The following is a 54759-nucleotide window of genomic DNA, read 5'->3' on the forward strand; positions in this document are numbered from 1 at the left end:
CTCTACCGGGTCGCCGGTGCCGCCGTCCCCTCGCCGGGCGTCGTGCCGCAGCACGTGAGCCCGGGCGTGCAGCGGATCGTCGACCGCCTGGGCGACGTGCCGCTCGCGGTGTTCACGGCGGCCCACGACATCCTGCTGTGGAACCCGCTCTGGGCCGCCCTGAACGGCGACCCCTCGGTGTACACCGGGCTGGAGCGGAACCTCGTCTGGCGGCACTTCACCTCCGGCCACGCCGGCACCGAGTTCGACGCGCAGCACGAGGAGGACTTCGCGAGCGACCTCGCGGCCGACCTGCGCGCGGCGACCGGGCGCTACCCGCGCGATCCGGCGCTCACCGCCCTCGTCGCCCGGCTGCGCGAGGAGTCGCCCGAGTTCGAGCGGCGCTGGGCGGAGGCGCGCATCGCCGAGCACCGCGCGAGCCGGAAGACGGTGACGCGGACGCCCGTCGGACCGATCACGATCGACTGCGACGTGCTCACGGCTCCGGGCACCGACCTGCGGATCGTCGTCTACACGGTGGCGCCGGGCAGCGAGGACGAGGCGCGGCTCGACCTGCTGCGGGTGACGGGGCTGCAGGCGCTGAGCACGGCGCCGGCGTGAAGCGGGCAGGCGCGGCTGGGGCGCGCACAGCGGAGCGGGGCGCTGGCTGAACCGGGCTGAGCTGAGTCGAGCGGGCCGGGCTGAGCCGAGCCGCCGGGCGGGGTAGGCCGGGCTCGTCCCACGACGGGCGGGGCTCGGCGCGGCCGACGGCGCAACCTGCCGATGCGGGCGAGCGGCGGCGAGTGACGGCCGAGGTGGACGGCGAGACGCGTCCGCGGCGCCGACGTCCGCGTCCCCGGACCGCCCGCCTCCCCGCTCAGGACGCGCAGTACGCGGTGATGAACGCGTAGAGCTCGCCCTTCTGCTCGGGGGTCGCGGCGACGACGACGGTGCCCTGCCGGCCCGCGGTTTCGACGGTGACAGGCAGGCGCGTGCCGACCTTGTCCTCGGCGAGCGCGTGGGTGTCGCAGCGGGTGGGGACGGCGTCCAGGACCACGGAGTCGAGGGTCCCGGCGGGCACGGAGCGGTCGAGGGTCCAGGCGTCGGCGGCGTCGGGCGGCTGCAGCAGGATCGTGGCGTCGACGCTGCGGAGCACGAGGGGGGTGCCCCGGACGTCGGCGGTGATGGTGAGGCGCGCCGGCTCGTGCGCGGCGCCTCCGGACGTGTCGATCCGCAGGGCGAGGTCGGCGTCGACGGTGCGGGCGAAGCATCCGGACCGGGCGAGAGCGTCGACGAACGAGAACGGGTCGTCGGCGGGGTACGCGTGCTCGCCGTGGCCGTCGATGGCGAGGACGACCTCGAGCGCAGCGGGCGCTTCCGCGACCGGGCAGGCGGGCTCGGGCACGTCGACGCGGAGGTCTCGCGAGGCCCCGTCGGGGACGCCCGTGCCGCCGGTCCAGGTGAGCGGGGCGGCGAGGCGCGGGTCCGTGAGGCGGGCCGCGGTGACCTCGATCGGGACGCCGCTGCCGTTGTGGACCTCGAAGGCCATGGTGCCGCCGGCGATGTCGGAGCGGTTCTGCTGGACGGAGACGGTGACCCCGGGAGCCGGGGCGGACGAGGCGGAGGAGCGGGCCGGGTCGGGGGTGGCCTGAGTCGGAGTGGCCTGAGCCGGGGTGGCGGTGGTCGGAGCCACGGCGGCCGCCTCGGTGCCGCTCGGGACGCCTGTCGCGCCTCCCGGCGCGCAGGCCGCGAGGGCGGGCAGGAGGAGCAGCGCGGCGGCGAGGGCGCGGAGGCGTCGCATCGTGCCTCCCTCCGCTCGCCGTCAGTCTGGCGCCCCGGCCCCCTCTCCGCGAGCGGGCGCTCCGGCACCCCCAGCTCGATCGATGCGTCACGAACGGTCGCCACGGCGGGCGGATGACGACCGTTCGTGACGCATCGCCGGAGCGACAGGGGGTGAGGACGCGGGGACGCGCACCCATCCGGGTGTGCGTCCGCTCCGAAGAAGGGCGGGGACTTCAGGAGGAGACAGATGGCACGCGGCAGATGGCACGTCGGCACGATCGTCGCGCGAGTGCGCGCATCCGCAGCGATCGGGGCCTCCGGGCTCGAGGCGGTGGAGCGGGCGGAGCGCCGGGCAGAGGTCCTGCGCATCGCCGGGGGAGTCGACTCCGGTCGTCTCGGCGACGACCAGGCGATCGCGGCGTTCGGCCGGATCGTCGACGGCCTACAGCGCGACCTGCCCGGCTCGGCGCTCGGCGCCTAGCCCGCGAGGCCGGCGTCCCGGCACCCGCCCGAAGCGGACACCCGCCGGGCCGGCATCCCGAGCCTCCGCGCGGCGCTGAAATCCGCCGGGCGAGCGTGCCGACGGCCCACTGGGCGCGGAGACCCGCCAGCCCGGCACCCCGAGCGCCAGCCCGGCACCCCGAGCACCCGCGCGCCGCAGAGCCCCGCTACCCCAGCGTCCCGAGCGCGATCCGCGGCAGCAGCCGCTGGATCGCGACGGCCGCCGCGCCGCGCGCCCACTCCACGAGCCCGCCGTCGTCGACGAGCAGCGCCAGGGGCGGAGCGTCCGGGTCGCGCGTGGCCGCGATCGCGGCGTCCACCACCGCGGCCTGCTCCGTGTAGAGGGCGACGCCCTCCCCGGCCAGGATCACCGTGCCGGACATCGAGAGGTTGCCGATCGCGGCGATCATCGTCCCGAGCGCCGTGCCGGAGTCGGCGAGGATGCGCTCGGCACCGGGGTCGCCCGCGCGAGCGGCGGCGAAGCCCTCGGCCAGGGTCAGCTCGCGGCCGGTGGCGACGAAGAGCTGGCGGAGGAGCGAGGGCAGGCTGAGCATCGCGGTCGAGCAGCCGCGGTGGCCGGCCTCGCAGACGGGGCCGGTGGGATCCAGCGGGTAGTGGCCGCCCAGGCCGAGCCCCGCCTCCGGGGGCGCGACCACCCGGTCGTGCACCACCAGTCCGTAGCCGACGCCCGCGCCGACCGTGAGCACCGCGAAGTGCGGGATGCCGCGGCCGCGCCCGAACCAGTGCTCGGCGCCCGTGAGCGCGACCACGTCGTTCTCGAGGGCGACCGGCAGCCCGAGGGCGGCGGAGAGCGGAGCGGCGAGGTCGACGTCGCGCCAGCCGAGGAACGGCGCGCGGCTCACCCGGCCGTCGGCGGCGATGCTCCCGCCGAGCGTCACGCCCAGGCCCGCGAAGGCGGAGGGGCCGCCGAGCTCGTCGACGACCGAGACGATCGCGGCGATGACGTCGGCGGGCTCCGTCCCCGGCAGCGGGCGGACCAGCTCCCGCTCGGTGCGCGCGCGCAGGTCGGTGCGGACGGCGAGGACCTCGGTGCCGGTGATCTTCACGCCCGCGAAGCTCAGCGCGTCGGCGCGGATGTCGAGCGGGCGGGCGGGGCGGCCGACTCCGGTGCTCTGCTCGAGGCCCTCGACGACCAGGCCGCCGTCGAGGAACGGGCGCGCGAGCCGGGTCAGGCTGGCGGGCGAGAGGCCGAGGCGGCGGCCGAGCTCGGCCCGCGAGACGGGACCGTGGATCAGGACCTCGCGCGCCAGGAGCTCGGAGGAGCTCCCGGAGGCGTCCTCGGCGACGATGGTGTCGGTCACGGGGCTCCTTCTTTCCGGCCTGGTAGAAAGCTACCGGCAGTGCGCCGCTCCAGGAACGGATCCGGACACTCGCGCCGCTCTTGACACCCCTATTACTTCTGCTCTAGAAATAAGCCATGCACCGCAGCATCGCCCCCACGAACGACTCCGTGACCCTCTCCGGCCAGGAATCGCGCCTCTTCCACCTGCAGGACGGGGGCACCAGCGTCGTCATCGACGCCCGCCTCGTCACCTTCCCCACGATCGTGCACTGGGGCGCCGCGCTCGGAGATCTTTCCGCCGCCGAACTATCCGCCCTCGCCGACGCCGCCCTCCCCCAGCGCGTCTCGGGCGGACTCGACGCCTTCGCGCCGTTCGGCCTCGTCGCCGTCGAGGCCGACGGCTGGCAGCACGCCCCCACCTTCGAGGGCACCCACGAGCGCTCGGCCGCGTCGGAGCGGTTCGAGGTCGAGAGCATCGAGGCGCTCGGCTCCGCCCTCCGGACCGTCGCCACCGGCGCGGGCGTGCGCCTGACCGTGGACCTCGAGGTCGACGCGGCCGGCCTGCTCACCCAGCGCGCCCGGGTTGAGAACCTCGACACCCGCCCGTTCCGCCTCGAGCGCTTAGAGCTCGGCTTCCCGCTCCCCGCGACCGCGCGCGAGATCCTCGACACCACCGGCCACCACCTCCGCGAGCGCCACCCGCAGCGCCGCCCGCTGACCATCGGCGAGCACACCCGCCGCACCCGCCGCGGCCGCCCCGGCGCCGACGCGACCCTCCTCCTCGCCGCGGGCACGCCCGGCTTCGGCTGGGAGCGCGGGCTCGTGCACGGCGTCCACCTCGGCTGGAGCGGCGACACCTCGCTCCGCGCCGAGCGCACCGTCGAGGGCGTCTCGCTCCTCGCGGCCGGCGAGCTGCTGCGGCCCGCCGAGATCGAGCTCGCGCAGGGCGAGAGCTACGAGACCCCGGTCGCCTACGGCTCCTGGGGCGACGGGCTCAGCGCTCTGCAGGCCCGGTTCCACGCGTCGCTCCGCGCCCGCCCGCAGCACCCCGTCGCTCCGCGGCCCGTCACCCTCAACACCTGGGAGGCCGTCTACTTCGACCACGACCTCGCTCGCCTCACCGCCCTCGCCGAGCGGGCCGCGCGGATCGGGGTCGAGCGCTTCGTGCTCGACGACGGCTGGTTCCTCGGCCGCCGCGACGACACCGCGGCGCTCGGCGACTGGACCGTCGACCCTTCGGTCTGGCCGGAGGGCCTCACTCCGCTGACGGACGTCGTCACCGGCCTGGGCATGCAGTTCGGCCTCTGGGTGGAGCCCGAGATGATCAGCCCCGACTCCGACCTGGCCCGCGCCCACCCGGAGTGGATCCTCGGCCCGGCCGGCCATCTCCCGGCCTCGGGGCGGCAGCAGCAGGTGCTCGACCTCTCGCAGCGCGGCGCGTTCGAGCACGTGCTCGACGCCCTCGACGCGCTGCTGATCGAGTACCCGATCGCGTACCTCAAGTGGGACCACAACCGCGACGTGATCGAGGCGGTCTCGCCCGCCACCGGTCGCTCCGCCGTCCACGAGAACGTGCTCGCGCTCTACCGCCTGCTCGACGAGCTGCGCTCCCGGCATCCCGGCGTCGAGATCGAGTCGTGCGCCTCCGGGGGCGCCCGCGTCGACCTCGGGATCCTCGCCCGCACCGATCGCATCTGGACGAGCGACTGCATCGACCCGCTCGAGCGGCAGACCATCCAGCCCTTCACCCAGCTGGTGGTGCCGCCCGAGCTGATGGGGCAGCACATCGGAGGGCCGCGGTCGCACTCGACGCAGCGCACCCACTCGCTCGCCTTCCGCGCCGGCACCGCGCTGCCCGGCCACCTCGGCATCGAGTGGGACGTCTCGGATCTCGCCCCCGCCGTCGAGGAGGAGCTGACCGCCTGGGTCGCCTTCCACCGCGAGCACCGGGCGCTGCTGCACACCGGGACGGTCGTGCGCGCCGACCTCGCCGACGACGCCGCCTCGCTCTCCGGAGTCGTCGCCGCCGACCGCTCCGCCGCCCTCTTCACCTTCGCCCAGCTGCGCACCGGCGAGACCTACCCGCCCGGCCGGATCACGCTCCCGGGCCTGGACCCGGAGCGCACCTACTCCGTGGCGCTCGCCCCGGTCACGTCGCCGCTCGGCGGCCCCGGGCAGTCGCCGCTCGGCTGGGCCGAGCACGGGACCGCGCTCCGCGGCCGCGTGCTGGGCACCGTCGGGCTCCAGGCCCCCGTCCTCGATCCGGAGCAGCTCGTCGTGCTCGTGCTCACCGCCCTCTGACCCGCCCTCCCGGCGCCGGAGCCGACCCCGCTCCCCCGCCGCCGCACCTGCTCTCGCACCGCCCTCCGTGGTCGAGCGCGCCCTGAGACCTGTCCCCACGCGCAAGGAGGCGCCGCATGTCCGCTCATCCGCATCCCCCCGGGTTCTCCCGGCGGCTGTTCCTCTCGGTGCCGCTCGCCGCGGCGTCCGCCGCCGCCCTCGCCTCCTGCGCCTCCCCCGGCGCCGGCGACGGAGTGACCACGCTCGACTTCTTCCAGTTCAAGGCGGAGGCGGTGGAGGACTTCGCGCGGATCATCCGCGAGTTCGAGGCGGCCAACCCGGACATCCGGGTCGTCGCCAACAACGTGCCCGACCCCGACACGGCCATCCGCACCCTGCTCGTCAAGGACAAGGTGCCGGACGTGCTGACCCTGAACGGCAGCGGCTACTACGCCGACCTCGCGAAGGCCGGCGTGTTCCACGACTTCACCGGCGACGAGCTGGTCGAGCGGGTGAACCCGGCGGCCCTCGACATCCTCGCCGCCCTCGGCAGCTTCGAGGGGAAGGAGGTGAACGCGCTCGCCTTCGCGAACAACGCGGACGGGATCCTCTACAACCGCACGATCTTCGCCGAGAACGGGATCGAGGTGCCGACCACCTGGGGAGAGCTGATCGCCGTCTGCGAGACGCTCACCGCCGCCGGGATCACTCCCTTCTACGGCGCCCTGCTCGACAACTGGACCGGTGCCCCCGCCTTCAACGCGCTCGGCGGGCAGCTGCAGCCGGACGGCTTCTTCGACGCGATGCGCGAGGAGGGAGCGGCACTCGGCCCCGACTCCCCCGTCTCGTTCACGAAGGACTACGCCACGACGATGGAGCGGCTCGGGCAGCTCTTCTCGTACACGCAGGAGGGCTCGTTCGGCCGCGGCTACGACGACGGCAACCAGGCCTTCGCCGCGGGCGAGGCGGCCATGTACCCGCAGGGCATCTGGGCGATCAACCCGGTGCGCACGAACAACCCGGACATCGACCTCGGCGTCTTCCCCTACCCGGTGCTCGACGACCCGGCGGACACGCGGGTCACCTCGGGCGTCGACGTGGCCGTCGCCATCGGCCGCGGCACCCCGAAGCTCGAGGCGGCCCGCCGCTTCGTCGACTTCCTGCTGACCCCCGGAGTCGTCGAGCCGTACGTTGAGAGCCAGGCCGCCTTCTCGCCGCTGGTCGGCGCCGCACCCAACTCGGACCCCACGCTGGCCGAGCTGCAGCCCTACTTCGAGCAGGGACGGCTGATCGGCTTCGTCGACCACCAGATCCCCGCGAGCATCCCGCTCAACCCCACGCTCCAGGCGTTCCTCGCCAGCGGGGACGCCGACGCGGCGCTCCGGACCCTCGACAGTGAGTGGCGCAAAGTCGCGGCACGCACGACCAGGAAGTGACCCCATGACCACGACCACGACGGCCGCCGCGCAGGCGGTGGCGACCACTCCTCCGCCGCCCGCGCGCCGCAAGCGCACCATCGGCCGCACCTCGAAGACCTTCTACTGGATGACGGTCCCCGCCGTCCTGCTCTTCTTCGTGCTCCACACGGTCCCGGTCCTCACCGGAATCTTCTTCAGCTTCACGGACTACGCGGGCTACGGCTCGTGGGATCTGATCGGCGCCTCGAACTACCTCGCGCTCCTCCAGGACGACCGCGTCTGGAAGGCCTACGGGTTCACCTTCGGCTTCGCGATCGTGGCGACCGTGCTGGTGAACGTGATCTCGCTCGCCATCGCCGTCGCCCTCAACGCGCGGATCAAGTTCCAGACGGCGTTCCGCGGGATCTACTTCATCCCCTACGTGCTCTCGACCCTGGTCATCGGCTACGTGTTCCAGTACCTCTTCGCGAACTCGCTGCCGCAGATCCTCGGCGCGATCCCGGTGATCGGCGAGAACATCCTCGCGAACGCCGACTGGGCGTGGGTGGCGATCGTGGTGCTGGCGGTCTGGCAGGCCTCGGCCTTCTCGATCATCATCTACCTCGCCGGACTCCAGACCATCCCGGGCGAGCTCTACGAGGCGACCTCGCTCGACGGAGCGGGGAGGTGGCGGCAGTTCACCTCGATCACGTTCCCGCTGATCGCCTCCTTCTTCACGATCAACATGGTCATCTCGATGAAGAACTTCCTCCAGGTGTTCGACCACATCATCGCCCTCACCAACGGCGGTCCCGGCACCTCGACGGAGTCGATCACGCTGCTGATCTACCGCGGCGGCTTCCAGGGCGGCGAGTACGCCTATCAGACGGCCAACGCCGTCCTCTACTTCCTCATCATCATCGTGGTCTCGCTGATCCAGTTCCGAGTCCTCAGCCGCAGAGAGGCGTCGTTCTGATGACATCGACCATCACCCCCACGACCGCCATCGCCCTCGGCGAGCCCGAGGGGCGGCGCCGGCCCTCCCGCGACACCTACCGGATCAACTGGGGGGCGACCGCGCTCATCGCGGTCTGCTCGCTGACGATCCTCCTGCCGCTCTACTTCGCCGTCGTGACCGCGCTGAAGACGCCCGACCAGCTCGGCGGCACCGGGTTCGAGCTGCCGACCTCGATCTCGTGGGGCAACTTCGCCGAGGCGTGGACGGCGACCCGCTTCCCGCAGGCCTTCGTGAACACCGCGCTGATCACGGTCGGAGCCGTCGTGCTGACGCTGTTCTCGAACTCGATGGTCGCCTACGCGGTCGCCCGGAACATGCACAGGCCGTTCTTCAAGGGCGTCTACTTCTACCTGCTCGCCGCGGTCTTCGTGCCGTTCCCGATCATCATGCTGCCGGTGGTGAAGGAGACGGCCCTGCTGGGCCTGGACAACCAGGCCGGGCTGATCCTGCTCTACGCCGTGTTCGGGCTCTCGATCAACACGTTCATCTACACCGCCTTCATCCGCTCGATCCCCATCGAGCTCGAGGAGGCGGCGCGCACCGACGGCGCCTCGACCTGGCGGACCTACTGGCAGGTGATCTTCCCGCTGCTCGGCCCGATGAACGCGACCGTCGGGATCCTGACCTGCGTGTGGGCGTGGAACGACTTCATCCTGCCGCTCGTGGTGCTCTCGGACCCGTCCGCCCGCACCCTGCCGCTGGCCGAGTACGTCTTCCAGGGGCAGTTCAACACGAACTACACCGTCGCCTTCGCGTCCTACCTGATGGCGATGGCGCCGCTGCTGATCGTGTACCTCTTCGCGCAGCGCTGGGTGGTCAGCGGAGTGATGCGCGGGTCGATCAAGTAGCGGTCGCGGCGAGCGCCGCCTCGAGCAGGTCCGTGAGCACGGTGCCGCGCGAGCCCGCGTCCTCCGGGTGCCACTGCACGCACCAGAGCGGCGCGGACTCGTGCTCGAGGGCCTCGACGGTGCCGTCGTCGGCGCGGCCGACCACGACGAGGCCCTCGCCGGGACGGTCGACGGCCTGGTGGTGGGAGCTGCGGACGTCGAGCTCGGCGGCGCCGAGGATGCGAGCGAGGGCGCTGCCCGGCTCGAGCGCCACGCGGTGGTCGACCATCCCCGACAGGTGCTCGCCGGGGACCGACCGGCCGACGTGACCCGCGCCGGGCAGGTGCTGCACGAGGTCGCCGCCGAGGGCGACGTTGACCAGCTGCATCCCGCGGCAGATCCCGACCAGCGGGGTCCGCGTCTCGACGGCACGGCGGACGAGCGCGATCTGCGCGCGGTCGGCCGCGGGGAAGGACTGGCCTCGGTGCGGGTCGTCGGGCCGGCCGCCGTAGAGGGACGGGTCGACGTCCTCCCCTCCGGTGACCACGACGGCGTCGGCGGCGGCGAGCCGGCGCTCGAGCTCGGCGGCGCCGGCCTGCTCGGCAGGGACGCGGTCGACCACGAAGCCCGCGGCGGTGGCGGCCGAGACGACGCTCGCGGTCAGCAGCTGCAGCTCGATCTCGAACTCGGGATCCTCGCGGCCGCCGTCGGCGACGTCGACGACGAGCAGGACGGGGCGGTCGGAGGCCATGCGGACATCGTGCCACCCGGCCGGCTCCTGCAGAACGTCGGCGGAGAGCAGGGCGCCTCGGTCGAGGGGCGAGGAACCGCGCGTCCGGCCGGCGTTCTGCGCGAGCCCGCAGACCTCTCCCGGGGTCTGGTCAGGATCCGGCCCCGCGATCTAGGATGTTCACGTTCACATACCGTGCGAAGACGCACACCTCCGCGGCCCTGCGGATCGTGCCTCGACGCCGCACCCGATCACGAGGGCCTATCTGCATGAGACGATCACGATCGGCGGTGAGGACCGCTCTGGCGGTCGCGACCGTCGCCGCCACGGCGCTGCTCGGCGCCACGGTCCCCAGCTCCGCCTTCGGAGCCACCGAGACCCCGCTCCTCCACTACACGTTCGACACCGCCCCCACCGGCACCACGGTCGCCGACACCAGCGGCAACGGCTACAGCGCGACGCTGCGCGGCTCCGGAGCCCAGTTCCGCAACGGGCTCATCAGCCTCCCCGGCGGATCCGCCGCGGCCGCCCCCTACCTCGAGATCCCCACCGCCGGCCTCGTCGGCAAGAAGGACCTGACCTTCTCGACCTGGCTCGCCCACAAGGGCGGGACCGGCAACGTCGCCGCCGCGTTCGTCGGAGCGCCCGTCGCCTCCGGCGCCTCGTTCTCCTCCGGCTACTGGCTGCTCAACCCGAGCAACCTCTCCGGCTACACCAAGTCGGTCGTCACCAACTCGGTCAACGCGGGCGCTCCCTACAACACCGAGGTCGGCGCCGGAGCGACGGGCGCCCCGACCGTCGGCGCGCGCACCCCCTCGGGCCTCTCGCTCTACACGACCGTCATCGACGGCTCGACCGGCAAGCTCACCGTGTACGTCAACGGCGCGCAGATCTCGCAGAGCACGATCGCCCGCGACGTCTCCTCGTTCGGCCCGTCGCTCGTCGCGTACATCGCGCGCTCGACCTACAACGACCCGGGCTGGAACGGCGAGATGGACGACTTCGCCGTCTACGACAGCGCCCTCAGCAGCAGCTCCGTGCAGGCGCTCTACTCCTCGCAGGCCCTCGACCGCGCCGTCGCGTCGGTCACGGTGCCCACGGAGGCGACCGCCGGCTTCACGGTGCCCACCACCGCCAGCGGCGTCGGCATCACCTGGACGTCCAACAGCGCGGCCGTGGCCATCACCGGCGGCACCGCGACCGTCACGCGCCCCGCCGCGGGACAGCCGGACGCCACCGCCACGCTCACCGCCACCTACAGGGTCGGCACCGAGACCCGCTCGGTCGACTACACGGTGCGCGTCGCCGCGCAGCTGGACGACGCGACGAAGGTCCAGCGCGACCTCGCCGCGATCGCCGTCCCGAACGTCGGCGACATCCGGACGAACGTCTCGGTGCCCACCACCGGCACGCTCGGCTCGAGCATCGCCTGGAGCGTCGTCAGCCCGAGCGGAGCGACCGTCCGCGACGGCAGCGCCGCCGGCACCCGCACCATCGACGTCGACCGCCCCGCGACCGGGAGCCCCGCGATCGACGTGGTCGTCCGCGCGACCGCGACCAGCGGATCCACCACCCGGACCCGCGACTTCACCCTCCGGGTGCAGCCGCTCCCCGCCGGCACCGACGACACCGAGGCGTACGTCTGGGCGTTCTTCACCGGAGAGGGCGACGGCGCCGAGCGCATCAGCCTCGCCGCCTCGAAGGGCAACGACGCGCTGAGCTGGAACACGCTGAACGGCGGCAAGCCGGTCTTCACCTCGAACCTGGGGACGATGGGCCTGCGCGACCCGTTCATCATCCGCTCGCACGAGGGCGACAAGTTCTTCATGCTCGCCACCGACCTGAAGATCGACGGGCTCCCCGGCGGCTTCGACACTGCGCAGAAGTCGGGCTCGAAGTACATCGAGGTCTGGGAGTCGACCGACCTGGTGAACTGGTCCGCCCAGCGCCACGTCAAGGTCTCCACCGACTTCGCCGGCAACACCTGGGCCCCCGAGGCGTACTGGGACGACGAGCTCCAGACCTACGTCGTGTTCTGGGCCTCGAACATGTACCCGACCACGAACACGGCCGACCGCGCCTCCGTCACCTACAACCAGATGATGTACGCGACGACCGAGGACTTCACCTCCTTCTCGGAGGCGAAGCCGTGGATCGACGTCAAGCGCGGCGCCGGCAAGGGCACCATCGACTCGACGGTCGCGAAGGACGGCGACACCTACTACCGCTTCACCAAGGACGAGGCGTCGATGACCCTCCGCGAGGAGAAGAGCACCGACCTGCTGGCCACCGTCTCGGGCTCGCTGCCCGGCACCGGCGGACCGGCGGACGAGTGGTCGCTGGTCAAGGAGAAGGTGGCCTCGGGCCTGCCCAACGGCGAGCCCGGCAAGACCTTCACCAGCGGTGAGGGCCCCAACGTCTTCCCCGCCAACGAGGGCGACGTGAACGGCCTCGACTGGTTCCTCTTCATCGACCAGCCGAACTACCACGACGGGCCGAACCACTACATCCCGTTCGGCACCGACGACCTCGCGAACGGCGACTCCTGGCAGCCGCTCGGAGCGAAGCTCCGCACGGGCCTGCCGCAGAACGCCGACGGCGGCAAGCCGCGCCACGGCACGGTCATCCCGGTGACGCGCTCCGAGTACCAGAAGGTGCTCGAGGGCTACGCCCCCGGCCTGGCCGTCGCCTCGGTCGCTCCGCTGACCGCGACGACCACGGCCGGCACCGCGCCGGTCCTGCCCCGCGCCACGATCACGACCGCCGCCGGCACCACCAGCACGGTCGACGTGGCCTGGGACGCCGTCGCGCCCGCCGCCTACGCCACGGCCGGGACCTTCACGGTCTCGGGCGTCGCGCAGGACGCGTCTCGCATGCCGGTGCAGGTCACGGTCACCGTGCAGTCCTCGCTGAAGGTGAGCGCGACCGCCACGTCGCGCTGCGTCGCCGGCAAGGTCGTGCTGACGGTCGTCGGCAGGAACGGCGACACGGTGCGGATGGACGTCTCGATCAGCACCCCGGAGGGCGTGAAGCCGATCGCCGGCGTGAAGCCGGGCGCCTCCGGCTCCGCCGCGTTCACGGTGCGCTCGACGCAGCTCGCCGCGGGCGAGGCGACGGTCACCGGCACGGCCACGGTCGGCGGCAAGACCGTCACTGCCACGGCCACCGCGCCGTACAGCGCGCGCAGCTGCGGCTGACGCACGGCACTCCCCGGGAGCCCGTCGCACCTCACCGGTGCGGCGGGCTCCCGTCGTCGTGCGGGGGAGCCGGGAAACCGCCCTGACGCAGAGACGCCGCTCCCTCGGCGGCGCTTCGACGGACGGCGCGGCGCCTCGTCACGCGGGCGGGCCAGGGGCGGCCCGCCCGGCGTCATCCGGCGACGGCTGCCGGTCCGGCTTCGAGCAGGTCGCGGACGCTGCGCGGCTCGCGTCCGAGGAGGCGCCCGAGCTCGGGGCCGGTGCCCGCGAAGAAGCCGCGCTCGGCCGCCCGGTGCATCCCGAGGGTGAAGCGCACGAGGAACTCGGGCTGACCCGCCGCGACGCGCGCGGCGACCCACTCGTCATCGCCGAGGACGCGCAGCTCGACGGGCCGCCCGCCGACCTCGGCCGCGATCCCGGCGATCTCCTCGAACGTCGGAGCCTCCGTCGCGGTCAGCGTGACCGGCCCGTCGTGCGGGCTCCCCGAGAGGAGGAGCCGGGCGGCCGCCTCCGACTCGTCCTCGCGGGCCGTCCACGAGACGCGGCCGTCGTAGGGGACCTCGATCACTCCGGTCTCCCGCCACGGTCCGAGGAAGAGGCCCAGGCTGTGCGCGTAGAAGCCGTTGCGGAGCGACGTCCAGGCGAGTCCGGAGTCGGCGAGCAGGCGCTCGGTCGCCGCGTGGTCCCGGCCCGGGCCGAAGGGGGTGTCGGCGGCGGCGCCCTGGTGGCTCGTGTAGAGGACCCGTCCGACTCCGGCCGCGACGGCCGCCTCGACGGCGGTGCGGTGCAGGGCGACGGCGTCGGCCCGCGGATCGCTCGAGGAGACGTGGAGCAGCTGATCCGCTCCGTCGAAGGCGGCCGGGAGGGAGGCGGGGTCGGCGTAGTCGCCGACGCGCACCTCCACTCCGCGCTCCGCGACGCGGGCGGCCTTCGAGGCGTCGCGGGCGACGACGGCGATTCCGGAGGCGGGGACGGAGTCGAGGAGGTGGTCGACGGTGGCGCCGTTCAGAGCGCCGGTGGCACCGGTCACGATGATCATGGGGAGAGCCTTCCGATGAGGGGTATCAGCGATACCACGACGAAGATAACCACGGAATTCCCTTGATAGCAACCGTGCGCTACCGTCGATACGTGACCAGCCCCACTCCTCCGACCGACACGCGCCTGCGCATCGTCGAGGCGGCCGCCGGCCTCCTCCGCGACGACGGCCCCGCCGCCGTCACCACGCGAGCGGTCGCCCAGGCGGCCGGGCTGCAGGCCCCGGCGATCTACCGCCTCTTCGGCGACAAGGACGGCCTGCTCGAGGCGGTCGCGGAGCACGTGCTGGCCACCTGGGTCGACTCCAAGGCGCGGACGGTCGAGGCGGCCGTCGCCGGGGGCGTCGACCCGGTCGAGGACCTGCGCGCGGGCTGGGCCGCGCAGGTGGAGTTCGGCCTGGCCAACCCCGCGCTCTTCCGCCTCCTCAGCGATCCGGGCCGCGCCTCCGGATCGCCGGCCGCCCTCTCCGGGCGGCGGGTCCTCGCCGCCCGCGTGCAGCGCGTGGCCGCCGAGGGCCGCCTCCGCGTGCCGGAGGAGCGCGCCGTCGGCCTCATCCAGGCGGCGGGCACCGGCGTGGTCACCACCCTGCTCTCCACCCCCGCCGCCGACCGCGACCCCGGTCTCGCCGACGCCGCGCTCGACAGCGTGCTCGCGGGGATCCTCACCGACCCGCCCTCCCCCGGCGACGGCGGGCGGCTCACCGCCCTCGTCGGCGTCCGGGCCCTCGCACCGGAGCTCGCCGGCCTCACGCCCGCGGAGCGCCTGCTGCTCGCGGACTGGCTCGACCGTGCCCTCGCGGCGGCCGCGCAGGAGTGACGAGCACGCAGGAGTGACGGGCGCGCAGGAGTGACGGGCGCGCTTCCACCACAGGAGAGACGAGCGCCGTCCCGCCGCGGGAACGACGGCGCCTCCGTCCCGCAGAGACGCGGGCCTCGCGGCTAGGCGCGCCTGCCGTCGGGCGGGAGGATCGACGCCTGGATGAGCGGCACGGGGCAAGGAGGGCATGTTGAAGCTGTGGAGCGCGTCAAACGCGTTCCTCTACCTCGGCAGCGTCAAGGAGAACGACTTCCTGCAGAACGTCTCCGAGCTCGTCGGTGACTACGACCGCGAAACGACCTCCGCCAGCTATAACAAGGGCGTCCGCTCACCCTGCAGGTAGCTCATCAGTCCGGACATGCGTCCGCCCCGGGTCACGCTCGGGATCACGCGCCGGCCAGCCTCTTCATCGCCACCGATACTCAGAGACGACCGCGCGGTAGTCAGCGATCCTCGTCGGGGAATCGGCTCTCCGTGTTCGCGAACCGGGCGAGCTGGTTGAGGTTGCTCGAGACGTACCCGATCGTGCTGCGGATGTTCATCAGATCCGCGGCAACTGACTTGAACTCCGCGTCCGTGATGACCGCGTCCTCGGCCGTCGCGGACTCGAACGGGGAAGTGCGACGCCCGCAGCGGGTCGAGCAGGCTGTCGCCGGCGACTACTCGCCGTCCTTCGCCCTCGCGCTGATGCAGAAGGACGCGGGGCTGATCCAGGCCTACGCGGACAGCGTCGGTGCGCCCGTCCCCGGCGTCGCGACGGCCCGCCACTACATCGACGAGGCGATGGCCGCCGGCTTCGGCGGGGAGAACGCCTCGGCGCTGATCAAGGCGATCGCCGCCGAGGCCGACGTCGACCTGACCCGGCGCTGACCCTCCACCCCGGGGGTGCCCCTGCCCGGCCGTGACGGCCGCCGCAGGGGCTCCCCCGGCACCCTCCCCGTCCCGGCCGCGCCGCGTGCTTCACTGGAGGGATGACCACGCGTGACGACCACATCGCCGACTTCGCCGAGTTCCTGACCGCCTCCCCCTCCTCGTACCACGCGGCCGCCGAGGCGGCACGTCGCCTCGAGGGAGCCGGATTCACGGGGCTGGACGAGACGCAGGCGTGGCCCGCGGGGCCCGGCCGGTACTACGTCGTCCGCGACGGCGCGATCATCGCCTGGCACCTGCCCGAGGGCTCCGGGGCGACCACGCCCTTCCGCATCCTGGGCGCCCACACCGACTCCCCCGGCTTCATGCTCAAGCCCCGGCCGACGATCGGCTCGAAGGGCTGGCTGCAGGCCGGCGTCGAGATCTACGGCGGCCCGCTGCTCAACTCCTGGCTCGACCGCGAGCTCGAGCTGGCCGGGCGCGTGGTCACCCGCGACGGCTCGACGCGCCTGCTCCGGACCGGCCCGCTGCTGCGCATCCCGCAGCTCGCGATCCACCTCGACCGCACGGCGAACGAGGGCCTCACCCTCGACCGCCAGAAGCACACCGTCCCCGTGTTCGGCATCGGCGACGCCTCCGAGGTCGACCTGCTCCAGCTGCTCGCCGCGCACGCCGGGCTCGACGAGGCCTCCGACATCGCCGGCTACGACCTGCTCACCGCCGACACGCAGGAGCCGCGCCGCTTCGGCCTCGACGAGATGTTCCTCGCCGCCGGGCGGATGGACGATCTCAGCTCCGTGCACGCCGGCCTCGTCGCGCTCCTCGCGGCGAGCGCCGATCCCGCGGCGCCGCCCGCGCACATCAGCGTGCTCGCCGCCTTCGACCACGAGGAGCTCGGCTCGGCGAGCCGGTCCGGAGCGAGCGGGCCGTTCCTCGAGGACGTCCTCTCGCGCATCGGCACGGCCCTCGGCGCCGGCGTCGACGAGCGCGCCCGGGCGATCGCCGCCTCCTGGTGCCTCTCGGCCGATGCGGGCCACTCCGTGCACCCCAACTACTCCGAGAAGCACGATCCCGCGAACCAGCCGGTGGCCGGGAAGGGGCCGCTGCTCAAGATCAACGCGACGCAGCGCTACGCGACGGATGCGCGCGGTGCGGCGCTGTGGGCGGGCGTCTGCGAGCGCGCCGGGGTCGGGTACCAGGAGTTCGTCTCGAACAACTCGGTGCCGTGCGGATCGACGATCGGCCCGCTGACCGCGACCCGGCTCGGCATCTCCACGGTCGACGTGGGAGTGCCGCTGCTCTCGATGCACTCGGCGCGCGAGCTCGTCCACGTGGACGACCTGGTCGCCCTGACCGCGGCGATCGAGGCGTTCTTCACTCCCTGAGCCGGGTCCGGGGCGACCGGGGCCCGTGGCTCCGCGCAGCCTGTGGGCGGACCCTGCGACTCCGCGCAACCGCCAGGCGGGCCCCGCGGCTCCGCTCAGTCGCCGGGCGGCCGCCTGCGCTGCTGCTTCGTCTCGGACCGCTGCTGCTTCGCGGCGAGCCGCCGGCGGGTGGAGCCGCGCGTGGGCCGGGTCGGGCGCCGCGGGGCGGAGGGAGGCGCGAGGGCCGCGGTGATGATCCCGCGGAGCAGCTCGAGGGCCGTCTCGCGGTTGCGCAGCTGCGAGCGCTCCTGCGCCACCGTGACGGTGACCGCCCCGGAGACGAGTCGCCGCCCGAGGCGCTCGAGAAGGCGCGAGCGCTGCTCGTCAGAGAGGGCCGTCGACTCCTCGACGCTCCAGGTGAGCTGCACGCGGCTGTCGGAGGTGTTCACGTGCTGCCCGCCGGGCCCGGAGGAGCGCGAGAACCGCCACTGCAGCTCCGATGCGGGGACGACGAGCCCCGGCCGCACCTCGAGATCCATGCGGCAAGCCTGGCACGCGCCCACCCCGGAGCGGCAGCGCCGACGATCCGCTCCCGGGTGCGGTGTCCTCTTGCGGACGTGTCCGCTACAGGCTCTTGTCCCCGCCGTGGTCACGTCCCGACACTGGAGAGGTGCCCGGGCGGGCGCATCGGCCGACTCCTCAGGGCCACCCGAAGGCGTCGAGGGGTCGGCCGCACGGCTCGGTCCCGCGGGAGCTCAATCGCGCGGCACCGTCTCGGCGAGGTCGATCTCGCCGTCGTCCAGCACTCCCGGCTCGAGCGCCTCCGGATCGTCGAGCACCGGCTCTCCGGCACCGGCGTCGCCGTCGCGGGTGCGCGAGTCCGCCGCCCACGCCGTGCCGAGCGCGAAGAGCGTCGCCACTCCGTAGTGCTCCATCGCGGCGGCCACGCGGCGGCGGCCGGTCCGAGGGTTCATGCCGAGCCGGTGCGACGCGGTCTCGAGCGTGACGCCCTGGCGCATCAGCCGGAGCAGCGGCAGCCAGCTCTGGTCGACGGCGCCGATCGGAGCGGCCTGCCGCCACAGCACCTCGAAGTACGACTCGACCAGACCGGCCAGCGCCGCATGGCGCACGCCGAGCACGCTGGTCGGCTTCGTCTCGCCCCACTCGAACGGGACGGCGAGGTGGTCGCCGTCGACCCAGAACCAGCTCGGCGGGCTCTCGAGGAGCCGGTACTCGACGCCCGCCGCCTGGTACGCCTCCACCCGGGCGAGCACCCGGGGGTCGCGCGCGCCGGCGGCCGGCATGATGACGCGCACCCGGTCCTTCGCCGCGAGCGCGTGCCCGAAGCGGATCGCCCGCTCCGTCGGCGGATCGAGGAACCGCTCCACGTTCGGGAGCACCGCCACGAGCGAGCCGGAGTCGCGGCGGACGAGGTCGAACCAGAGGTCCTCGGACGCGTGCGGCCCGTGGCGGAGGAGGGTCGGCACGGGATCCGACGTGTCCTCGCCGACCCGCCAGGCGCCGAGCAGCATCGGCAGGCCCGCGACCACGCTCTCGATCCCGTCCAGGGACTCCCTGCCCGCCCGCCGCGCCGACTCCGTGTGCCGGGCGATGGCCGCGGCCGCCCACTCCATCGGCGCCGGGAAGTCGAGCTGCTCGCCCTCGCCGCCCATGAGCCCCCGGCCGCGGAGCCGCTCGATCGCCGCAGCGACCTCGGCCTCGTCGATGTGGGTCAGCTCCGCCGCGTCGGCCAGCGTCGCCGGCCGTCCCCGCAGCAGCGCAGCCAGGAGTCCGTCGTCGTCCATGCGTCTCCTTCGCCGTGGGCCGTCACCCGAGGGTGCCGTCTCCGCGGTCGAGGAGCAAGGGACGCGCGGCGGACGGCGGGGAGCGGCCAGGCGGGGGCGGCGGATGAACTCGTGACGAGCACGGACCTCGGCCCGCCTGAGGAGGCCAGCCGGAAGATCAGGGCCGTCCCTGGTTCTCCGTCTCGATGCCTCCCCAGGCCTACTGTTCTGCGACGTCCCGTACGCGACCGGACTCCGAGCCCTTGAGAGAGGAGACGTCTGGTCGACTTCAGACGCTCGGGCTCCCGTCGTCGAGGTCCTCGTGGTGGCGGTCGACGTATCCAGCCATGCCGGGGACCGTGAAGGCGATCTGGCCGTGCTCGGGTGAGTAGACCAGTCCTTTGCTGATGAGCGCGGCACGGTAGGGCCCGAGGCTGGTTGTCGGGATACCCATTCGCTGCGTGACGAGAGCGGTGGAGGAGGGTCCCTCACCGTCGGCTGCCATGGCGCGGAGCATTCGTCGCTCTGAGCGCGTGGCTCGCTGCCATCGTGAGCGGAAGAATCCGGCATCGAGCTGTTCGGTCCCGTACTGCACTGCTGCCGTGGCGTCGGCCAGAGTGACAAGACGACTGGAGAGGTTCCATGCGGCCTGCCCGTACTCCTGAATGAAGTACGGGTAGCCGCCTGCGGCTTCGAGGAGAATCTCGAGCGCATCGGGAGCGAACTCAGCGCCGAGCCGCTCCGCGGGCTCTCGGAGAGCGTGCGCCGCATCGTCGCGAGAGAAGGTGCCTATCTGTCGGTAGTTGAAGAGGCGCTCGGCGTACGAACGCGTCTCGGTGAGGACACGGGGGAGATTCGGGAGGCCGGCGGCGATGATGTAGAACGGCCACTCCCGCTGGTTCGCCGCATGCTGAGCGGCGATGAGCGCACCCATCGTCTCCGCATCGAGGTCCTGCATCTCATCGACGAACACACCGAAGGCACGACGACGCTCCCCCAGAGCGGTGGAAACGTCTTCGACGAGCTCGAGGAGGTCGACTTCAGCGTCGCCGGAGTCGGCACGTCCGTCGTTGAGTGCGACTCCGAGTTCGATCCCCGTTGCACCGACCTTCGCATTGAACGAGGAGATCGTGCCGAGTGCTTCTCGCATCAGCTCCGTCGGCTTCGAGCGGGTGAGCTTGCGAGCGGACACGACGAGCTCTCGAGCCAGGGCACGCCGTACGGCCCGCGCGCCGCCTTCATCCCGACGCGCCTCGAGGCGCACCGTGAGCCACTCGAACGACTCCGCCATGCGGTGCATCTCGTTCAACAGCACCGTCTTGCCGACGCCGCGGAGGCCCGTGAGCACGATGCCGCGGTCGCTCATTCCATGCGTGACACGAGCGCGGATCGTGTCGAACGCTTCGAGCTCGCCAGTCCGACCAACGAGCTCGGGCGGCCGCCGACCGGATCCAGGGCTGTAGGGGTTCTGCTCAGGCAACATCTAGCCGATGATAGTCACCTCTAGCCGAAACCTAATTCATTGCTATCGACTGCAATCGTCCGCGCCGGCGCCACGTGGTGGCGACCATGCGATGCTGCGAACCCCCGTTCCAGCTTCCCTTCGAGTCGCCGCCGGGCAGCGCATCGGACCCTGCACGCTGAAGGGCGAGCGCGAGCCATGTCCGCTCCGACCGAGGATCGGCTCGCGCCGTCGATCCGGGTTCGGCCGGGCGCATGATGCTGCGGTCACTCGGACAGCAGCGGGATCGAGCGGCCCAGGCGCCTGCCGTACTCGGCGATGGCGCGGCCGACGGGGAGCCGCTCGGCCTCGTAGCGCTGGAGCGCCTCGTCGACCGGGTGCCGCGCGAGGGAGCCGGCGAGGGCCAGCGCGTCGCCCGCCGCCTTGGCCGCGCCCATGGCCGTGTGCGGCCGCACCGTCACGGCGGCGTCACCGAGGAGGGCGACCCGGCCGCGGACCGTCCGCGGCGGGACGTAGTCGACGATCGCCTGCAGGAAGGGCTGCGGCTCGGCCAGGACGGCGGCCGCGAAGGGCGGCGGCAGGCGGTCGACCGCGTCCTCCTCGAGCCGGCGGCGGAGGTCGTGGGCGAGGTCGCCGGGCGCGAGGGACACGCTCTCCGGCGGACGGCCGGACGCCGTCATCACTCCGCGGAGGGCGTCCTCGGAGAGGGGCCGGTACCAGACCCAGTTGTAGCGCCGTCGGCCGGGCTCCACCTCGCCGGCGGGTCCGGGGACGAGGTAGCCGAGCATGTGCTCGCCGGGCGCGGTGTAGAAGGCGAAGCGTCCGAGCAGAGTCGCCGCGGCCTCGGCGGGGAGCGCCGACTCCGGGATCAGCCCGCGCCAGGTCGAGTAGCCGGCGTAGCGGTTCCCCGACGCCTCGGGCGCGACCGCCGCGCGCACGACGGATCCGAGGCCGTCGGCTCCGAGGACGACGTCGAACTCCAGGCCGCTCCCGTCGCGCAGCTCGACGACGACCGGGTCCGTCCCGGTCGAGGGGCGCACCCCGGCGACGGCGTGACCGAGGAGGTAGCGGTCGGCGGGGAGCCGCGAGCGGAGCGTGTCGTAGAGGTGGTCCCACGACACCTGCGTCTGCGGGGAGGGGTCGCGGCCGATCACGCGCCCGGAGCGGTCGAGGGTGATCCGCTCGTGCGCGACGACGCCGACCCGCGCCTCGTCGTCGCGGCCGATCGCGTGCAGGAGGTCGATCAGGTCCTGCTGGGCCACCAGCCCGGCTCCCCGCCGCGACAGGCCCGTCGCCGACCGCTCGAGGACCGTCACGCGGTGCCCGTCGCGGACGAGCAGGGCCGCGGCGAACAGTCCGCCGATCGAGCCGCCGACGATCCCGACGTCGAGCGGGCGCACCGCTCTTCCTGCTGCCATGAGCGCGACCGTACAGGCGAGCGCGCGGCGCCCGTTCCTACAGACGGCGGAACAGCGCGGCCTCAGGCGCGGTCGTCCGCGCGCAGCGATCGGATCATCCCGCGGAGCAGGCGCGCCGCCGCCTGCCGCTCCTCCTCCGTGAGCCCCTCCAGCATCCGCAGCTCCACCCCGCGGACGGCGGCGGACGCCTCGGCCAGGCTCCGGCGTCCGCGCTCGGTGAGCCGGGCGGGGAGCGCCTTGCCGACCGGAGCCGCGTCGGGGCGGGTGACGACGCCGTCGCGCTCCAGAGTCTGCAGCAGGACGTTCATCGACTGCCGGGTGACGAAGGCGCCCCGCGCGAGCTCCGAGTTGGAGAGGCCCGGCCGCTGGGCGAGGAGCTCGAGGCAGGAGTAGTGGGTGACCGTCATCCCGAGCGGGCGGAGCACCGCCTCCATCGCCGCGCGCAGGGCGCTCGACGCCTCCTTGAGGAGGTAGCCGAGCGAGGTCTCGAGGTCGATGCCGTCTTGACTCATGTCAGTATTCTGACATACGCTCCGGTGTGTCAGAAAGCTGACACAACCGAGGAGGAACCCCATGCCCGTCACCGGCCCCGACTTCGTCTCGCTCCAGGTCCGCGACCTCGCGGCGTCCCAGGCGTTCTACGAGCAGTACCTCGGCCTGGTCCGCTCGCCCGCCGGCCCGCCGCACGCCGTCGTCTTCGCGACGACTCCGATCGCCTTCGCCCTGCGCGACCTCGCGCCCGGCACCGACCTCGACTCCGCCTCCCGCCCCGGTGTGGGCGCCGCGCTCTGGCTGCACGCGACCGGCGTGCAGGAGATCCACGACGCGCTCGTCGCCGACGGGCACCCCGTCGTCGCGGCTCCGATCGACGGCCCGTTCGGGCGCACCTTCACCTTCGCCGACCCGGACGGCTACCACGTCACCCTGCACGACCGCGCCTGAGCGGGACGGTGCGGACCGCGCCTGAGCTGAGCGGGGCAGAGCGGACGGGACGGGGCCGAGCGCCTCAGCCCATCGCGCGCAGCTGAGCCGCGAAGAGGTGCAGCGAGCGGTCGACCTCGGGCAGCGCCGGCGTCCGGTTGAGGTGCCCGTGGGGCATGCCGGCGGCCAGGTGCCCGGTCACGGCGACGCCCGCCTCCGCGAGCTGGCGCAGGAGCAGCTCCGCCGACCCGCGCAGCTCGTCGTACTCGTTCACGAGGACCGTGACCGGAGGCAGACCCGCCAGCGGCGCGGAGCCGGGCAGCGCCTCGACGGGGAGGTCGGAGATCCGCCCGAGGTAGGTGCGCACCATGCCCTCGATGCTCGACGGAGGGAAGCGGAGGACCGGCGGCAGCTCGCGCAGCTCGGCCGCGATCGCGTCGTCGACGGCGGGGTTGGGGAAGTGGGCGAAGGGGTAGGCCAGGAGCACGTGCTCCGGCAGCCGCGCACCGGCGTCGCGCTCGCGGAGGACCGCGCCGAGGGCCAGGGCCGCTCCCGCGCTCGCGCCGCCGATCGCGACGGGCGTGGATCCGGACTCCGTGCTGCGGAGGTGCCGCCAGGCGGCGTGCACGTCGTCCAGCGGCACGGGGTAGCGGACGTCGGGGCCGGCGAGCCGGTAGTCGACGGAGACGACCCGGGCCCGCGCCCGGTGGGCGAGCTCCGCCGCGACGACGTGCGACTCGCGCATGTCGATGCTCCCGGCGGCGAACCCTCCTCCGTGCACCCAGAGCAGAGCGCGCTCGGGCGCGGCGGGCGAGTACACGCGCAGCGGGACCGGTCCGTGCGGGCCGGACGCCGTCTCCGCGACGACGTCGATCCCCTCGGGCAGCGACCAGGGCCCCGAATCCTCCTCGAAGGCGGCCATGCGGGCGGCCTGCTCGGCGTCGAGCGGATACGCGAGGCCGGCCAGGAGAGGCAGCCGAGCGGCGAGATACGGATCGAACGGCATCGGCTCCTCCTGCGGGGTCGGGGTCGCGGACCACGCTAGCCCGGCCGCGGGTCCTCGAGCGGCGCCTGCTCAGCCGCGTCTCTGCAGGAGCAGCACGCCGTCCACGAGCACGGCGGCCGTGCCGTCGGGAGCGGTCACGGCGCGCTCCCTCGTCTCGACGAGCTCCGCGGTCCACTCGGCGGGGTCGAGGGCCAGCTCGGCGAGCTCCTCCTCGGGGCCGACGAGGTGCATCGCTCCGTGGCGGTGGTCGTCGCCGCTCGCCCACGGCGGGGGCGCGGCGTGCGAGACGACGGCGAGGCGGCCGCCGGGAGCGACGACGGAGGCCGCCCGCCGCAGCACGTCGATCCGCGGGAACTCGGCCATCGAGTGCAGGAAGCTCGCCGTCACCAGATCGAACTCCCCCACGACCGGCCAGTCCTCGGCGAGGTCGGCCTGCACGAAGTCCACGTCGGCGCCCCGCTCGGCCGCGGCCGCGCGCGCCCGGCCCAGCGCCGTCTCGGAGAGGTCGAGCCCGGTGACGCGCCAGCCGAGCGACGCCAGCCACAGCGCGTCCGCCCCCTCGCCGGCGCCGAGGTCGAGGGCGCGGCCCGGCGGCAGCGAGCCGACCAGCCCGACCAGCGTCGCGTTCGGCCGGCCCGACCAGATCCGATCGGAGTCGGCGTAGCGCGCCTCCCACTGCTCGCGTGCGGTGCTCATGCTGCTCCTCGTCCCCGGGCGCAGGGGCACCCGCGTCGAGGATGCCGCGCCGCCGCTCCGGCCGCCAGCCGTCGTGCCGAACCGGCACGGGCACCCGTCCCGCGGACGACACGGCCGGACGGAGCCGCGGCGCCGCGCGGACCCGCCGGACGCACTTCCCCGACACGCCCCGCGCCGATTAGCGTCGGTGCATGGCCCTCCGACTCGAAGAGATCATCGTCGACTGCACCGACTTCCGGACCCTCGGGCACTGGTGGCAGGAGGCGCTCGGCTGGGACGTCGTGGACGAGGACGAGGACGGCATCGAGCTGCTCGCCCCGTCGGGCCGCGGGCCGAGCCTGCTCTTCCTCGACGTGCCCGAGCGCAAGACCGTGAAGAACCGCCTGCACCTGGATTTCGTGCCGGACGACCAGGAGGCGGAGGTCGCGCGGCTGGTCGGCCTGGGGGCGACGCGGTCCGATGTCGGGCAGGGCGAGCAGTCCTGGGTCGTGCTCGCCGACCCGGAGGGCAACGAGTTCTGCATCCTCTCGGCGCGGGAGTGAGAGCGCTTCCACTTTCCGGGACGGTTGTCGGGAAAGCGCTTCCATGCGCACGCATCGAAAAAGAATCTGAGAAGTCAAGGGTAGAACGATCGTTCTCGACTCCCTAGCATCGCCTCCGACGCGTTTCCCGACCGGGAGCGCGCGGAGCCGAGGAGTCACCGTGACCACCTACGACAGACCCGTCGCCGCCGTCGGCATGACGCAGTCGCAGCAGCAGGGCGAGCTGCTCGCCGGCCGCGCCCTCGAGAACCGCGCCCTCGGCCTCTACGCGTACGCCTACCGCCTCACGCTGTCGGACTCCGCGGCGAGCGCCGCCCTCCGCCACGCGGCGGTCACCGTCCGCAGCGGACGGCCGCAGGGACTCGACGACACGGGCGCCCTCGACCTGATGCGCTCCGAGGTCGGACGCGCGAGCGTGCAGCGCGGCGGCTCCGCGATGGAGCGCGCCGAGCAGGCCCCGCCGGCGATCCGCGAGGACGACCTGCTGCGCTCGGGCTTCCACCGCCGCCTGCACGCCCTGCCGACGCTCGAGCGCCAGGCCTGGCTGCTCCGGCACACCGGCGGCCACGACGTCGACGCGATCGCGGCGATGCTGCAGGAGCCGGCGGAGCGCATCCGCTCGGCCCTCGCCTCGGCCGCCCGCACGCTGGTCGAGGGCGAGCTGGCCGAGAGCGAGTCCGCGGAGTAGCGCGGCACGAGGTGCCCGAGAGACGCCGGGTCCAGCCGGCGGCGCCCCTCAGGCGTCTGGGACCCGGCAGCGACACGGCGCGGCCGGGAGGACGGGGTCAGTCGAGGTAGTCGATGTCGTCCCACGGCTGGTGGACGTCACCGGTGTCGCGGTCGTCGTCCGGCACCTCGAGCTCCTCGAAGATCACCGGAACACCCGTCGAGATCAGGACGCTGACCTGGCGGTTGCCCACGATCACGAAGTCGACGAGGCCTCCTCCGGCCTGTGTCGCCTCGGTCGCCGACCGCTTCAGCTCGGCGACGTCGGTCCCCTGGGACAGCCCGTAGGTCTTGCCCTCGACGGTGACGGTGGTGCGGATCATGTGGCGCTGCTGCTCCTCGGCTCGATGGGTTCAGCGTACGAATCGCGCGAGAGCGCTGCCAGGCCTTGCGGTGGAGGCCCGCGGCTGCCACGGGTGAAGGGGTCGGCTGAGGCGAGCGGCGTCCGGAGCCGAGGCCGGATGCAGTGTGACGGACCGCTCGGGCGGATCCGCCGCTCCTGACCTCGGTTCCGGACAGCGGGCGGCGGAGTCAACCGAGCGCGCTCCACGGAGCTCCCGCCGTAGCGTGGAACCTGTCCGCACGTTCCGCATCCAGCGACAAGGAGGATCCGATGACCGAGAAGAACACTCCCGAGGACCCGCAGACCATCGACCCCGAGCACGTCGACCCCGAGACGGCCACCGACCCCGAGGGCGACCCGGTCGAGAACCCGTCGGGCTGACGCCCGCACCGGAACGGCCCGCGGCCACCGGGACACCGCTGAGAAGGCGGCGTCCCGGGGGTGGCGGGCCGTTCCCGCGTCCGGCGCCGCCATACTGTCGGAGTGCAGGCCGAGGACGACGAGCGCAGGGATCTCGAGCGGATCCTGTCGGCCCGACCCCGCGACGACGGCGCCGACCGGGACGAGCGGCGCGAGGCGCTGCGACGGCTCGGCGAGCTGGAGGCGGAGGACGCTCCTCCCGGAGTGACGCGGTCCGGCGCGCAGACCGGGGCCGCGCCGTCCGGAGCGCAGCCGGGCGCGGCGCATCCCGGGACGGCGATCGACTCGCGTCTCCCCCTGCCCGCGACCGCACTCCCGCTGTCGGTGACCGCCGGCTCCGAGACTGCGGAGGCGCCCGCCGGGCACCCCGACCGGCCGGCCCCGCGGACGCCGCACCCGCGCCGCCGCCGCCTCGTGCTCGCCGCCGCGATCGTCGGCGGAGCCGCGGTCGGCGCGATCGTCCCCACCGCGCTCCTCCTCCCTCCGCCCGCGGACCCCGTCGCCCCGCCGACCGCCTCCGCGGATCCCGCCGACCGCTTCGCCGCGCTCGTCGAGGGCTGGGAGCCGACCACCGACGTCCCGCCGGGCCTCGCCCTGCTCGCCGGGGAGGCCGTCGTCTACGGCTCCGGGTTCGACACCGCCGAGAACGACCGCCTGCTGATCACCGAGCCGAACGGCACCACGGTGTGCCTCGCGGTGCAGCGCCCGGACGCGTCCTTCTTCGCCGGCTGCACCGGCTCGGAGGCGTTCTTCGCCGGGGAGCCCCTCCGGGTCAGCGGCACGACGCTCCGCAGCGGCGCCCCGGTGTACACGCAGATCCTGCTCCGCCCGGACGGGACGATCGAGGGCGGCTACCAGCTGGTGCCCGAGTCGCCGCAGCCCGAGGCGGAGGACCCCGGAACGGTGGAGTCCGGAACGGTGGAGTCCGGAACGGTGGAGTCCGGGTCGGCGGACCCCGCGACCAGCGAGCCCTGAACCGCCGAGCCCGCGACCAGCGAGCCGTGAGCCCGCGACCAGTGAGCCGCTAGGCGCGCGACCAGCGAGCCGCTAGGCGCGCGTCGCCTCCGCCGCGTCCGCGATCACCTCGGCCGCGGACGCCGTCCGCTCCCACACCGCGCGCTGCCGCTCGGCGCCCGCGCCCCGCGTCAGGACCCGCTCGACGCCGCACGCCGCGACCTCCTCGTCGCCCGACTCCGCCAGCGCCCGACCCGCGTGGTCGAGCAGGCGCGCCAGTACCGCGGAGGCGGGGGCCGGGCAGCCGTCGACCGGATCGATCAGGTCGCCGGTCGTGCCGTGGCGGCTCGCCAGCCACGAGGAGACGGCGATCACCGGAGTCGGCAGCGGCACGGGCGGGACCCCGGCGCCCGCGTCGCGCACGGCCGTCTCGGCGAGCGCCCGGATCAGGACGGCGATCAGCGCCGAGTCCTCGGCGTGCAGCGGGACGTCGGCGATGCGCACCTCGACGGTCGGGTGCGCGCGGGAGAGGCGGGCGTCGAAGTAGAGCATGCCCTCGTCCAGCAGCACGCCGCAGGAGGTGAGGGAGGCGACGACGCTCCGGTACTGCTCGAGGTCGCCCCAGATGCCGACCGGGCCGGCGGTGGGCCAGCGCCCCCAGGACTGGTAGCGCCAGCTGGCGAACCCGGTGTCGACACCGGCGCTCAGCGGGGAGTTGGTGCTCAGGGCGAGGAGGGCGGGCAGCCAGCCGCGCAGCCGGTCGAGGACCGCGATCCCCTCCTCCGGCGACCCGATCCCGACATGGACGTGCAGGCCGCAGGTGAACTGCTCGCGGGCGACGAGGCCGAAGCGCTCGGCCATCCGGTCGTAGCGCTCGTCGGCCGAGAGGTGCGGCTCGAACGCGGCGGGGCTGGTCGCGACCGCGACGGCGCGGGCACCGACCTCGCGGGCGGAGTCGTCGGCCAGGCGGCGACCCTCGCGCAGTCCGGCCAGCAGCGCGTCGTGCGTGCGGGCGGGCGAGCCGACCGCCTCGATCTGCTCCGCCTTGAGCTCGGCGGCCAGGGCGACCGCCACGGAGCCGCGCACGGAGCCGAGCAGCAGCGGCGCCGCGGGCGTCGGGAGGAACGTGCCGGCGTCGACGAGGAGGTACTCCTCCTCCACCCCGAAGGTGCGGGCGCTCATCGGAGCGCCTTCCGCCCGAGTCCCCCGCCGCAGCCCACCCGGTCATCCCACCGTGCCGGGCGCCCGCCGGGCAACCGTCCTGGGCCGATGTTCAGCGTCGGGACGCCCGCGACGCCGGTCCGCGGGCGGGCTGTCAAGGCCGGGTGCAGCGGGGCGCGGAGCGGCAGGATCGGAGCACACCCAGAACCGGAGGTCCCCGTGCCCGACAGCACTCCCGAGCAGGCCGAGTACGACGTCGCCGTCATCGGCGCAGGACCCGCGGGGACGGCCGCCGCCCTCCGCGCCGCTGAGCTGGGAGCGCGCGTCGTCGTGCTCGAGGCCGCGCGCGTCGGCGGCACCTGCGTCAACACCGGCTGCGTGCCCACCCGCGTCCTCGCGAAGACGGCGCGGATGATGCGCGAGACCCGCTCCGCCGGCGACTACGGGATCGAGATCGGCACTCCCGTCCTCGACTGGGCCGCGACCGTGCGCCACGTGCACGAGCGCGTCGACCTGGTGCGCTCGATCAAGCGCGAGGCGCAGCGGTTCGAGGAGGCGGGGGTCGACCTGATCCACGAGGGCCGCGCCCGCTTCGTCGACGAGAGCACCCTCGTGCTCGACAGCGGGCGGCGGATCCGCGCGCGCTCGATCATGGTCTGCGTCGGCGGGCACTCGCGGCGGCTGCCGATCCCGGGCGCCGAGCTCGCGACCGTGCCGGAGGACGTGCTCGGGCTGACCGAGCTGCCGCGCCGCGTCGCCGTGATCGGCGGCGGCAACACGGGCGCCCAGCTCGTCACCGTCTTCAATGCCTTCGGCTCCGAGGTGACGCTCCTCGACGTCGCCCCGCGGATCCTGATGACCTCCGACTCCAGCATCTCCGAGCACGTCGGCGCCGCCTTCGAGCGCCAGGGCGTCCGCGTCCGCACCGGGATCGAGACGGTGTCGGGCATCGAGCGGCAGGACGACGGCTCGCTCGCGATCGCGTGGCGCGAGGGCGGCGAGGACCGGACGGCCGAGGTCGACGTGGTGATCATGGCCACCGGCTGGCCCGCCGACGTCGAGGACCTCGGACTCGAGAACGCGGGCATCGAGGTCGTCCGCTCGGCGATCCCCGCCGATCAGTACTTCCGCACGGTGGTGCCGCACATCTTCGCGGTCGGCGACGCGAACGGGCGCGACATGCTCGTCCAGGCGGCGCAGTTCGAGGCGGAGGCCGCCGCCGAGAACGCGGTGCTCGGCGCGAACCGGCGCACGCCCCAGTTCCTCCTGCCCGCGGGCGGATTCACGGACCCGGACTACGCGGGCGTCGGCTTCACGCAGGAGCAGGCCCGCGAGCGCGACCCGCAGTGCGTCGTCGCCTCGGTGCCGTTCTCGCACCTGGACCGCGCCGTCATCGACGACCGCGAGAACGGGTTCCTCACGCTGATCGCCGACCGGCGCCGCGAGCTGCTGCTCGGTGCGCACGCGGTCGGCGAGAACGCGATCGAGGTCGTGCAGTCGGTGACCACGGCGATGGCGGCCGGAGTCGACCTCGCGACCCTCGCGAACGTCCGCTTCGCCTACCCCACCTACAGCGCGGTGATCGGGATGGCGGCGCGCGCCCTGCTGGCCGAGCCGGCGCGCCCGACCGAGCTGGACTGACGCGCTACCCGATCCTCGGAGGCGGCGCCAGCCCCGAACCGGCGGCCCGCCGCCTCCGAACAACTGGAGACGGGCACTCCGCCCGCCCCGCCGAGAGGAACCCCTGTGCCGATCCCCGCTGTCGACTACAACCACGTCCGACTCACCGTCCGCGACATCGCCGTCTCGCGCCCCTTCTACGACTCCGTCTTCGGCTTCGACGTCGCCTTCGAGGCGCCGCCGGCCGACGCGTCGCCGGAGGAGAAGGAGCAGCTGGCGTTCGTGTTCGGCGGCGTGATCTACCAGTTCCCGGGCGGACTGCTCGGCCTGCGCCCCGTCGCGCCCGGCGACGACCGCTTCGACGAGGACCGGGTCGGGCTCGACCACGTCAGCTTCACCGTCCCCGACCTCGACGCGCTGAAGGCGGCCGCGGCCGTGCTCGACGACCTCGGCATCGCCCACGAGCCGATCAAGGACGCCGGCGGCATGAGCCTCCTCGAGTTCCGCGACCCCGACAACATCGCGCTCGAGATCACGTCCCCGAGCTGATCGGAGCAGCGCGCGTATCGAGATCTCCACGCACGAACGGGCAGGTCTCGATACGCCGCTTCGGGCTACTCGACCAGCAGAAGTCCCCGACATGCTGATCGAGTAGCGCGCTCAGCGCGCGTCTCGGGATCCCCGCGAACCCACGGAGCGCGGACTACGGACGACGTCGACGGTACGGAGTCGTCGTCGACACCCGGACCAGGCCCGCGCGCTCCAGGATGGGCCGCGAGTACTCGGTCGAGTCGCTGTGCACGAGGGTCTTCCCGAGTGCCTGTGCGGAGGCGGCGCGGGCGGCCGTGACCAGGCCGTAGAGCCCGCGTCCGCGGTACTCCGGCAGCGTCGCTCCGCCCCAGATGCCGGCGAAGGCGGTGCCCGGGACGGGCTCGAGCCGGCCGCCGGACGCCATCCGCCCGTCGACCTCGGCGACCCACAGCTCCATGCCGTCGCCGCGCGCCAGGCGGGCGACGAGCGAGTCGGCGATCGACACGTCGATCTCCTCCTCGAAGGCGGCGTCGATCATGGCGCTGAACGCGCGGACGTCCGGCTCGTCGACGACCCGCCGCAGCACGACCCCCTCCGGGACCGGCCGGTCCGAGAGCAGCGCCTCGACCGGGCCGATCATGATCGACTCGGCCTCGTCTGGCGCGAAGCCGTTCGCGACGAGCGCGTCGTGCAGGCCGGGGGCCTCGTCGTGGCCGCGGGTCTTCCACTCGACGCGGGTGATGCCGGGATCGGCGTCGAAGTGCGCGCAGGCCGCGGCGACCAGGCGGGCGATCTCCGCGGAGGAGGTGCCGGCGAGGTCGCGGTAGGTGACGAAGCCGCGTCCGCCGGCGAAGGTCACCAGACGCAGAGGCCCCTCGCGCGTCACGGAGACGGCGCTCGGGGTCTCGGCGTCGGAGCGGAGCTGGTCGTCGTAGGCGCGGAGGTAGTCGGAGCTCATCGCCCCGACGCTACCCCCGGACCCGGGCGATCAGGTCCTGGATGAAGGGGATGACGTCCTTCGCCTGGTCGACGCTGGCGAATCCGGTCGCGACGAGCGGCCAGATCGAGCCGATGAGCGTCGCGATGACGGCGGCCACTGCGGCGACCCAGGCGAGGGCCGCGTTGCGGGAGAGGAACGCGACGGCGAGGCAGGCCAGGCCGACCGCGTAGCTGAGGACGATCGAGAGGACGATCGCGCCGACCGGGACGTCGAGCGCCCCGGCCGTGGTGCCGTCGGCCGCGCCGATCAGCCCGAGGACGGGCAGCAGCACGGCGACGACGACCACGAACGAGAGCACGACGCCCGTGCCGAGCGCGATCCAGGCCGCGCGCGGCTTGCGTCGCGCGCCGTACGAGCGGGTGCGCACGGGACTACTCCCGACCGGCGGTGAACGACGCGCGGTCGTCCTCGGAGCGGTGGGCGTCGTCGGACGCGGCGTCGCGATCGGCCGCGGCCTCGTCGCGCTCGACGTGCTCGGACTCCTCCGCCGGAGCGACCTCGACGGTCGCGGTGCGGGGGTCGCCGTCGTCGTCGACCGGCTCGACCTGGACGCGGACCACGAACTCCGCGGTCTCGACGTCGGCCGGGGCCGCGTGGGTCTCGACGCGGGGGTCGTCCTCGTCGCGCTCGGCGGCGCGCTCGGCGTCGGCCGTCTTCTGGGCGGCTGCGCGCTCGTCGCGCTCGTCGGCCGCGCGGTCCATCGCGTCAGCGGCGTCGTCGGCGGCGTCCGCCAGACGTCCGCGGGCGGAGTCGACGGCACCGGAGACGGCGTCGCGAGCGTTCCCGGCGGCCTCCTTGGCGGAGTCGCGGGCGTCGGACGCGGCGCGCTTGGCGGTGTCGACGAGCGGCTCCTCGTCCTCCTCCGGCTTCTCGATCGGGTCGAACGGGCCGTGGACGTCGGTCGCCTCGACGTTGACGACGACGTGGCCGCCGGCGACCGGCTCCGCCACGCGCTGCACCTGATCGCGCACGGCGTCCAGGACCTCGCGGACGGGGTGGGGGTACTCGACGACGAGGTCGATGTCGACGGTGGTGACGCCGTCGGCCTTCGAGACCGTGACTCCGGGGACGGTGCTGGTGCCCAGCACGCGGCGGGAGGCGCGGTCGAGGCCGCGGGCGACGGCTCCGCCGAGGTGGTGGACGCCGGACACGCGCTGGGCGCTCTCGCCGGCGGCGGTCGCGACCCGGCTCTCGGTCGACTCGGGCTCGGACGGCTTCCCGTCGCGGCGGGCGGACTCGCGCCGGCTCTGCTCGTTCGGGGTCGGCTGCTCATCGGTGCGGATGCGCTCGACGGTGCCGGGCTCCATCGGATCGGACATGGGGTGCTCCTTCAGAAAGACTTCCATCCCGCCTGAGCGGGGCTCTCCGGCCCTCCCGATCGGGAGGGCCGGACGGTGGTGCCGGCGGCTACTGCACGCGGGCGGTGCCGCTCATCTTCGTCCGCAGACCGCTGACGATCTGGATGACGACGGGCGTCTCCTCGCCGAGCAGGGCGTCCCACTGGCGGACGGCCTGGTCGACCGTCTGCCGGGTGCGGGCGGGCGAGGCGCCGCGGCGGGTGTGCGCGGTGACGCGCAGCACCTTCTGGTGCTTGATCTCGAACGCGGTCACGTCGACCGCGACGATGGACGGCTCCTGCGACAGGGCCTCCTCGAGGACCTGCTCGGCGACCTTCGCGTCGATGGTGACGGAGCCGCCGGTGGGCGTCCCCGCTCCCTCTCCGGAGCCGACGCGCAGCAGCGTGGAGGTGCGGCCGCGGCCCTGGCGCACGATGAAGCGCACCAGCAGCAGGATGAGGACGAGCGCGACGACCGCGATGGCCCAGAGGATCCACGGGGTGCCGCCCGAGAGGGCCTGGCTCGTGGGGTCGGCCGCGTCCTGCGCGGCGGTGGACACGTTCTCCTGCACCTGCGGGAGCAGCGACCCCACCGCGACGGCGCCGCCGGCGAGGAGGAGGACGAGGCCCACGACGAACAGGAGCAGCCGGTTGAGGAATCGGTTCGTGGTGGTCATCAGCGGACCGTTCCCTTCTCGGACAGGCGCACCTTGGAGCGCAGGCGCGGGGTGCAGTCGAACGTGGCGAGCTCGGCGTCGACGGCCTCGCGGATCGGCGTGACATCGATGCTGCGGCCGGAGGTGCGGGAGACCGTCACGTCGACGACGCGGGATCCGACCGACACCGACACGTTGTCCGGGTCGACGTCACCGGCGTAGCCGGCGGTGCGGGCGACGGCCTGCGCGATGACGCGGTCGTCGACGATCGCCGCGGTGCGGTCGGTGCTGACGGCGCGACGGCCGCGACGGCCGGGCTTGAGCGACACGACGATCAGGACGAGCCCGATCAGCGCGAGCACGGCGCCGGCGGCGGCGGTCAGCGCGATGGGCGCCGCGGCCGCGTTGAGCAGCGAGGACGCTCCGTCCTGCGGGGCCACGAGCAGCGCGGGCTGGCCGAGGACGGCGAGGACCGCCTCCGTGCCCAGCCACGCGAACAGGAGGATGAGCAGGACGGCGAGGACGATCGCCGATCCGGAGCGGGACGAGTGCGTCTCGCGCCGCACCAGGCGCGGGTAGAGCGCCCGGCCGGCAGTGGTGGGAGTCGTCACGACACCCTCCTTCGTTCTCGGAGGTCGGCACCGGTGATCCGGAGGTCGACCCGGCCGATCGTGGAGCCCGTCAGTTCGAGGCAGCGCGAGCGGATGGTCGTCTGCGCCCGGCTGAGTCGGTCCAGCAGCGTCCCGGAGGAGCGGCGGCCCGCCTCGCCCAGGGGCGTGACGTGGATGGGGGCGTGCGCGACGACGTGGAGGCGTCCTCCCTCGTCGTCGAGCTCGACGGACACGTCGGACGAGTTCACGTCCAGCGCCTCCGCGGTGACGGCCGACACGACCCGGCGCACGGCGCGCGAGCTGATCGTCGTGCGGCCGTGGCTGGCCTCGTCGGCCATCACCGCCGCGGTCACGAGGACCGCCGCCCGCGGAGGGTGTCGCCGAGGGAGCGCAGGTCGAGCTTGCCCTCGACGACCCGCCCGACGCCGTAGCCGATCGCCATGACGAGCGCGACCCAGAGGAGCGCCCAGAAGCCGAAGACGAGAGCGGTCAGCGCGAGGACCGCGCCGAGGACCAGGCCGATGTGGGACGGAGTCACTTGACGCGGCTCTCGGTCTCGTCGTCCTTGTCGTCCGAGGGGATGAAGACGTCGGAGATGGTGACGTTCACCTCGGCGACCTCCATGCCGACGACCGAGGAGATGGCCTCGGAGACGGCGGAGCGGATGCTGTCGGCGAGCTTCTGCAGCGCGACGGGGTACTCGGCGACGACGGTGATGTCGGCGGCGACCTGCTTCTCGCCGACCTCGACGGAGATGCCCTGGCCGCGGTCCTGCGCGTTGATCGCGTTGCGGATGGCGCCGATGGCGCGGGCGGCGCCGTTGCCCAGGTCGTGCACGCCGGGGACCTCGCGGGCCGCGATGCCGGCGACCTTCTCGACGACGCCGTCGGCGATCGTGTTCTTGCCGGCCGAGGTGGCGGTGCCGTGCTTGGCCGAGGAGGCGTTGGCGAGGCTGGTGGGGGTGACGTTGGTCATGATCTTCTCCAGATGGTCAGAGGTCGTGGCCGGGGCCGCGGTGCTCACGATCCGTGGCACATGATGAAGACGTGACCCGCGGCCCGGACGTCCCGGTGGTTCAGCAAAGGTGCAGGGAACGTCGAGCGGAGATGCGTTTCGCGGCCACCGGCGTCCACAGGCCCCCGCGGCGCACTCGCTGAGCGGCCAGCGGACTGCACAGGCCGCTTCAGGCCGAGGTCGCCGTCCCCGCGAGGAGCCGACGGTCGCGCCGACGGGTGAGGGCGCGGCGCCAGGCGGGGCTCCACCGCTCCTCGGCGACCGCGTTGAGGCCCCAGGACAGCAGGAGGACGACGACGAAGGCGACGAGTCCGGCTCCGTCGCGGCCGATCAGCGGCCAGAGCGCGCTGACGATCGCGCTGCCCACGACCAGATGGAGGATGTAGAGCGAGTAGCTGATCCGCCCGAGCCAGAGCAGCGGCGCCCATCTCAGCACGGCGGTCCGGCGCCGCATCGCTACGACCGCGACGGCCGCGCAGACGCCGAGGACGACTGCTCCGTCCGGCCCGCCGTGGAGGAGCTGGGCGTTCAGGGCCGCGATCAGAGCCGCCGGCACGGCGAGGAGCTCGAAGCGCCCCTGGCGTCGCGAGAGGAACAGCAGCATCCCGACGCAGAAGAGCGGTCCGTACTCGGCCAGCGTCAGGTTCGCCAGGACCCGGACGGCGACCGGCGCCGAGACGACGTCGACGCCTCCCGAGGCGAGGTGGGCGGCGACGGAGGCGGTCACGGCGACGCCGAGCCAGACGACCACCAGCACGCGGACCAGCCGATCCGTGAACCGGCACTTCGTGAGGACGAGCACGAGCAGCACCAGCAGGTAGAACTGCATCTCGACGGCCAGCGTCCAGAACGCGCCGTTCACATTGGGTACCAGCAGCAACCGCTGCACCATGGTGAAGTTGAGCAGCAGCTCCAGCGGCGTGAGGTCGGTGCCGGGGACGCGGGCGAGAGCGCCGACGACGATCGAGACGACCACCGCGATCCAGTAGGCCGGGTAGAGGCGGCTGACGCGGGAGATCGCGAAGTCCGACGGCCGCCGCGCGCGGTCCGCGGACATCAGGATCACGAAGCCGCTGATGACGAAGAAGAGCTGGACGCCGAACTCGCCGAACGGGAGCGCGAAGGATCCCGGCGGTGCATCGGGATGATCGAGCGAGAACGCGGTGGTGAAGTGGTAGACGACCACGCCGAGGGCGGCGAGGCCGCGCAGACCGTCGAGCTCGACGAAGCGTGACGCCACGGCTCCCCCGCTCCGGAGCCCCCGCCCCTCGCTCGAGTGTTCCAGAGCGCTCCGGCCGCCCGCGCGTCGGCCGTCCGTCGTTCCGCGCCGCGCCCGGCACCCGCCTCGACCCGCATCCCGGCGGCGGAGGCGCGGGGAGGGCGGCGCTCAGCTCTCGGGACGGATGCGGAGCGCGCCGGCGAGGGCATGCCGACCTGACCGAGCGGTTCGTCGCGGATGCGATCGCGTCGGCCTCGCGCATGACCGAGCGCGGACTCCTCCCCGCGGAGGAGCAGCGCGTCAGGCCTCGTGCAGGTGACGGTCGAGCGTCATCCAGTTCTCCCGGCTGAGGCGGGCGGCGCCGTCGGTGTCGCCCGCGCGGAGGGACTCCACGATCGCGCGGTGCTGCTCCACGGATCCGCGGGCCGCGAGGGAGGCGAAGCGCTGGCGCTCGGCGCGGCGGATGAGCGGAGTGGCCTGCTCGAGCACGTCCTCGATCATCCCGTTGCCGCTGAGCCCGGTGAGCACCGCGTGGAACGCGTCGTCGGAGCGCAGCGCCAGCTCGACGTCGCCCTCCGCCAGCGCCCGCGCGAAGTCGTCGTTCGCCGACTCCATCGCGGCGAGCGCCTCCGGAGTGACGGCCGGGCCGGCGAGGCGCGTGGCGAGCTCGTGCATGGCGGCGGCGATCTGCTGGGCGTCGCTGATGCTCTCGGCCGTGGCGGGGGTCACGATCGTCGCCCGGCCGGGCTTGGCCGAGACGAGGCCGACGCGGGCCAGCCGGAGCAGCGCCTCCCGGATCGGCGTCCGGCTGACCCCGAGCCAGGCCTCGAGCTCCTGGTCGCGGAGGCGCCCCCAGTAGGCGCGCGAACCTGATGCCCCCACCGGCGCCGGAGAAGCCTCGCGCTTCTCGATGAGCGAGAGGACCTAAGCTCGCACACGTGGCAGCCGGCGCAGTGATGTACAACTTCGCGATACAGCTGGCTGATGTGGACCGCGGCGTCTACGAGGACATCACGCTGCGAGCCGCTCGGCACCCCTCCGAGACCGACGCGTACATGATGACGCGCGTGCTCGCGTACTGCCTCGAATACGTGGAGGGGATCACGTTCAGCGAGGGGATCTCGTCGACGGCGACCGAGCCGGCGGTGCTGGTCCGCGATCTCACCGGCAGGCTGACCACGTGGATCGAGGTGGGCGCGCCGGATGCCGAGCGACTGCACTTCGGGAGCAGACTGGCCGACCGCACGACGGTCTACACGCATCGCAACCCGGACAAGGTGATCGCGGCGTGGTCCGGCAAGCGCGTCCACCAGCTCGAGCAGATCACCGTGCAGAGCTTCGATCAGGGGTTTCTGGATGCCGCGGTCGCGGTACTCGAGCGCCGCAACACGTTGACCGTGTCGGTCGTCGAGGGGCAGCTGTATCTCGAGTTCAACAGCGTGACGATGAGCAGCGACATCCACGTGCATCAGCCGGGCTGAGCCGGCGCCGAGTGTCACGAGGTCCGTGTCCTGAAGACCGGTCGGAGGACACGATGGTGCATCCTCCGAGACGGTCCCTCGGGACGCACCCGGAGACGACGAGGGCCCGGCACCGTCCTGAGACGGTCCGGGCCCTCGGGCACGCAGGGGCTGCGCGTCAGCGGCGCAGCGTGTGGCTCGGCTTCTCGTCGAAGCGCACCTGGTACGCGCTCGCGAAGCGGCCGAGGTTGCCGAAGCCCCACTCGCGGGCGACCGCGGCGACGGTGGTCGAGCAGGGGTCGCCGGCGACCAGGTCGGAGTGGGCGCGGTCCAGGCGCACGTCGCGCAGGTAGACCGACGGCGACACTCCGAGGTGCCGCTTCGTCGCCTGCTGCAGCGTGCGGGTGTGCAGACCGGCCGCGCGGGCGGCGTCGGCCGGAGTGATCGGCTCGTGGGCGTGGTGCTGGAGGAAGTCGAGCGCCACCCGGGTGCGGGAGGCGGACGGGCGCCGCAGCACGGCCGGCACGTCCCACGCGCGCCACGGGAACAGCAGGAGCAGCACGCGGGCGAGGTCGAGCTCGGCGGTGAAGCGCACGAGCGGAGTGATCGCAGCCGTCGCGAGCGCGGCGCTCGCCTCCGTCACCGCGGCGCGCCAGCGGGCGAGGACGCCGGGGTCGGCGTCCGCCCCGTGGTCGAAGGAGACGGGCTGGCGGGGGCCGGCGTGCGTCTCGGTCGCGACGTCCTCGAGGAACCCGGGGGCGAAGTGGATGAGGTTCTGCCGGTGCGGCTCGAACTCGAGCCCGAACTGGCGCTCCGCGGGGAACAGGAACGGGGCCGAGAGCGCGCCGGTCCGGGTGAACGGCGGCAGGTTCAGGCGTCCGCCTCCGGCGCGGAACCAGCCGACGACGTACTCCTTCAGGTGGGGGACCTGGCCGGTGAGGGCGCCGGAGCAGTCGGAGGTGCGCAGGGTCACCCGGTCGCTGCCGCGGACGGCGTAGCGGTAGGAGAAGCCGCGCTGCAACGGAGCGACGCGGAACTCGCCTCCGCCGTACGCCTCGGAGTAGACGGCGGACGCGGCGGACGGATCGTCGCCGGAGGCTTCGTAGCGCCGGTCGGCCCGCTCGTCGCCCGCGAACGGGCTGCCGAGGGTGAAGGTCGACTCGCTCATGACGTCCGCCCGGGGCGGCGGCGGAGGGAGCAGTGCATGGGGGACTTCTTCCGGGTTCGGGGTCCGTGCGCTCGCGGGGACGCACGAGGGGTACGGAATCAAGACGTGTCGAGGAGCCGGAATGTCACGAATCCCGTCTCGAGACGTCCCCCATCGGCGGCACTCGCAATCCGGCCAGCGGATTCGCCGGCCCGTTGTCAAGGCTGGTAGTCATGCCGGACGGCGCTCCACACTGAGGGCATCGGCGCGCGGGGACACCGCGCGCGGGACCGCGGAGGAGGCGCTCATCGACGACGACCCCCTCCTGAACGCGTCCGACGCGACCCTCGCCGCGCGCGCCGTCGACGGCGACGTGCAGGCGTTCGAGCAGCTCGCCCGCCGCCACGGCGCCCTCATGCGCGTCTACGCCGCGAAGCTTCTCGGCTCCGAGGCGGAGTCCGAGGACGTGGTGCAGGAGGCGTTCCTCACCGGCTGGCGGCGTCTGGCCGATCTCGACAGCCCGGCGCACATCCGCAACTGGCTGATGCGCATCGTCACCCACAAGGCGATCGACCGGATCCGCGTCCGCCGCCGCCACGACGACATCGACGACTGGGATCCGCCCGCGCCGCCCGAGCACTCCCCCGAGCGCATCGTCGAGGCACGACTCCAGCTGGACGCGGTCTGGGAAGCGCTGGACCGATTGCCTGCTGATCAGCGACGCTGTTGGCTACTCCGCGAGACCGCCGGCTACAGCTACCAGGAGATCGCCGACGCTCTCGAACTCCCCGTCTCGACGGTCCGCGGCCTCCTCGCCCGGGCCCGTCGGTTCCTGCTGCACGAATTGGAGGCATGGCGATGACCGACGACGCCGCCGTGCCCGAGGACGACCTCGACGGCCACACGCTCGAGGAGCTGGGCGAGTACCTCGACCGCGGCCGCGAGCCGCGCGACCCCTCGATCGAGAACTCCGCCGCGTGCCGGCTCGCTCTCGCGAACCTCACCCGCCTCACCGAGCTCTCGGCGCGGGCGCTGCGGCAGGAGGCCGACCGCGAGCCCGACCGCGACGAGGTCTGGATCGCCGGCCTGCTCGACGCGATCCGCTCCGAGGTGCGCTCCGGCCGCGACATCCCCGTCCGCCACCCCGACCCGACCCTCCGCCTGGCGCTCACCGAGGCGGCCGTGCGCGGGATGATCCGCCGCGCCGGCGACACGATGGGCGGCGTCATCATGGGCCGCTGCACCCTCGACGGCGACGTCTCGGCTCCCGGCGCCGTGGTCCGGATCGACGTGACCTGCGCCCTCGAGTTCGGCCTGCCGGTCGCCGTGGCCGCCGACCGCCTGCGCGAGCGCATCCGCTACGCCCTCGAGCGCCACACCGAGCTGACCGTCGGCGCGATCGACGTGACCGTCGACGACGTGTACCCCCACCGGGAGGAGCGGGAATGACCGACGACACCGAGCTCTCGCAGCGGCTGACCGCCGAGATCCGCGACATCGAGGGCGTCGCGGGGGTCTATCCCGCCCAGCCGATCGTCGAGGCCGCGGCCGACGCGCTCGCCGTGAAACTGGACCTGCGGCAGCCCGACGTGCTGGTCGACATCGACCGGTCGGAGGGGTTCACCACGGTGAGCGCGCACATCGCCGCGTCCGCCGCACTGCCGGCCCCCGAGACGCTCCGGCTGGTGGGCGAGCGGATGCACGCGCTGCTCGCCGCCGACCCGTCGGTCTCGGGGCCGCTCGCCGTGAACGTGAAGGTGCGCCTCATCGAGGATTCGGGGCGCGCCGAGCACTGAGCGGGGCCGCCGCCGCCTCCCTCCCGCGAGAGACCGCTCGGGTACTCCTCTGCGGCGTGCCGCGTACCGGAGCGGCGTCTCGCGGAAGGGATCAGGGGCAGCCCGACCGGGTCAGCAGGAGACGAGACGGTCGAAGCGGGACGCGACGCCCGAGCTGTCGCTGAACTTGCGGTTGATGACGCTCATCTTGTTGCAGCCGCTGTCCGGGCCGTTCCTCCAGATGACCTTGACGTTGCTCGCCTGGTCGCAGTGCCACCACACCGTGACCTGCGCGCGACCCAGGGAGTCGCGCTGCGAGCGGACCTCGTAGCAGTTGCCCGGGCCGCCGTTCTGGTAGACGAGCTGCCCGGCGGAGGCGGGGGTCGCGACGGCGACGGCCCCTCCGAGGGCGAGGGCGATCGCGGCGAGCGTGGCCGTGAGACGACGGTGCATGGTGTTCTCCTTCGAACGGGCGATCGGAGGCGACGGCGGCCGCCCCTCTGCCAGCACCCTGGACCCGGCCCCGCCGAGCCCGGTCGTGAGCTTTCGTCCCGGAGATCACCCCGCCTGGAGGGTGGAGGGAGAGCGAGTACTCCTCACTAGCGTCGAGGCGCGTGCACCTGCGCGCCCCTTCGACGCAGAGGACTCGCCATGCCTTCACGACTCCTCGACCGGCCGCGACTCGCCCTCGCCCTCGCGGCCCTGTGCCTCGGAGTGCTCGCGGCGACGCCCCCGCAGGCGGTCGCCGCCCTCGCACCGGCGTCCGCGACTCCGACCGCCTCGTCCGCCGGCCAGGCCGTCACGGCGGCGCCCGCCGACGCCCCGGGCTGGACCACGCTCCTGCGCGACGACTTCACCGGGCCGGCTGGCGCGCCGGTCGGGAGCCAGTGGGAGCACGAGGTCGGCACCTGGGGCACCGGGGCGGTCGACCGGACGACCGCGTCGACGGCGAACGTCTTCCTCACGGGCGGCGGCGCTCTGGGCATCCGCGCCCTCCGCGACTCCGCCGGAGCATGGACGTCCGGGCGGATCGTCACCGCCGACAAGTCGTTCTCGGCGCCGGCGGGCGGCCGACTGCTGATGACCGCCTCGATCCAGCTGCCGGATGTCGCGCAGGCCACCGGGTACTGGCCCGCCTTCTGGGCTCTCGGGCGGGACGCGAACGCCGTCATCGACTGGCCCGCGACCGGCGAGTTCGACATGCTCGAGGCCGTCAACGGCACCGCCCAGGTGATCCAGACGCTGCACTGCGGGGTGCCGGACGGCGGCCCCTGCGACGAGCCCGCCGGCCGGACGAGCGGGATGCTGGACTGCGCGTCCTGCGTGACGGGGTTCCACCGCTACTCCGCCCTGCTCGACCGGACCGTGCCCGGCGACGAGCGCGTGGAGTTCCTCGTCGACGGCGTCACCCGGCACGTGGTGCGGGAGTCGGAGGTGGGGACGGCCGCGTGGCGGGCCGCGGTCCCGAACGACGTGCTGCTGATCCTGAACCTCGCCATCGGGGGCGGGCTGCCGAACGGCGTGTGCGGATGCGACAGCGCGGCCGCCCCGAAGAGCTCCGGCGGGACGATGCTCGTCGACCACGTCGCGGTCTACCGGTCCGACGCGGCGCCGGCTCCGGTCGTCGTCGGGACCGCCGCGGTGGGCGCGACACTGTCCTCCTCCGCCGGCCGGACGGGACCGCTCGTGCACCGCTGGGCGGCGGGAGGCGTCGACATCGCGGGTATGACGGGTCCGGATCTCGTGGTCCCCTCCTCCGCGGTCGGCAAGCGGGTGACCGTGACGGTGAGCGCCGCCGACGGCTCCGGCCCGACGACCTCGCAGCCGACCGCACCGGTCGCCGCCGGCACCCTCGGCGCCGCGACGCCGACCGTCACGGGCACGGCCCGGGTCGGAGCGGTGCTCACGGCAGCCCCGGGTCCGTGGACGCCGACTCCCGTCAGCCTCACCTACCGGTGGAAGGCGGACGGCGCGGCCATCGCGGGAGCGACGTCGCCGCGGTTCACGCTCACGAAGGCTCAGGCGGGGAAGCGGATCACGCTGACCGTCACCGGGACGAAGACCGGGTACACCACCGCGAGCCGGACCTCCGCGGCGACGGCGGTCGTGGGACGGTGACGGGCGCGGGCTGTCCCCCGCCCGCCACCGTGTCTCAGACCTCGCGCTTGCGGCGAGGAGCGATGCGCAGGACGGCGGTCCCCGCAGCGATGAGGGCGAAGGCCGCGAGGGCCAGCCAGACCGAGTCGAACCCGGTCATGGCGAGCGTTCCGGCACCGACTCCGGCTCCGGCGGCTGTTCCGATGTGGTTGTACATGTCTCTCTCTCTGTTTCACCAGTCGCGCCGACGGCGTGTCAGCGCATCCAGGTAGGCCTTGGTGTGGACGACCTGCAGGAACAGGTCGACGACGAGCTCGTACATCGACGCGGCGGCGAGCATGTACCGCCAGCCGCGGTCGCGGACCGTCACGATCCGCTCGACGACGAAGATCGCGGTGACGGCCAGCCAGAACGGCTGGAGGCTCAGCTCGCCCCAGCCGACCGCGTAGACGATCGTGGCCAGGTAGACGTAGGTGATGATGCAGCCGAGCATCGTGAGCAGCTGGCGCCCCCAGTAGGGAGCCGTGACCCGCGTGAAGCCGTACTGCACGCAGTTCTCGACCGCTCCGCGCTTCCAGCGCAGGCGCTGACGCCAGAGGTCTCCCCAGGTCGGCATGACCTCGGTGACGAGGGTGCAGCCGGCGGGGCTCAGCACGTCGTAGCCGAGGTGGCGGATCGCGAACGTGAGCTCGTTGTCCTCGGTGAGGACCGTGGTGTCGTAGATGCCGCCGATGCCGTCTCCGGAGGGGAGGGAGCCGGCCAGGCGGGCCGCGCTGATGCGGCGCATCACGGCGACCTGAAGCACGGCCGCGGTGCCCGTGACGACGAGGCACTTCCCGTTCAGCCGGCGCACGTCGCGGGCGTAGCGCGCGTACTCGTTGCGCTGGAGGTGGCCGACGAAGCCGCCGCCCTCGCCGCCGCGGAACACTCCTCCGACCGCGCCGATGCCGCCGTGCAGCCTGCCGCGGGCGATCTCGAGGAACCCGGGGTCGAGCGCGGAGTCGGCGTCCTGCACGAGAACCAGGTCGTCGTCCTGCAGCCCCGGGAGGACCTCGGCGAGGAACTGGTTGAGGCCGCCCGCCTTCTTGTGGCTGTTCCCGACGGTGACGAAGACCTCGGCGCCGTGCGCGAGAGCGATCTCGACCGTGGCGTCGGTGCAGTTGTCGGCGATGACGACGATCCGGTCCGGCGGCCAGGTCTGCCGGCGCAGGCCCTCGATCGCCGCGGCGATCCCGGCCTCCTCGTTGTGGGCGGGGAGGGCGGCGACCAGGTCGCCGATGCGCGACGAGGCGCGGCGGCCGCTGCGGGGGCGCGTGCCGCGAATCGGAGTGGATGCCGGAGGGAGCCGGTCGGCGTCGACGGCGGGGAGCACGGTGCGCTCGAGGACCGCGGCGGGGGCCGGCGGACGCTCGAGCAGCGCGGTCGGGGCGGCCGGACGCTCCAGGAGCGCGGTCGCGGCGGACGGACGCTCGACCACGGCGGTCGGCGCCGCCGGACCCTCGACCATCGCAGCCCGACGCTCCAGGACAGCGGTCGGCACGACCGGTCGCTCGACCACCGCGGACGGGGCGGCCGGACGCTCCAGCACCGCGGTCGGGGCGGCGGGAACCGTCACCGCTCCGGCAGGCAGCGCGGACGCCAGGCGGCGCGGCGCGGAGACCCGTTCGCGCCCGGAGCGGGCGGCGCGGCGTCCCGAGAGCGGGCGCGCGGCCGTTTCGTCGTGCGCCTCCCAGGTCGCCCGGCGACGGGGAGCCGTCGGCTCGTCCGCGCCGTGACCGGGCTGTGTCCTCATGACTGTTCCTCTCCGCGGCCGGGGGCCGATGTGCGCTGATGAGCGCCCGCGCGGAACGGAGGTCGTCGCCGGGGTGGGCGCGACCCGAGTGAGGAACCGCGTCCGACGGGGGGATCGGAGCAGTGCCTGACAGAGGACAGCATCGGGGGGTGCTGCGATCAATTTAGGGGCACGGAGATGATGGAAGCAAGTGATTTTTGTCACCCTAAAGGGGCCACGCAAGGCCCTTGCGGCTTCTTCGTCTTCGTCGTAGCAGGTCAATCGGCTCGCCGAGCCTCCTCCACACCCGGCGCACCCGTCTCCGCTCGGCCCCGCGGCGGGCCGTTGGGGGGTCGGCGGCGCTCTTGTGCGCCGAGCCGCCGGGGTCCACCATCGAGCGACGGCCCCCGCCCGGGGCGGCCGCACCCGACGGGTCAGGGGCGCCATGCGGTCGCGAGGTCTGCTCTTCTGCCTGATCCCGCCGATCCTCTGGGGCGGCATGCTGCCGGTCGCGGACAGCATCGCGGCGACGGTCGACTCCTTCTTCATGACCCTCATCCGCTACACGGCCGCCGCGGTCGTCCTCGCCCTGCTGCTCGCCCGGGCGGAGGGGCTCCGCGCCTTCCGGCTCGACGGCCGCGGGTGGCGGCTGGCGCTGCTCGGCGCCTCCGGATTCGCCGGCTTCGGCCTGCTCGCCTTCACGGCTCTGCGGTTCACCTCGGCCCCGAACGTCAGCCTGATGATGGGGATGATGCCCGCGATCGGCGCGGTGCTCGCGAGCATCGGCGCGCGTCGCCTACCGCCGGCCGCCACCGTCGGCTGCATCCTGCTCGCGCTCGCCGGAGTCGCGCTCGTCGTCACCCGCGGCGATGTCGCCCTCCTCCTCGACGGCGAGCTGGGATTCGGCGAGCTGCTCGCCCTGCTCGGAGCGATCTGCTGGGTCGTCTACACGCGCGGAGCCGCGGCCTTCCCCGGCTGGTCGGCGCTGCGGTACTCGACGCTCACCACCGCGCTCGGCTGCCCCTCGATCGCCGTCGCGGTCGCCGTGGCGACGGCCACCGGCTCCGCGCACCCGCCGACCGGGGCCGAGGTGCTCGCGGCCTGGCCGCAGCTGGCCTACCTGATCCTCCTGGCCGGCGTCGTCGCCGTGCTGCTGTGGAACGCCGGCATCAAACTGCTCGGCGCCCTCAACGGCACGCTCTTCCAGAACCTCGTCCCGGTCACGACCTTCGCGATCAGCATGGCGGGCGGCTACCGGCCAGGGCCCGTCGCCCTGCTCGGCGCGGCCATCGTCGTGACGGCGCTGCTGCTGAACAACTGGGCGACGCGGCGCGCGGCCGCGGTCGCCGCGCGTCCCGTCCCGGTCGCGGCGCCGGTGCCGTGAGCCCGCGACCGGTCTCGGCGCAGCGCCGGGCGCAGACGACGACCGCAGGCCGTCGCCGGGCGGGCTGACCCTCCGCTACGGGCTGGGCCGACGAGGCGCAACCCCGCGCGAGGGGCGCTCCCGTTCGGGAGAGTGGAGGCATGCAGCAGCTGACCTACGCCTCCAAGAGCTTCGTGACCACCGACGCCGTGACCGAGGCCCTCCTCGACCTGGTGACCGCGATCGACCGCCAGGAGCACTCCGAAGCGGTCACGGTCCCGGCGTTCACCGAGGACGGCGAGCTCATCGAGGCGAAGATGACGCTCGACGCGAGCAGCGAGCTCGTCGCCGTCCCCGTCGAGGTCTCCATCAAGGACGAGGAGTCGACCACCGGCGCCGTCGAGGCCGCCGTCGAGGACATCCGCTCCCGCATCAAGAGCAACCGCGCCACGATCGCGCGCCCCGTGATCGACGAGGACCCGGAGCCCTACAACTACGAGGAGTTCTGAGCAGCGCCTGCGGGCCTTCACGCCTCCGCACTGAGGTGCCTGGATCTGCTCGCGACACGCCGGAACTGCCAGCCGATCCGGGCACCTCAGCGGCGGTCCCTCAGAGCGCGGACGCAGCCCAGCGCGGGTCGAGGGCGTAGTCCGCGAGGCGCTTCTCGAGCGCGGCGCGCACCTGACCGGGAGCGTCGTCGCCCACGAGCAGACGGAACCGGGCGTCGCTCCGATCAGCGACGTGCGCGAGGATCTCGGCCGCCACCTCGGCCGGAGGCGTGCCTCCCTGCGGACCGTCGGTCGGCCAGGGGACCTCGGCCGCTCCGAAGAGCTTCCGCCGCAGGTCGTCGTACTCCGGCATCGGCGCCGCGAACCGCATGCTGCCGCCGGCCCAGTCGGTGGCGATCTCCCCGGGCTGCACGAGCGTCACGCGGACGCCGAAGGGGGCGACCTCTGCGGCCATCGCCTCCGTCCAGCCCTCGAGGCCCCACTTCGCCGCGTTGTAGACCCCGAGCGTCGGCATCGTCCCCACCGCGCCGACGGTCGAGATCTGCACGATGTGTCCGGACCCCTGCCGCCGCATCACAGGCAGCGCGGCCCGGCAGAGCCAGAGCGGACCGAGCAGGTCGACGTCCAGCAGCCCCCTCACCTCGTCCTCGCCCACCTCCTCCGCCGTGCCGATGAGCCCGTAGCCCGCGTTGTCGACGAGGACGTCGAGGCGCCCCTCGATCGCCGTGGCCGCGTCGACGGCGCCGGCGGCTGCGGAGGAGTCCGCGACGTCGAGCCGGTGGACCTGCAGCCGCTCGTGCTCGGGCAGGGAGTGCGCGCCCCGGACTGCGGCCAGGACGCAGTGGCCCTCGGCGAGCGCCGCGAGGACGAGCGCACGCCCCAGCCCGCGGGAGGCTCCGGTGATCAGCCAGGTCTGTCGAGTGGTCATGCCTGCACGCTACTCCGAACAAGACGCTCCGTCTCGTTTCGCAGTAGGATCGGAGAATGGCCACCAGCAGGACACGGCAGCGCGTGCACGCCGCCGTGCTCGACCTCGTCGGGACCGAGGGGCTTCCGCGCCTGACGATGGAGGGCGTCGCCGCCCGCGCCGGAGTCGGGAAGCAGACCCTCTACCGCAGCTGGCCCTCCACCGGTGCGATCCTCTTCGACGCGCTCCTCGCGCGGAGCCTGACTCCTGACGGGGCCGTCGCCGTCCCGGACTCCGGAGATCTGCGCGCCGACCTGCTCCTCCTGGTCACCGGCACTGCCGCCGAGCTGAGCGACCCAGTGGCCGAGCCGCTCCTGCGCGCGGTGACCGCTGCGATCCAGACCGACACCGAGCTCGCCGCGCAGTACCGCACCCTGCTGCTCGAGCCCCAGCTGAGCGCGATCGCCGCGCGTCTCGCGAGTGGAGGAGCGGCCGACCCCTCCGGCGCGGCGGAGCTCCTGCTCGGCCCGATCCTCCACCGATGGCTCCTGCGGAGCGGCCCCTTCACCGGCACGTGGGTCGAGCGGCACGTCGACCGGGTCCTGCGAGCGCTCCGCGCCTGACGCGTCCCCACCGACCGGCCGGCCTGCCGGGGCCGCATTCCAGCTGCGCCTCTTGACCGGCGGCGCAGCAGGGAGTCGGATGAGGGCGTGCGCGCGCTGGTCCCCGTTTCCGATCCGTGGTCCGTCGACGGGAGCGGGCGGACGGACGACGGGCCCGTCGACGACCTCTCGGTCCGCGCCGAGCGGGGCGGCGGCTCGTACTCGGTCCGCACGCTGCGGCTGACCGGTGTCCGCCTCGGGCCGCGCGGCTCGGTGCACGGAGTCGTCACCGACCCGGTCGCGACGGCCGCGCTCGCGATCGGCTCGCTCCTCCTCTCGGTGATCCCCGCCGGCCTGCCCGGGGACCGGACGCGAGCGGCGATGGTGGCGGCGGAGGCGCGGGCTCAGGAGCTGGCCGCCGACCGGCCCGCGTGGGACGTGAGCGCCCTCCCCCTCGACGGGATCGACTACGCCCTGTTCACCCGGACCCTGCCCGAGGGCGCCGTCGCGCACGCCGACCTCGGCTGGGCCGTCGTCGCGCTGTGGAGCACAGGCCCGCTCCCCCGGGGCCCCTTCCACCTGCTCGAGATCCCCGACGAGCCCGTCCAGCGCTGAGTCGCCCGGATCGGCTCGCGACACACCGCAGCGGGGAGCCGATCCGGGCGACTCAGCGAACGGGTCAGCGCACTCAGCGCGGGGTCACGCGCCCGCGACCGTGGAGCCGCGCACCAGCAGCTCGGTCGGCAGCAGCGTCACGCGCTGCACCTCCTCGCCGGCCAGGAGTCGCACCAGCACGTCCGCCATCGCCTCGCCGAGGCCCGTGGAGGGCTGGCGCACCGTGGTGAGGCGCGGCTCGCTCGCCTCGGCGAAGTAGTCGCCGTCGAATCCCGCGAGCGCGATGTCGCCCGGCACCGTGAGGCCGCGCTCGCGCAGCGCCGTCAGGGCGCCCGACGCCATCTGGTCGTTGGAGGCGAAGACCGCGTCGATCGGCCGGCCGGAGTCGAGCAGGCGGCGCATCGCGGTCGCGCCGTCCTCGGGCGAGTAGTCGCCGTACTCGACGAGCGAGTCGTCGAGGCCCGCGGCGGTGACGGCCGAGCGCCAGCCGGACAGGCGGTCGATCGCGGCGGGCATGTCCTGGCGGCTCGCGATCATCGCGGGGGCCGTGCGGCCGAGGCCCAGGAGGTGCTCGGTGACCGTGCGCGCCGCTCCGGTGTTGTCGACGTCGACGAAGTAGCTGCCGCCCTCCTCCGTCAGCGGCCGCCCGCCGAAGACCACGGGGAGGGAGGCGCCGAGCTGCGCGTAGGAGTGGTCGCCGCTGTGGTGCGAGACGACGAGCGCGCCGTCGACGTTGCCGCCGAGCAGGTAGCGCCGCGTCTTCTCGGGAGCCGCCTCCGACGCGATCACGATGGTGAGCGTGTACTCGGTGCCGGCGAAGGCCATCGCGGCGCCCTGCACCACCGAGGCGAGGAACGGATCCGCGAACACCTTCGCCGCCGACTCCGGCACCACGAGCGCGACGGTCTGCGTGCGGCGGCTGGCGAGGGAGCGCGCGGCGCGGTTGGGCACGTAGCCGAGCTGCTCGATCGCGGCGAGCACGGCCGTCCGGGCGCCGTCCTTCACGCGCGGGGAGTCGTTGACGACCCGGCTGACCGTCGCGCGGGAGACTCCGGCCAGCGCGGCGACGGCTTCGAGGGTCGGGGCGGCCGAGGCGGTGTCGTGGGTCATGCAGGCCTTCCTCGCGGGTGCCTCCGAGGCTAGCCGAGCGCCGGAGGAGCGGGCTCGTGCGGGGCGTCCGCGGCGTGAAGGGGCGCGGATCGCGGCCATTCGGGGGTGATGCGGGGCGGCGGAGCGGGCCGGCGGAGTGAGTCCGCGGCCTGCGAGGGCGCGGATAGCGGCCGTTCGGGGTGGCGCCGGGCGGTCGGGGCGCCGCCTCGGCGATCACCGGCGCGACCGGCGCACGGCGATCGGTCGCGCACTGGCGGAGGCAGGCAGCCTCGCGCCCGTCAGCGCCCGCGGCGGAAGCGCGCGAGGAGGCTCCGGAGCCGCTCGGCCTGCCGGTCGGTGAAGTCGTTCGACAGCCGGAACGCCTCGCTCGTCGGATCCGCCCCGTTCGCGACGTCGCGGATGGCGCGCAGCGCCTGCTCCGACGGCGTCGGCCCGTCCGCTGGACGCGGCTGCGCCGACCCGCTCGAGGGGTCCTCGTCGCGCCGGTCCTTCGGCTCCATGTCGCCTCCTCCGCGCCAGCCTAGGCGGCGGGAGGCCGGGCCAGGAGGGCCGGACGGGGCGTGATCGACGGGATCCTGCGCGGCAGCGGTCGGGATGAGCCGAGCACGACGACCGGCCGGGTCGCGAACCCACCGGCCGCTCAGTCCACGGCCCCATCCCTCACCGCAGCCCCCGACCCCCGGACCCGGAGCACCACGGCCCCGGGCCCGAGGCCCCCGTCCCGCGGTCCGATGTCCCCCGACCCGGTCCCGCGGGAGTCTCCGGGCGTCAGCCCTTCACCGCTCCGCTCATGATGCCCGCGATGAGCTGGCGTCCGGCGAGGAGGAACAGCACCAGCAGCGGGATCACCGAGAGCACGGCGCCGGCCAGCACGATCGAGTAGTCGACGTAGTAGCCCGACTGCAGCTGCGCGAGCGCCGTCTGCAGGGTCGGATTCGTGGGGCTGAGGACGATCAGCGGCCAGAGGAAGTCGGTCCACGCCATCATGAACGTGAAGAGCCCGAGGATCGCCATCGCCGGTCGTGCCGCCGGGACGGCGACGGTGAGGAACGTCCGGAACTGGTTCGCTCCGTCCACGCGCGCCGCCTCGATCAGCTCGTCCGGGATCACGTCGACCAGGTACTGCCGCATGAAGAACACGCCGAACGCGGTGACCAGCGTCGGCACGATCACGGCGCCGAGCGAGCCCGTCCAGCCAAGCTGCCGCATCAGGATGAACAGCGGGATGATGCCCAGCTGCGTCGGGATCGCCATGGTCGCGACGACTCCGATCATCAGGCCGTCGCGCCCGCGGAACCGCAGCTTCGCGAAGGCGTAGCCGGCGAGCGTCGAGAACGACACGACCGAGAGCGTGATGATCCCCGAGACGATGATGCTGTTCAGCAGAGCCGTCCAGAACGGGATCGCCGTCAGCACCTGCGAGGCGTTGGCGAGGAAGTTGCCGCCCGGGACGAGCGGCAGGGTCTCGCTGCGGGTCGCGTTCGAGCCGCTCGCCACGACGAACGACCACCACAGCGGGTAGGTCGAGCCGAGGATGAAGGCGCTCAGCAGCCCGTAGGTGAGGAAGCCGGGCCGGTCGACGCGGCCGGCGCGGGAGGCGCGGACGCGGCGCACCGGGAAGGCGGCGGAGGTGGCGGGGGCGGTCATCGCTCGCTCTCGTTCTGGCCGAGGCCGGTGGTGGTCAGCAGGGGGTCCGCGGCGGCGATCTCGTCGGCGGTCGCGGGGCGGGCGGAGCGGCGCTTCGAGCGCTGCGAGATCCGGTTCTCGACGGAGGCGATCCGCCGCGAGATCGCGAAGTTCAGCAGGCCGATCAGCACGATCAGGAGGAACAGCAGCCACGCGATCGCGGCCGCCTCGCCGAAGTTCTGGCGGAAGAACGCCATCTCCCAGAGGTAGAGGACGGTGGTCTGGAACTGCCGGTCCGACCCGCCGATGCCGCCCGCGTTCGACACGTCGAACAGGCGCGGCTCGGCGAAGATCTGCAGGCCGCCGATGGTGGCGGTGATGATCACGAAGATCAGGGTCGGCCGGATGCTGGGGATCGTGATCGAGCGGAAGCGGCGGAACGCGTTCGCCCCGTCGATCGCGGCCGACTCGTGCAGCTCGCGCGGCACGGCCTGCATGGCGGCGAGGAGGATGAGGGCGTTGTAGCCGGTCCAGCGCCAGTTGACCATCGTCGCGATCGCGACGTGGCTGGCGAGGCGGTCGTTCGTCCACTCGATCGGGCTGATGCCCACCAGGCCGATCAGATTGTTGATCAGGCCCTCCTGGTCGCTGAAGACGCTCGCGAAGATCAGCGCGACCGCGACCGGCGAGACGATGTACGGCAGCAGGACGCTCATCCGCCAGAAGGTGCTGGCCCGCAGCGCCTGGTCGAGGGCGGCCGCGAGCAGCAGCGCGACGGCGAGCTGCGGGATCGTGGAGAGCAGGAAGATGCTCAGCGTGTTGACGATCGAGTTCCAGAAGAAGCGGTCGCCGAGCACGGCCGCGAAGTTCGCGAACCCGACGAAGTCGCCCTGGCCCTGCAGCAGCTGCCAGTCGTAGAGCGACACGACGAGCGTGTAGACCAGCGGGAACGCGCCGGTGAGCGCGAAGAGCAGGAAGAACGGCGAGATGTAGAGGTAGGGAGAGGCCTTCACGTCGAAGCGGCTCGCGCGCTGGCGGAAGGTCAGCGGGAGTCGGGGCGCCGGGCGCCGCTTCCCCGCGGGGGGCGTCGCCGTGGTCGGCGGGGTGAGTGTGCTCGTCATGGCGCTCTCTTCGAGGTCGAGTCGGAGTCGGAGGGGATGGGGCGGGGCCGGAGTCTCTCGTGCGGCGGGGCCGGCCGGGAGGAGTCACGGGCGGCGGGGCCGGAGAGGCCTCGGGCCGGCGGGCGGCAGCGTTTCTCCCGTGCGGCGAGGCGGCCCGAGATGCGGGCGGCCCGGCCGCACGGGGACCGGGAGGTCCGGTGGCGGCCGGACCTCCCGGATCGGGTGGGCGTCGTCCCGGAGGCGTCAGCCCCCGGGCGTCGGCCCGACCGGATCAGTCGACGAGCTCACCGAGGAGCTGGAGCGCCTCGTTCCAGCCCTCCTTGCCGTCGATCTCGCCGCGGTCGACCTTCTGCAGGACCGGTCCGAAGACGTTCTCCTGGATCAGCGAGTCGTCCGGGCCCTTGTACTGGGCGACGACGCCCTCGGCGCGCTGCGCGAGGATCGCGCCGGTCGGGGAGTCGTTCATGCCGGGGTCGGGAGCGGCCGCCGAGGCGAGCTCCTTCTGCGCGTCGAGGGTGCTCGGGAACGGTCCGGCCGCCTCGAACGCCTTCAGCTGCTGCTCCGGCTCGCTGAGCCACGACGCCAGCGCGGCGGCCTCAGCGGGGTGCTTCGACTGGGTCGGGACCGAGAGGAACGAGCCGCCCCAGTTGGCGGGGCCGCCGGGGAAGACGTCGGCGAAGTCCCAGCCGGTGGCCTCGGCGTTCCCGCCGCCGGCCTCGACGTTGCTCTTCAGCGTGCCGAACATCCAGCCCGGGCAGACGAAGGTGGCGAAGGTCTGGTCGGTGAACGACTTGCCCTTGTTCCAGTCCCACGCCTTCTGCGCGGCCGAGAGTCCGGAGGCGGTGGCGTCGGTCAGCTGGCCCCAGCGCTCCTCGAGCTCCGGGTTGCCCTCGACGTTCAGCTCGCCGTCGGAGGTGTAGTACCCCTCGGGCAGCTGGTTGACCATGGCGTTCCAGACGAATCCGGAGTGGTCGAACCACGCCTTGCCGGTCGCGTCGTGGTACTTCTGGCCGGCGGCGAAGTAGTCGTCCCAGGTCGCGTCCGGCCCGCCGAGCATCTCGGCGACGGCGGCGCGGTCGGTGGGCATGCCCGCTGCCTCGAAGGCAGCGGTGTTGTAGCAGAGGCCCTCGGGTCCGATGTCGGTGCCGTAGCCGATGACGCGCCCCTCGGGGTCGGTCGCCTGCTCGTACTTCCAATCGACCCAGTCGGCCTTGCGGTCCTCGATGCCGTGGTCGCGCAGGTCGACGAACTGGTCCGAGACCTCCATGACGGAGCCGAGCCAGCCCTCCTCGATGGCGACGACGTCGGCGAGTCCGGAGCCGGCGGCGAGCTTGGTGAACGCGTCGGTCCGCGCGTTGCCGCCGGTGTCGATGTTGTTCGGGACGATGGTGATCCCCGGGTTGGCGTCCTCGTACTCGCCGTAGAGCTCGTCGAAGCCCATGGCGTTGAACGTGGTGACGGTCAGCTCGATCTCGCCGCCCTCGGAGGCGTCGGATCCCGACGAGCATCCGGTGACGATCAGGGCGAGGGCCGAGGCGCCGGCGATCGCCGCGGCGATCCTGGTGCGTCGTGAATAGGGCACGGTCACTCCTTCGTGATGGTGGTGGGGCACCCCCGCGAGCGCTCTCACGCGTGCTGTTCCGCGTAAGTGAGAGCGCTCTCACGAGGTGTGCGGCGAGCTTACGCACGCCCCCGCGGAGAGGTCAAGCGTTTTCGAGAGAGCGCTCTCATTGAATTGATGGTCCGCGCCCAGCCGCGCACCTCCCCGCCGCCCTCGCCCCCACGAGAACGCAGAAGTCGCGGTACTCGAACGCGAGTACCGCGACTTCCGAGGACTCACCGCCCCCTGCCGATCGAGCAGCGGCTACTCGACCAGCAGGGACGCCCTCAGCCCACCAGCACCGCGAAGCCCTGCGCGGGCAGCTGCACGGAGACGGCTCCGGACGGCGACGTCTCGCTCACGAGCGCGCCGTCCTGCGAGTAGACGCGCAGGGTGCCGGAGCCGCCCGAGACGCCGATCGCCGTGGTGCGCACTCCGTCGGTGGAGTTGCGGATCAGCTCGGTGCGGCCGCCCTCTCCTCCGACCACGAGGCGCGTCACCAGCGGGCGCACCAGCAGCGCATCGAGGCGCGTC

Annotated in this window: 60 protein-coding genes (2 of these 60 running past the window's edge); 26 read left to right on the forward strand and 34 right to left on the reverse strand. The window is 73.4% G+C overall.

Annotated features, from left to right (window positions below; translation table 11 throughout):
• A protein-coding gene (locus C5B92_RS06085; protein WP_104255236.1) for a helix-turn-helix transcriptional regulator crosses the window boundary here: on the forward strand, positions 1–600 show its 3' portion. Its footprint begins 243 nt before the window's first position; 600 of the gene's 843 nt are visible here — the last part of the coding sequence; its start codon lies beyond the left edge, outside the window; it ends in the stop codon at positions 598–600.
• Positions 601–856: 256 nt separating this feature from the next.
• Here the strand turns inward: C5B92_RS06085 and C5B92_RS06090 are convergent, their stop codons facing one another.
• Positions 857–1780: a hypothetical protein gene (locus C5B92_RS06090; protein ID WP_104326863.1), complete on the reverse strand. Its 924-nt coding sequence runs from the start codon at positions 1778–1780 to the stop codon at positions 857–859.
• A gap of 228 nt (positions 1781–2008) precedes the next feature.
• Here C5B92_RS06090 and C5B92_RS06095 point away from each other — a divergent pair, with 228 nt between their 5' ends.
• Positions 2009–2242 carry a hypothetical protein gene (locus tag C5B92_RS06095; protein ID WP_104255235.1) on the forward strand — a complete coding sequence of 78 codons (234 nt, stop codon included), beginning with the start codon at positions 2009–2011 and terminating at the stop codon, positions 2240–2242.
• 187 nt (positions 2243–2429) lie between these two features.
• Here the strand turns inward: C5B92_RS06095 and C5B92_RS06100 are convergent, their stop codons facing one another.
• On the reverse strand, positions 2430–3584 hold the full coding sequence (locus C5B92_RS06100; protein WP_104255234.1) for an ROK family transcriptional regulator: 1155 nt from the start codon (positions 3582–3584) through the stop codon (positions 2430–2432).
• A gap of 116 nt (positions 3585–3700) precedes the next feature.
• Here C5B92_RS06100 and C5B92_RS06105 point away from each other — a divergent pair, with 116 nt between their 5' ends.
• From C5B92_RS06105 to C5B92_RS06120, 4 genes are all read left to right on the forward strand, one after another.
• Complete coding sequence (locus C5B92_RS06105; protein ID WP_104255233.1) at positions 3701–5866, forward strand: alpha-galactosidase; 2166 nt, start codon at positions 3701–3703, stop codon at positions 5864–5866.
• A 116-nt stretch (positions 5867–5982) separates the two neighbouring features.
• Positions 5983–7281 carry an ABC transporter substrate-binding protein gene (locus C5B92_RS06110; RefSeq protein ID WP_104255232.1) on the forward strand — a complete coding sequence of 433 codons (1299 nt, stop codon included), beginning with the start codon at positions 5983–5985 and terminating at the stop codon, positions 7279–7281.
• A 4-nt stretch (positions 7282–7285) separates the two neighbouring features.
• Positions 7286–8218, forward strand: coding sequence for a carbohydrate ABC transporter permease (locus C5B92_RS06115; RefSeq protein WP_104225874.1), 933 nt, complete (start codon positions 7286–7288; stop codon positions 8216–8218).
• Complete coding sequence (locus C5B92_RS06120) at positions 8218–9108, forward strand: carbohydrate ABC transporter permease (RefSeq protein ID WP_374952922.1); 891 nt, start codon at positions 8218–8220, stop codon at positions 9106–9108. Before C5B92_RS06115 ends, C5B92_RS06120 begins: the two co-directional genes overlap by 1 nt.
• On the opposite strand, the gene C5B92_RS06125 is transcribed toward C5B92_RS06120, so the two are convergent.
• Positions 9101–9838 carry a gamma-glutamyl-gamma-aminobutyrate hydrolase family protein gene (locus tag C5B92_RS06125; protein ID WP_104255231.1) on the reverse strand — a complete coding sequence of 246 codons (738 nt, stop codon included), beginning with the start codon at positions 9836–9838 and terminating at the stop codon, positions 9101–9103. The genes C5B92_RS06120 and C5B92_RS06125 overlap by 8 nt on opposite strands.
• A 269-nt stretch (positions 9839–10107) precedes the next feature.
• On the opposite strand from C5B92_RS06125, the gene C5B92_RS06130 reads away from it, so the two are divergent.
• Positions 10108–13014, forward strand: coding sequence for an immunoglobulin-like domain-containing protein (locus C5B92_RS06130; protein ID WP_181028752.1), 2907 nt, complete (start codon positions 10108–10110; stop codon positions 13012–13014).
• A 172-nt stretch (positions 13015–13186) separates the two neighbouring features.
• Here C5B92_RS06130 and C5B92_RS06135 read toward each other — a convergent pair whose 3' ends face one another.
• Positions 13187–14053 carry an NAD(P)H-binding protein gene (locus C5B92_RS06135; protein WP_104350172.1) on the reverse strand — a complete coding sequence of 289 codons (867 nt, stop codon included), beginning with the start codon at positions 14051–14053 and terminating at the stop codon, positions 13187–13189.
• A 92-nt stretch (positions 14054–14145) separates the two neighbouring features.
• Between C5B92_RS06135 and C5B92_RS06140 the strand changes: the two genes are divergently transcribed.
• From C5B92_RS06140 to C5B92_RS06155, 4 genes are all read left to right on the forward strand, one after another.
• The gene (locus C5B92_RS06140; RefSeq protein WP_104255228.1) at positions 14146–14868 is read left to right on the forward strand and encodes a TetR/AcrR family transcriptional regulator; all 723 of its coding nucleotides are present in this window, start codon (positions 14146–14148) and stop codon (positions 14866–14868) included.
• A gap of 187 nt (positions 14869–15055) precedes the next feature.
• Positions 15056–15211 carry a TraM recognition domain-containing protein gene (locus C5B92_RS06145; protein ID WP_104255227.1) on the forward strand — a complete coding sequence of 52 codons (156 nt, stop codon included), beginning with the start codon at positions 15056–15058 and terminating at the stop codon, positions 15209–15211.
• Positions 15212–15486: 275 nt separating this feature from the next.
• Positions 15487–15738, forward strand: a complete 252-nt coding sequence (locus tag C5B92_RS06150; RefSeq protein ID WP_181027148.1) for an NAD-binding protein — start codon at positions 15487–15489, stop codon at positions 15736–15738.
• A 101-nt stretch (positions 15739–15839) separates the two neighbouring features.
• Positions 15840–17123 carry a M18 family aminopeptidase gene (locus C5B92_RS06155; protein ID WP_104255226.1) on the forward strand — a complete coding sequence of 428 codons (1284 nt, stop codon included), beginning with the start codon at positions 15840–15842 and terminating at the stop codon, positions 17121–17123.
• Positions 17124–17218: 95 nt separating this feature from the next.
• Here C5B92_RS06155 and arfB read toward each other — a convergent pair whose 3' ends face one another.
• The 5 genes from arfB to C5B92_RS06180 form a co-directional block, all read right to left on the reverse strand.
• Positions 17219–17641 (reverse strand): alternative ribosome rescue aminoacyl-tRNA hydrolase ArfB, encoded by a 423-nt coding sequence (gene arfB, locus C5B92_RS06160; RefSeq protein WP_104224044.1) that lies wholly within the window; start codon positions 17639–17641, stop codon positions 17219–17221.
• A gap of 216 nt (positions 17642–17857) precedes the next feature.
• Positions 17858–18907, reverse strand: coding sequence for a hypothetical protein (locus C5B92_RS06165; RefSeq protein WP_104255225.1), 1050 nt, complete (start codon positions 18905–18907; stop codon positions 17858–17860).
• Positions 18908–19175: 268 nt separating this feature from the next.
• Complete coding sequence (locus C5B92_RS06170) at positions 19176–20369, reverse strand: ATP-binding protein (RefSeq protein ID WP_104255224.1); 1194 nt, start codon at positions 20367–20369, stop codon at positions 19176–19178.
• Positions 20370–20614: 245 nt separating this feature from the next.
• Complete coding sequence (locus C5B92_RS06175) at positions 20615–21766, reverse strand: FAD-dependent monooxygenase (RefSeq protein ID WP_219814259.1); 1152 nt, start codon at positions 21764–21766, stop codon at positions 20615–20617.
• A 62-nt stretch (positions 21767–21828) separates the two neighbouring features.
• Positions 21829–22278, reverse strand: a complete 450-nt coding sequence (locus C5B92_RS06180; protein WP_104255222.1) for a MarR family winged helix-turn-helix transcriptional regulator — start codon at positions 22276–22278, stop codon at positions 21829–21831.
• A gap of 61 nt (positions 22279–22339) precedes the next feature.
• Here C5B92_RS06180 and C5B92_RS06185 point away from each other — a divergent pair, with 61 nt between their 5' ends.
• Positions 22340–22708, forward strand: coding sequence for a VOC family protein (locus tag C5B92_RS06185; RefSeq protein ID WP_104255221.1), 369 nt, complete (start codon positions 22340–22342; stop codon positions 22706–22708).
• A gap of 64 nt (positions 22709–22772) precedes the next feature.
• On the opposite strand, the gene C5B92_RS06190 is transcribed toward C5B92_RS06185, so the two are convergent.
• Complete coding sequence (locus C5B92_RS06190) at positions 22773–23693, reverse strand: alpha/beta hydrolase fold domain-containing protein (RefSeq protein WP_104350173.1); 921 nt, start codon at positions 23691–23693, stop codon at positions 22773–22775.
• Between the two features lie 69 nt (positions 23694–23762).
• Positions 23763–24389, reverse strand: a complete 627-nt coding sequence (locus C5B92_RS06195; RefSeq protein WP_104345671.1) for a class I SAM-dependent methyltransferase — start codon at positions 24387–24389, stop codon at positions 23763–23765.
• 191 nt (positions 24390–24580) lie between these two features.
• Between C5B92_RS06195 and C5B92_RS06200 the strand changes: the two genes are divergently transcribed.
• A complete protein-coding gene (locus C5B92_RS06200; RefSeq protein ID WP_104224051.1) occupies positions 24581–24931 on the forward strand; it encodes a VOC family protein in 351 nt (116 codons plus the stop codon).
• Between the two features lie 160 nt (positions 24932–25091).
• The gene (locus tag C5B92_RS06205; RefSeq protein ID WP_104224052.1) at positions 25092–25619 is read left to right on the forward strand and encodes a hypothetical protein; all 528 of its coding nucleotides are present in this window, start codon (positions 25092–25094) and stop codon (positions 25617–25619) included.
• Positions 25620–25716: 97 nt separating this feature from the next.
• Here the strand turns inward: C5B92_RS06205 and C5B92_RS06210 are convergent, their stop codons facing one another.
• Positions 25717–25980, reverse strand: a complete 264-nt coding sequence (locus C5B92_RS06210) for a hypothetical protein (RefSeq protein ID WP_104255218.1) — start codon at positions 25978–25980, stop codon at positions 25717–25719.
• Positions 25981–26483: 503 nt separating this feature from the next.
• On the opposite strand from C5B92_RS06210, the gene C5B92_RS06215 reads away from it, so the two are divergent.
• The gene (locus tag C5B92_RS06215) at positions 26484–27395 is read left to right on the forward strand and encodes a hypothetical protein (protein WP_104255217.1); all 912 of its coding nucleotides are present in this window, start codon (positions 26484–26486) and stop codon (positions 27393–27395) included.
• A gap of 72 nt (positions 27396–27467) precedes the next feature.
• On the opposite strand, the gene C5B92_RS06220 is transcribed toward C5B92_RS06215, so the two are convergent.
• On the reverse strand, positions 27468–28556 hold the full coding sequence (locus C5B92_RS06220) for a glutamate--cysteine ligase (protein ID WP_104255216.1): 1089 nt from the start codon (positions 28554–28556) through the stop codon (positions 27468–27470).
• Between the two features lie 198 nt (positions 28557–28754).
• Here C5B92_RS06220 and C5B92_RS06225 point away from each other — a divergent pair, with 198 nt between their 5' ends.
• Together C5B92_RS06225 and C5B92_RS06230 are read left to right on the forward strand one after the other, a co-directional pair.
• Positions 28755–30176: an NAD(P)/FAD-dependent oxidoreductase gene (locus tag C5B92_RS06225; protein WP_258061280.1), complete on the forward strand. Its 1422-nt coding sequence runs from the start codon at positions 28755–28757 to the stop codon at positions 30174–30176.
• Positions 30177–30281: 105 nt separating this feature from the next.
• Positions 30282–30704, forward strand: a complete 423-nt coding sequence (locus C5B92_RS06230) for a VOC family protein (protein ID WP_104223996.1) — start codon at positions 30282–30284, stop codon at positions 30702–30704.
• Positions 30705–30858: 154 nt separating this feature from the next.
• Here C5B92_RS06230 and C5B92_RS06235 read toward each other — a convergent pair whose 3' ends face one another.
• From C5B92_RS06235 to C5B92_RS06280, 10 genes are all read right to left on the reverse strand, one after another.
• Positions 30859–31644, reverse strand: a complete 786-nt coding sequence (locus C5B92_RS06235) for a GNAT family N-acetyltransferase (protein WP_104350174.1) — start codon at positions 31642–31644, stop codon at positions 30859–30861.
• 10 nt (positions 31645–31654) lie between these two features.
• On the reverse strand, positions 31655–32053 hold the full coding sequence (locus tag C5B92_RS06240) for a hypothetical protein (RefSeq protein WP_104223994.1): 399 nt from the start codon (positions 32051–32053) through the stop codon (positions 31655–31657).
• Positions 32054–32057: 4 nt separating this feature from the next.
• Positions 32058–33005 (reverse strand): Asp23/Gls24 family envelope stress response protein, encoded by a 948-nt coding sequence (locus C5B92_RS06245; protein WP_181028753.1) that lies wholly within the window; start codon positions 33003–33005, stop codon positions 32058–32060.
• A gap of 88 nt (positions 33006–33093) precedes the next feature.
• Positions 33094–33699, reverse strand: a complete 606-nt coding sequence (locus C5B92_RS06250) for a hypothetical protein (protein WP_104250494.1) — start codon at positions 33697–33699, stop codon at positions 33094–33096.
• Complete coding sequence (locus C5B92_RS06255) at positions 33699–34289, reverse strand: DUF6286 domain-containing protein (RefSeq protein ID WP_104225847.1); 591 nt, start codon at positions 34287–34289, stop codon at positions 33699–33701. The genes C5B92_RS06250 and C5B92_RS06255 overlap by 1 nt, the downstream gene beginning before the upstream one ends.
• Entirely contained in the window at positions 34286–34642 is a 357-nt protein-coding gene (locus C5B92_RS06260) for a hypothetical protein (protein ID WP_258061281.1), read from the reverse strand. Before C5B92_RS06260 ends, C5B92_RS06255 begins: the two co-directional genes overlap by 4 nt.
• A complete protein-coding gene (locus C5B92_RS06265) occupies positions 34639–34827 on the reverse strand; it encodes a DUF2273 domain-containing protein (RefSeq protein ID WP_104255212.1) in 189 nt (62 codons plus the stop codon). The genes C5B92_RS06260 and C5B92_RS06265 overlap by 4 nt, the downstream gene beginning before the upstream one ends.
• Entirely contained in the window at positions 34824–35264 is a 441-nt protein-coding gene (locus C5B92_RS06270) for an Asp23/Gls24 family envelope stress response protein (protein ID WP_104223989.1), read from the reverse strand. Before C5B92_RS06270 ends, C5B92_RS06265 begins: the two co-directional genes overlap by 4 nt.
• A 208-nt stretch (positions 35265–35472) precedes the next feature.
• Positions 35473–36543, reverse strand: coding sequence for an acyltransferase (locus C5B92_RS06275; protein WP_181028754.1), 1071 nt, complete (start codon positions 36541–36543; stop codon positions 35473–35475).
• Positions 36544–36822: 279 nt separating this feature from the next.
• Positions 36823–37404 carry a GntR family transcriptional regulator gene (locus C5B92_RS06280; protein WP_104255210.1) on the reverse strand — a complete coding sequence of 194 codons (582 nt, stop codon included), beginning with the start codon at positions 37402–37404 and terminating at the stop codon, positions 36823–36825.
• A gap of 56 nt (positions 37405–37460) precedes the next feature.
• Here C5B92_RS06280 and C5B92_RS06285 point away from each other — a divergent pair, with 56 nt between their 5' ends.
• Entirely contained in the window at positions 37461–38003 is a 543-nt protein-coding gene (locus tag C5B92_RS06285; protein ID WP_104225844.1) for a YaeQ family protein, read from the forward strand.
• 157 nt (positions 38004–38160) lie between these two features.
• Here C5B92_RS06285 and C5B92_RS06290 read toward each other — a convergent pair whose 3' ends face one another.
• Entirely contained in the window at positions 38161–39150 is a 990-nt protein-coding gene (locus tag C5B92_RS06290; RefSeq protein ID WP_104255209.1) for a helix-turn-helix transcriptional regulator, read from the reverse strand.
• 121 nt (positions 39151–39271) lie between these two features.
• Here C5B92_RS06290 and C5B92_RS06295 point away from each other — a divergent pair, with 121 nt between their 5' ends.
• Genes C5B92_RS06295 through C5B92_RS06305 form a run of 3 tightly spaced genes read left to right on the forward strand, consistent with a single transcriptional unit; the run spans position 39272 to position 40925 of the window.
• Positions 39272–39991: an RNA polymerase sigma factor gene (locus tag C5B92_RS06295; RefSeq protein ID WP_104255208.1), complete on the forward strand. Its 720-nt coding sequence runs from the start codon at positions 39272–39274 to the stop codon at positions 39989–39991.
• The gene (locus C5B92_RS06300; RefSeq protein ID WP_146076902.1) at positions 39988–40578 is read left to right on the forward strand and encodes an Asp23/Gls24 family envelope stress response protein; all 591 of its coding nucleotides are present in this window, start codon (positions 39988–39990) and stop codon (positions 40576–40578) included. Before C5B92_RS06295 ends, C5B92_RS06300 begins: the two co-directional genes overlap by 4 nt.
• Complete coding sequence (locus tag C5B92_RS06305) at positions 40575–40925, forward strand: hypothetical protein (protein WP_104223972.1); 351 nt, start codon at positions 40575–40577, stop codon at positions 40923–40925. The genes C5B92_RS06300 and C5B92_RS06305 overlap by 4 nt, the downstream gene beginning before the upstream one ends.
• 111 nt (positions 40926–41036) lie before the next feature.
• On the opposite strand, the gene C5B92_RS06310 is transcribed toward C5B92_RS06305, so the two are convergent.
• Positions 41037–41357: a hypothetical protein gene (locus C5B92_RS06310; protein WP_104255207.1), complete on the reverse strand. Its 321-nt coding sequence runs from the start codon at positions 41355–41357 to the stop codon at positions 41037–41039.
• A 198-nt stretch (positions 41358–41555) separates the two neighbouring features.
• On the opposite strand from C5B92_RS06310, the gene C5B92_RS06315 reads away from it, so the two are divergent.
• Positions 41556–43022, forward strand: a complete 1467-nt coding sequence (locus tag C5B92_RS06315; protein ID WP_104255206.1) for a family 16 glycosylhydrolase — start codon at positions 41556–41558, stop codon at positions 43020–43022.
• A gap of 34 nt (positions 43023–43056) precedes the next feature.
• Here the strand turns inward: C5B92_RS06315 and C5B92_RS17245 are convergent, their stop codons facing one another.
• Positions 43057–43218: a hypothetical protein gene (locus tag C5B92_RS17245; RefSeq protein WP_167305255.1), complete on the reverse strand. Its 162-nt coding sequence runs from the start codon at positions 43216–43218 to the stop codon at positions 43057–43059.
• Positions 43219–43233: 15 nt separating this feature from the next.
• Positions 43234–44793 carry a glycosyltransferase family 2 protein gene (locus tag C5B92_RS06320; RefSeq protein ID WP_258061283.1) on the reverse strand — a complete coding sequence of 520 codons (1560 nt, stop codon included), beginning with the start codon at positions 44791–44793 and terminating at the stop codon, positions 43234–43236.
• Between the two features lie 424 nt (positions 44794–45217).
• Between C5B92_RS06320 and C5B92_RS06325 the strand changes: the two genes are divergently transcribed.
• Positions 45218–46156: a DMT family transporter gene (locus tag C5B92_RS06325; protein WP_104255205.1), complete on the forward strand. Its 939-nt coding sequence runs from the start codon at positions 45218–45220 to the stop codon at positions 46154–46156.
• A gap of 140 nt (positions 46157–46296) precedes the next feature.
• Complete coding sequence (locus C5B92_RS06330) at positions 46297–46644, forward strand: hypothetical protein (RefSeq protein WP_104223965.1); 348 nt, start codon at positions 46297–46299, stop codon at positions 46642–46644.
• Between the two features lie 100 nt (positions 46645–46744).
• Here the strand turns inward: C5B92_RS06330 and C5B92_RS06335 are convergent, their stop codons facing one another.
• The gene (locus C5B92_RS06335; protein WP_258061285.1) at positions 46745–47572 is read right to left on the reverse strand and encodes an SDR family NAD(P)-dependent oxidoreductase; all 828 of its coding nucleotides are present in this window, start codon (positions 47570–47572) and stop codon (positions 46745–46747) included.
• 56 nt (positions 47573–47628) lie between these two features.
• Between C5B92_RS06335 and C5B92_RS06340 the strand changes: the two genes are divergently transcribed.
• The gene (locus tag C5B92_RS06340; protein WP_104232939.1) at positions 47629–48174 is read left to right on the forward strand and encodes a TetR/AcrR family transcriptional regulator; all 546 of its coding nucleotides are present in this window, start codon (positions 47629–47631) and stop codon (positions 48172–48174) included.
• Between the two features lie 87 nt (positions 48175–48261).
• Entirely contained in the window at positions 48262–48768 is a 507-nt protein-coding gene (locus C5B92_RS06345; protein WP_104255204.1) for a hypothetical protein, read from the forward strand.
• An 84-nt stretch (positions 48769–48852) separates the two neighbouring features.
• Here the strand turns inward: C5B92_RS06345 and C5B92_RS06350 are convergent, their stop codons facing one another.
• From C5B92_RS06350 to C5B92_RS06375, 6 genes are all read right to left on the reverse strand, one after another.
• Positions 48853–49878, reverse strand: coding sequence for a LacI family DNA-binding transcriptional regulator (locus C5B92_RS06350; RefSeq protein ID WP_104250504.1), 1026 nt, complete (start codon positions 49876–49878; stop codon positions 48853–48855).
• Positions 49879–50156: 278 nt separating this feature from the next.
• On the reverse strand, positions 50157–50378 hold the full coding sequence (locus C5B92_RS06355; protein ID WP_104255203.1) for a hypothetical protein: 222 nt from the start codon (positions 50376–50378) through the stop codon (positions 50157–50159).
• Positions 50379–50646: 268 nt separating this feature from the next.
• Complete coding sequence (locus C5B92_RS06360) at positions 50647–51525, reverse strand: carbohydrate ABC transporter permease (RefSeq protein ID WP_104274034.1); 879 nt, start codon at positions 51523–51525, stop codon at positions 50647–50649.
• Positions 51522–52625, reverse strand: coding sequence for a carbohydrate ABC transporter permease (locus tag C5B92_RS06365; RefSeq protein WP_104274033.1), 1104 nt, complete (start codon positions 52623–52625; stop codon positions 51522–51524). Before C5B92_RS06365 ends, C5B92_RS06360 begins: the two co-directional genes overlap by 4 nt.
• 271 nt (positions 52626–52896) lie before the next feature.
• Positions 52897–54207 carry an ABC transporter substrate-binding protein gene (locus C5B92_RS06370; RefSeq protein WP_104224001.1) on the reverse strand — a complete coding sequence of 437 codons (1311 nt, stop codon included), beginning with the start codon at positions 54205–54207 and terminating at the stop codon, positions 52897–52899.
• 305 nt (positions 54208–54512) lie between these two features.
• Positions 54513–54759 carry the final stretch of a hypothetical protein gene (locus tag C5B92_RS06375; RefSeq protein WP_104350177.1) on the reverse strand. It continues 1781 nt past the right edge of the window, so the window shows 247 of its 2028 coding nt (coding positions 1782–2028); its start codon lies off the right edge, out of view; the stop codon is at positions 54513–54515.

It is taken from the genome of Rathayibacter sp. AY1A4, from assembly GCF_002930955.1.
In the GTDB taxonomy this organism is placed as follows: Bacteria; Actinomycetota; Actinomycetes; order Actinomycetales; family Microbacteriaceae; genus Rathayibacter.

Excerpts from the sequence above, each read along its gene's own strand:
- C5B92_RS06155 (WP_104255226.1), top strand. The coding sequence starts at position 15,840 with ATGACCACGCGTGACGACCACATCGCCGACTTCGCCGAGTTCCTGACC.
- C5B92_RS17245 (WP_167305255.1), bottom strand. The coding sequence starts at position 43,218 with ATGTACAACCACATCGGAACAGCCGCCGGAGCCGGAGTCGGTGCCGGA.
- C5B92_RS06220 (WP_104255216.1), bottom strand. The coding sequence starts at position 28,556 with ATGAGCGCCCGCACCTTCGGGGTGGAGGAGGAGTACCTCCTCGTCGAC.
- C5B92_RS06110 (WP_104255232.1), top strand. The coding sequence starts at position 5,983 with ATGTCCGCTCATCCGCATCCCCCCGGGTTCTCCCGGCGGCTGTTCCTC.
- C5B92_RS06185 (WP_104255221.1), top strand. The coding sequence starts at position 22,340 with ATGCCCGTCACCGGCCCCGACTTCGTCTCGCTCCAGGTCCGCGACCTC.
- C5B92_RS06175 (WP_219814259.1), bottom strand. The coding sequence starts at position 21,766 with ATGGCAGCAGGAAGAGCGGTGCGCCCGCTCGACGTCGGGATCGTCGGC.
- C5B92_RS06350 (WP_104250504.1), bottom strand. The coding sequence starts at position 49,878 with ATGACCCACGACACCGCCTCGGCCGCCCCGACCCTCGAAGCCGTCGCC.
- arfB (WP_104224044.1), bottom strand. The coding sequence starts at position 17,641 with ATGGATCTCGAGGTGCGGCCGGGGCTCGTCGTCCCCGCATCGGAGCTG.
- C5B92_RS06210 (WP_104255218.1), bottom strand. The coding sequence starts at position 25,980 with ATGATCCGCACCACCGTCACCGTCGAGGGCAAGACCTACGGGCTGTCC.
- C5B92_RS06335 (WP_258061285.1), bottom strand. The coding sequence starts at position 47,572 with ATGACCACTCGACAGACCTGGCTGATCACCGGAGCCTCCCGCGGGCTG.
- C5B92_RS06095 (WP_104255235.1), top strand. The coding sequence starts at position 2,009 with ATGGCACGCGGCAGATGGCACGTCGGCACGATCGTCGCGCGAGTGCGC.
- C5B92_RS06290 (WP_104255209.1), bottom strand. The coding sequence starts at position 39,150 with ATGAGCGAGTCGACCTTCACCCTCGGCAGCCCGTTCGCGGGCGACGAG.
- C5B92_RS06135 (WP_104350172.1), bottom strand. The coding sequence starts at position 14,053 with ATGATCATCGTGACCGGTGCCACCGGCGCTCTGAACGGCGCCACCGTC.
- C5B92_RS06180 (WP_104255222.1), bottom strand. The coding sequence starts at position 22,278 with ATGAGTCAAGACGGCATCGACCTCGAGACCTCGCTCGGCTACCTCCTC.
- C5B92_RS06300 (WP_146076902.1), top strand. The coding sequence starts at position 39,988 with ATGACCGACGACGCCGCCGTGCCCGAGGACGACCTCGACGGCCACACG.
- C5B92_RS06295 (WP_104255208.1), top strand. The coding sequence starts at position 39,272 with ATGTCACGAATCCCGTCTCGAGACGTCCCCCATCGGCGGCACTCGCAA.
- C5B92_RS06200 (WP_104224051.1), top strand. The coding sequence starts at position 24,581 with ATGGCCCTCCGACTCGAAGAGATCATCGTCGACTGCACCGACTTCCGG.
- C5B92_RS06355 (WP_104255203.1), bottom strand. The coding sequence starts at position 50,378 with ATGGAGCCGAAGGACCGGCGCGACGAGGACCCCTCGAGCGGGTCGGCG.
- C5B92_RS06365 (WP_104274033.1), bottom strand. The coding sequence starts at position 52,625 with ATGACGAGCACACTCACCCCGCCGACCACGGCGACGCCCCCCGCGGGG.
- C5B92_RS06245 (WP_181028753.1), bottom strand. The coding sequence starts at position 33,005 with ATGTCCGATCCGATGGAGCCCGGCACCGTCGAGCGCATCCGCACCGAT.
- C5B92_RS06320 (WP_258061283.1), bottom strand. The coding sequence starts at position 44,793 with ATGAGGACACAGCCCGGTCACGGCGCGGACGAGCCGACGGCTCCCCGT.
- C5B92_RS06330 (WP_104223965.1), top strand. The coding sequence starts at position 46,297 with ATGCAGCAGCTGACCTACGCCTCCAAGAGCTTCGTGACCACCGACGCC.
- C5B92_RS06165 (WP_104255225.1), bottom strand. The coding sequence starts at position 18,907 with ATGGACGACGACGGACTCCTGGCTGCGCTGCTGCGGGGACGGCCGGCG.
- C5B92_RS06235 (WP_104350174.1), bottom strand. The coding sequence starts at position 31,644 with ATGAGCTCCGACTACCTCCGCGCCTACGACGACCAGCTCCGCTCCGAC.
- C5B92_RS06170 (WP_104255224.1), bottom strand. The coding sequence starts at position 20,369 with ATGTTGCCTGAGCAGAACCCCTACAGCCCTGGATCCGGTCGGCGGCCG.
- C5B92_RS06115 (WP_104225874.1), top strand. The coding sequence starts at position 7,286 with ATGACCACGACCACGACGGCCGCCGCGCAGGCGGTGGCGACCACTCCT.
- C5B92_RS06360 (WP_104274034.1), bottom strand. The coding sequence starts at position 51,525 with ATGACCGCCCCCGCCACCTCCGCCGCCTTCCCGGTGCGCCGCGTCCGC.
- C5B92_RS06195 (WP_104345671.1), bottom strand. The coding sequence starts at position 24,389 with ATGAGCACCGCACGCGAGCAGTGGGAGGCGCGCTACGCCGACTCCGAT.
- C5B92_RS06120 (WP_374952922.1), top strand. The coding sequence starts at position 8,218 with ATGACATCGACCATCACCCCCACGACCGCCATCGCCCTCGGCGAGCCC.
- C5B92_RS06250 (WP_104250494.1), bottom strand. The coding sequence starts at position 33,699 with ATGACCACCACGAACCGATTCCTCAACCGGCTGCTCCTGTTCGTCGTG.
- C5B92_RS06090 (WP_104326863.1), bottom strand. The coding sequence starts at position 1,780 with ATGCGACGCCTCCGCGCCCTCGCCGCCGCGCTGCTCCTCCTGCCCGCC.
- C5B92_RS06145 (WP_104255227.1), top strand. The coding sequence starts at position 15,056 with ATGTTGAAGCTGTGGAGCGCGTCAAACGCGTTCCTCTACCTCGGCAGC.
- C5B92_RS06270 (WP_104223989.1), bottom strand. The coding sequence starts at position 35,264 with ATGACCAACGTCACCCCCACCAGCCTCGCCAACGCCTCCTCGGCCAAG.
- C5B92_RS06310 (WP_104255207.1), bottom strand. The coding sequence starts at position 41,357 with ATGCACCGTCGTCTCACGGCCACGCTCGCCGCGATCGCCCTCGCCCTC.
- C5B92_RS06305 (WP_104223972.1), top strand. The coding sequence starts at position 40,575 with ATGACCGACGACACCGAGCTCTCGCAGCGGCTGACCGCCGAGATCCGC.
- C5B92_RS06315 (WP_104255206.1), top strand. The coding sequence starts at position 41,556 with ATGCCTTCACGACTCCTCGACCGGCCGCGACTCGCCCTCGCCCTCGCG.
- C5B92_RS06105 (WP_104255233.1), top strand. The coding sequence starts at position 3,701 with ATGCACCGCAGCATCGCCCCCACGAACGACTCCGTGACCCTCTCCGGC.
- C5B92_RS06125 (WP_104255231.1), bottom strand. The coding sequence starts at position 9,838 with ATGGCCTCCGACCGCCCCGTCCTGCTCGTCGTCGACGTCGCCGACGGC.
- C5B92_RS06340 (WP_104232939.1), top strand. The coding sequence starts at position 47,629 with ATGGCCACCAGCAGGACACGGCAGCGCGTGCACGCCGCCGTGCTCGAC.
- C5B92_RS06190 (WP_104350173.1), bottom strand. The coding sequence starts at position 23,693 with ATGCCGTTCGATCCGTATCTCGCCGCTCGGCTGCCTCTCCTGGCCGGC.
- C5B92_RS06325 (WP_104255205.1), top strand. The coding sequence starts at position 45,218 with ATGCGGTCGCGAGGTCTGCTCTTCTGCCTGATCCCGCCGATCCTCTGG.